The 55402-nt window shown below is 69.1% G+C and carries 57 protein-coding genes, 2 tRNA genes and 1 pseudogene (2 of these 60 only partly in view); 33 read left to right on the top strand and 27 right to left on the bottom strand.

Annotated features, from left to right (window positions below):
• The 6 genes from ACQEVY_RS23290 to ACQEVY_RS23265 all read right to left on the bottom strand — a co-directional run.
• Window positions 1-49, bottom strand: the 5' end (the start) of a protein-coding gene (locus tag ACQEVY_RS23290) for a hypothetical protein (protein WP_432951423.1). It extends 248 nt beyond the left edge of the window; 49 of the gene's 297 nt are visible here — the first part of the coding sequence; the start codon lies at window positions 47-49; the stop codon falls past the left edge of the window.
• A complete protein-coding gene (locus ACQEVY_RS23285; protein ID WP_432951422.1) occupies window positions 46-561 on the bottom strand; it encodes a hypothetical protein in 516 nt (171 codons plus the stop codon). The genes ACQEVY_RS23290 and ACQEVY_RS23285 overlap by 4 nt, the downstream gene beginning before the upstream one ends.
• The gene (locus tag ACQEVY_RS23280) at window positions 558-911 is read right to left on the bottom strand and encodes a DUF6303 family protein (RefSeq protein WP_432951421.1); all 354 of its coding nucleotides are present in this window, start codon (window positions 909-911) and stop codon (window positions 558-560) included. The genes ACQEVY_RS23285 and ACQEVY_RS23280 overlap by 4 nt, the downstream gene beginning before the upstream one ends.
• Window positions 908-1651, bottom strand: coding sequence for a BN159_2729 family protein (locus ACQEVY_RS23275; RefSeq protein ID WP_432951420.1), 744 nt, complete (start codon window positions 1649-1651; stop codon window positions 908-910). Before ACQEVY_RS23275 ends, ACQEVY_RS23280 begins: the two co-directional genes overlap by 4 nt.
• Window positions 1648-2253 (bottom strand): RNA polymerase sigma factor, encoded by a 606-nt coding sequence (locus ACQEVY_RS23270; protein ID WP_432951419.1) that lies wholly within the window; start codon window positions 2251-2253, stop codon window positions 1648-1650. Before ACQEVY_RS23270 ends, ACQEVY_RS23275 begins: the two co-directional genes overlap by 4 nt.
• A 79-nt stretch (window positions 2254-2332) precedes the next feature.
• A complete protein-coding gene (locus ACQEVY_RS23265) occupies window positions 2333-2833 on the bottom strand; it encodes a hypothetical protein (RefSeq protein WP_432951418.1) in 501 nt (166 codons plus the stop codon).
• Between the two features lie 229 nt (window positions 2834-3062).
• On the opposite strand from ACQEVY_RS23265, the gene ACQEVY_RS23260 reads away from it, so the two are divergent.
• From ACQEVY_RS23260 to ACQEVY_RS23250, 3 genes are all read left to right on the top strand, one after another.
• Window positions 3063-3485, top strand: a complete 423-nt coding sequence (locus ACQEVY_RS23260; protein WP_432951417.1) for a helix-turn-helix domain-containing protein — start codon at window positions 3063-3065, stop codon at window positions 3483-3485.
• A 179-nt stretch (window positions 3486-3664) separates the two neighbouring features.
• Complete coding sequence (locus ACQEVY_RS23255; RefSeq protein ID WP_432951416.1) at window positions 3665-3916, top strand: hypothetical protein; 252 nt, start codon at window positions 3665-3667, stop codon at window positions 3914-3916.
• Window positions 3917-3932: 16 nt separating this feature from the next.
• On the top strand, window positions 3933-5300 hold the full coding sequence (locus tag ACQEVY_RS23250; protein WP_432951415.1) for a tyrosine-type recombinase/integrase: 1368 nt from the start codon (window positions 3933-3935) through the stop codon (window positions 5298-5300).
• 392 nt (window positions 5301-5692) lie between these two features.
• On the opposite strand, the gene ACQEVY_RS23245 is transcribed toward ACQEVY_RS23250, so the two are convergent.
• Window positions 5693-6061, bottom strand: a complete 369-nt coding sequence (locus ACQEVY_RS23245) for a hypothetical protein (RefSeq protein ID WP_432951414.1) — start codon at window positions 6059-6061, stop codon at window positions 5693-5695.
• Between the two features lie 136 nt (window positions 6062-6197).
• Here ACQEVY_RS23245 and ACQEVY_RS23240 point away from each other — a divergent pair, with 136 nt between their 5' ends.
• The 3 genes and pseudogenes from ACQEVY_RS23240 (at window position 6198) to ACQEVY_RS23230 (ending at window position 7030) form a co-directional block, all read left to right on the top strand.
• Entirely contained in the window at window positions 6198-6431 is a 234-nt protein-coding gene (locus ACQEVY_RS23240) for a hypothetical protein (RefSeq protein WP_432951413.1), read from the top strand.
• A 129-nt stretch (window positions 6432-6560) separates the two neighbouring features.
• A pseudogene (locus ACQEVY_RS23235) lies at window positions 6561-6665 on the top strand (IS5/IS1182 family transposase); the annotation flags it as partial.
• Between the two features lie 113 nt (window positions 6666-6778).
• Window positions 6779-7030, top strand: a complete 252-nt coding sequence (locus ACQEVY_RS23230) for a hypothetical protein (RefSeq protein ID WP_432951412.1) — start codon at window positions 6779-6781, stop codon at window positions 7028-7030.
• 322 nt (window positions 7031-7352) lie between these two features.
• Here the strand turns inward: ACQEVY_RS23230 and ACQEVY_RS23225 are convergent, their stop codons facing one another.
• On the bottom strand, window positions 7353-8369 hold the full coding sequence (locus ACQEVY_RS23225; protein WP_432951411.1) for a ribosome-inactivating family protein: 1017 nt from the start codon (window positions 8367-8369) through the stop codon (window positions 7353-7355).
• 1442 nt (window positions 8370-9811) lie between these two features.
• Complete coding sequence (locus tag ACQEVY_RS23220; protein WP_432951410.1) at window positions 9812-10150, bottom strand: DUF6344 domain-containing protein; 339 nt, start codon at window positions 10148-10150, stop codon at window positions 9812-9814.
• A 326-nt stretch (window positions 10151-10476) separates the two neighbouring features.
• Here ACQEVY_RS23220 and ACQEVY_RS23215 point away from each other — a divergent pair, with 326 nt between their 5' ends.
• Both ACQEVY_RS23215 and ACQEVY_RS23210 read left to right on the top strand, forming a co-directional pair.
• Window positions 10477-10605 carry a DLW-39 family protein gene (locus tag ACQEVY_RS23215; RefSeq protein ID WP_003999697.1) on the top strand — a complete coding sequence of 43 codons (129 nt, stop codon included), beginning with the start codon at window positions 10477-10479 and terminating at the stop codon, window positions 10603-10605.
• 236 nt (window positions 10606-10841) lie between these two features.
• A complete protein-coding gene (locus ACQEVY_RS23210) occupies window positions 10842-12275 on the top strand; it encodes a hypothetical protein (RefSeq protein WP_432951409.1) in 1434 nt (477 codons plus the stop codon).
• A gap of 82 nt (window positions 12276-12357) precedes the next feature.
• Here the strand turns inward: ACQEVY_RS23210 and ACQEVY_RS23205 are convergent, their stop codons facing one another.
• Together ACQEVY_RS23205 and ACQEVY_RS23200 are read right to left on the bottom strand one after the other, a co-directional pair.
• Window positions 12358-14046, bottom strand: a complete 1689-nt coding sequence (locus ACQEVY_RS23205) for a protein kinase domain-containing protein (RefSeq protein ID WP_432951408.1) — start codon at window positions 14044-14046, stop codon at window positions 12358-12360.
• 130 nt (window positions 14047-14176) lie between these two features.
• Complete coding sequence (locus ACQEVY_RS23200) at window positions 14177-14725, bottom strand: helix-turn-helix domain-containing protein (RefSeq protein WP_328770308.1); 549 nt, start codon at window positions 14723-14725, stop codon at window positions 14177-14179.
• Window positions 14726-14903: 178 nt separating this feature from the next.
• On the opposite strand from ACQEVY_RS23200, the gene ACQEVY_RS23195 reads away from it, so the two are divergent.
• Window positions 14904-14976 (top strand) — tRNA-Ala (locus tag ACQEVY_RS23195).
• A gap of 241 nt (window positions 14977-15217) precedes the next feature.
• Here ACQEVY_RS23195 and ACQEVY_RS23190 read toward each other — a convergent pair.
• On the bottom strand, window positions 15218-15931 hold the full coding sequence (locus ACQEVY_RS23190) for a DUF5324 family protein (protein WP_432951407.1): 714 nt from the start codon (window positions 15929-15931) through the stop codon (window positions 15218-15220).
• Between the two features lie 332 nt (window positions 15932-16263).
• On the opposite strand from ACQEVY_RS23190, the gene ACQEVY_RS23185 reads away from it, so the two are divergent.
• Together ACQEVY_RS23185 and ACQEVY_RS23180 are read left to right on the top strand one after the other, a co-directional pair.
• Complete coding sequence (locus ACQEVY_RS23185; protein WP_432951406.1) at window positions 16264-16791, top strand: peptidylprolyl isomerase; 528 nt, start codon at window positions 16264-16266, stop codon at window positions 16789-16791.
• 144 nt (window positions 16792-16935) lie between these two features.
• Window positions 16936-17829: a rhomboid family intramembrane serine protease gene (locus ACQEVY_RS23180; protein WP_432951405.1), complete on the top strand. Its 894-nt coding sequence runs from the start codon at window positions 16936-16938 to the stop codon at window positions 17827-17829.
• Between the two features lie 282 nt (window positions 17830-18111).
• Here the strand turns inward: ACQEVY_RS23180 and crgA are convergent, their stop codons facing one another.
• Window positions 18112-18366 (bottom strand): cell division protein CrgA, encoded by a 255-nt coding sequence (crgA, locus tag ACQEVY_RS23175; RefSeq protein WP_165338852.1) that lies wholly within the window; start codon window positions 18364-18366, stop codon window positions 18112-18114.
• 142 nt (window positions 18367-18508) lie between these two features.
• Here crgA and ACQEVY_RS23170 point away from each other — a divergent pair, with 142 nt between their 5' ends.
• Genes ACQEVY_RS23170 through ACQEVY_RS23145 form a run of 6 tightly spaced genes read left to right on the top strand, consistent with a single transcriptional unit; the run spans window position 18509 to window position 22822 of the window.
• A complete protein-coding gene (locus tag ACQEVY_RS23170) occupies window positions 18509-19288 on the top strand; it encodes a DUF881 domain-containing protein (protein ID WP_432951404.1) in 780 nt (259 codons plus the stop codon).
• A gap of 18 nt (window positions 19289-19306) precedes the next feature.
• On the top strand, window positions 19307-20002 hold the full coding sequence (locus ACQEVY_RS23165; RefSeq protein WP_432951403.1) for a class E sortase: 696 nt from the start codon (window positions 19307-19309) through the stop codon (window positions 20000-20002).
• Between the two features lie 31 nt (window positions 20003-20033).
• Entirely contained in the window at window positions 20034-20195 is a 162-nt protein-coding gene (locus ACQEVY_RS23160) for a hypothetical protein (protein ID WP_432951402.1), read from the top strand.
• The gene (locus tag ACQEVY_RS23155) at window positions 20192-20830 is read left to right on the top strand and encodes an aminodeoxychorismate/anthranilate synthase component II (RefSeq protein WP_432951401.1); all 639 of its coding nucleotides are present in this window, start codon (window positions 20192-20194) and stop codon (window positions 20828-20830) included. Before ACQEVY_RS23160 ends, ACQEVY_RS23155 begins: the two co-directional genes overlap by 4 nt.
• Entirely contained in the window at window positions 20827-22068 is a 1242-nt protein-coding gene (locus tag ACQEVY_RS23150) for a class E sortase (protein ID WP_432951400.1), read from the top strand. The genes ACQEVY_RS23155 and ACQEVY_RS23150 overlap by 4 nt, the downstream gene beginning before the upstream one ends.
• Window positions 22069-22081: 13 nt before the next feature.
• A complete protein-coding gene (locus ACQEVY_RS23145; protein ID WP_432951399.1) occupies window positions 22082-22822 on the top strand; it encodes a class E sortase in 741 nt (246 codons plus the stop codon).
• A 122-nt stretch (window positions 22823-22944) separates the two neighbouring features.
• Here ACQEVY_RS23145 and pknB read toward each other — a convergent pair whose 3' ends face one another.
• The 6 genes from pknB to ACQEVY_RS23115 form a co-directional block, all read right to left on the bottom strand.
• Window positions 22945-24975, bottom strand: a complete 2031-nt coding sequence (gene pknB, locus ACQEVY_RS23140) for a Stk1 family PASTA domain-containing Ser/Thr kinase (RefSeq protein WP_432951398.1) — start codon at window positions 24973-24975, stop codon at window positions 22945-22947.
• A gap of 172 nt (window positions 24976-25147) precedes the next feature.
• On the bottom strand, window positions 25148-26617 hold the full coding sequence (locus tag ACQEVY_RS23135; protein WP_432951397.1) for a peptidoglycan D,D-transpeptidase FtsI family protein: 1470 nt from the start codon (window positions 26615-26617) through the stop codon (window positions 25148-25150).
• Window positions 26614-28050 (bottom strand): FtsW/RodA/SpoVE family cell cycle protein, encoded by a 1437-nt coding sequence (locus ACQEVY_RS23130; RefSeq protein ID WP_432951396.1) that lies wholly within the window; start codon window positions 28048-28050, stop codon window positions 26614-26616. Before ACQEVY_RS23130 ends, ACQEVY_RS23135 begins: the two co-directional genes overlap by 4 nt.
• 32 nt (window positions 28051-28082) lie before the next feature.
• On the bottom strand, window positions 28083-29627 hold the full coding sequence (locus ACQEVY_RS23125; RefSeq protein WP_432951395.1) for a Stp1/IreP family PP2C-type Ser/Thr phosphatase: 1545 nt from the start codon (window positions 29625-29627) through the stop codon (window positions 28083-28085).
• 120 nt (window positions 29628-29747) lie between these two features.
• Entirely contained in the window at window positions 29748-30266 is a 519-nt protein-coding gene (locus ACQEVY_RS23120; RefSeq protein WP_432951394.1) for an FHA domain-containing protein FhaB/FipA, read from the bottom strand.
• Between the two features lie 10 nt (window positions 30267-30276).
• Entirely contained in the window at window positions 30277-31134 is an 858-nt protein-coding gene (locus tag ACQEVY_RS23115; protein WP_432951393.1) for an FhaA domain-containing protein, read from the bottom strand.
• A 490-nt stretch (window positions 31135-31624) separates the two neighbouring features.
• On the opposite strand from ACQEVY_RS23115, the gene ACQEVY_RS23110 reads away from it, so the two are divergent.
• From ACQEVY_RS23110 to ACQEVY_RS23095, 4 genes are all read left to right on the top strand, one after another.
• Window positions 31625-31708: transfer RNA gene (locus ACQEVY_RS23110), tRNA-Leu, on the top strand.
• Window positions 31709-31951: 243 nt separating this feature from the next.
• A complete protein-coding gene (locus ACQEVY_RS23105) occupies window positions 31952-33394 on the top strand; it encodes a DUF2252 domain-containing protein (RefSeq protein ID WP_432951392.1) in 1443 nt (480 codons plus the stop codon).
• Window positions 33395-33691: 297 nt separating this feature from the next.
• A complete protein-coding gene (locus ACQEVY_RS23100) occupies window positions 33692-34507 on the top strand; it encodes a J domain-containing protein (RefSeq protein WP_432951391.1) in 816 nt (271 codons plus the stop codon).
• Window positions 34508-34607: 100 nt separating this feature from the next.
• The gene (locus ACQEVY_RS23095) at window positions 34608-34937 is read left to right on the top strand and encodes a rhodanese-like domain-containing protein (RefSeq protein WP_432955365.1); all 330 of its coding nucleotides are present in this window, start codon (window positions 34608-34610) and stop codon (window positions 34935-34937) included.
• 25 nt (window positions 34938-34962) lie between these two features.
• Here the strand turns inward: ACQEVY_RS23095 and ACQEVY_RS23090 are convergent, their stop codons facing one another.
• The 6 genes from ACQEVY_RS23090 to paaA all read right to left on the bottom strand — a co-directional run bounded on the left by ACQEVY_RS23090 (window position 34963) and on the right by paaA (window position 39967).
• A complete protein-coding gene (locus ACQEVY_RS23090; protein ID WP_432955364.1) occupies window positions 34963-36099 on the bottom strand; it encodes an acyl-CoA dehydrogenase family protein in 1137 nt (378 codons plus the stop codon).
• A gap of 197 nt (window positions 36100-36296) precedes the next feature.
• Window positions 36297-37370, bottom strand: a complete 1074-nt coding sequence (locus ACQEVY_RS23085) for a 2Fe-2S iron-sulfur cluster-binding protein (protein ID WP_432951390.1) — start codon at window positions 37368-37370, stop codon at window positions 36297-36299.
• A complete protein-coding gene (gene paaD / locus ACQEVY_RS23080) occupies window positions 37370-37963 on the bottom strand; it encodes a 1,2-phenylacetyl-CoA epoxidase subunit PaaD (RefSeq protein WP_432951389.1) in 594 nt (197 codons plus the stop codon). The genes ACQEVY_RS23085 and paaD overlap by 1 nt, the downstream gene beginning before the upstream one ends.
• Window positions 37957-38676 (bottom strand): 1,2-phenylacetyl-CoA epoxidase subunit PaaC, encoded by a 720-nt coding sequence (gene paaC, locus ACQEVY_RS23075; RefSeq protein WP_432951388.1) that lies wholly within the window; start codon window positions 38674-38676, stop codon window positions 37957-37959. Before paaC ends, paaD begins: the two co-directional genes overlap by 7 nt.
• The gene (gene paaB, locus ACQEVY_RS23070) at window positions 38673-38960 is read right to left on the bottom strand and encodes a 1,2-phenylacetyl-CoA epoxidase subunit PaaB (protein ID WP_165338871.1); all 288 of its coding nucleotides are present in this window, start codon (window positions 38958-38960) and stop codon (window positions 38673-38675) included. Before paaB ends, paaC begins: the two co-directional genes overlap by 4 nt.
• The gene (gene paaA, locus ACQEVY_RS23065) at window positions 38957-39967 is read right to left on the bottom strand and encodes a 1,2-phenylacetyl-CoA epoxidase subunit PaaA (RefSeq protein ID WP_432951387.1); all 1011 of its coding nucleotides are present in this window, start codon (window positions 39965-39967) and stop codon (window positions 38957-38959) included. The genes paaB and paaA overlap by 4 nt, the downstream gene beginning before the upstream one ends.
• 270 nt (window positions 39968-40237) lie before the next feature.
• On the opposite strand from paaA, the gene ACQEVY_RS23060 reads away from it, so the two are divergent.
• Genes ACQEVY_RS23060 through ACQEVY_RS23050 form a run of 3 tightly spaced genes read left to right on the top strand, consistent with a single transcriptional unit; the run spans window position 40238 to window position 43166 of the window.
• Window positions 40238-41104 carry a DUF5819 family protein gene (locus tag ACQEVY_RS23060; protein WP_432951386.1) on the top strand — a complete coding sequence of 289 codons (867 nt, stop codon included), beginning with the start codon at window positions 40238-40240 and terminating at the stop codon, window positions 41102-41104.
• Window positions 41101-42372, top strand: coding sequence for an HTTM domain-containing protein (locus ACQEVY_RS23055; protein ID WP_432951385.1), 1272 nt, complete (start codon window positions 41101-41103; stop codon window positions 42370-42372). The genes ACQEVY_RS23060 and ACQEVY_RS23055 overlap by 4 nt, the downstream gene beginning before the upstream one ends.
• Window positions 42369-43166, top strand: a complete 798-nt coding sequence (locus ACQEVY_RS23050) for a TrmH family RNA methyltransferase (RefSeq protein WP_432951384.1) — start codon at window positions 42369-42371, stop codon at window positions 43164-43166. Before ACQEVY_RS23055 ends, ACQEVY_RS23050 begins: the two co-directional genes overlap by 4 nt.
• A 14-nt stretch (window positions 43167-43180) precedes the next feature.
• On the opposite strand, the gene paaN is transcribed toward ACQEVY_RS23050, so the two are convergent.
• Window positions 43181-44875: a phenylacetic acid degradation protein PaaN gene (gene paaN / locus ACQEVY_RS23045; RefSeq protein WP_432951383.1), complete on the bottom strand. Its 1695-nt coding sequence runs from the start codon at window positions 44873-44875 to the stop codon at window positions 43181-43183.
• Between the two features lie 148 nt (window positions 44876-45023).
• On the opposite strand from paaN, the gene ACQEVY_RS23040 reads away from it, so the two are divergent.
• Window positions 45024-46538 (top strand): 3-hydroxyacyl-CoA dehydrogenase, encoded by a 1515-nt coding sequence (locus ACQEVY_RS23040; protein ID WP_432951382.1) that lies wholly within the window; start codon window positions 45024-45026, stop codon window positions 46536-46538.
• A complete protein-coding gene (locus ACQEVY_RS23035; RefSeq protein WP_432951381.1) occupies window positions 46535-47125 on the top strand; it encodes a TetR/AcrR family transcriptional regulator in 591 nt (196 codons plus the stop codon). The genes ACQEVY_RS23040 and ACQEVY_RS23035 overlap by 4 nt, the downstream gene beginning before the upstream one ends.
• Before the next feature lie 45 nt (window positions 47126-47170).
• Here the strand turns inward: ACQEVY_RS23035 and ACQEVY_RS23030 are convergent, their stop codons facing one another.
• Complete coding sequence (locus ACQEVY_RS23030) at window positions 47171-47656, bottom strand: Lrp/AsnC family transcriptional regulator (RefSeq protein WP_432955362.1); 486 nt, start codon at window positions 47654-47656, stop codon at window positions 47171-47173.
• A 186-nt stretch (window positions 47657-47842) separates the two neighbouring features.
• Between ACQEVY_RS23030 and pdhA the strand changes: the two genes are divergently transcribed.
• The 7 genes in view from pdhA to ACQEVY_RS22995 are tightly spaced (at most 39 nt apart) and all read left to right on the top strand, a layout consistent with a single transcriptional unit that may run on beyond the window.
• Window positions 47843-48994 carry a pyruvate dehydrogenase (acetyl-transferring) E1 component subunit alpha gene (pdhA, locus tag ACQEVY_RS23025; protein ID WP_432951380.1) on the top strand — a complete coding sequence of 384 codons (1152 nt, stop codon included), beginning with the start codon at window positions 47843-47845 and terminating at the stop codon, window positions 48992-48994.
• A complete protein-coding gene (locus ACQEVY_RS23020) occupies window positions 48991-49995 on the top strand; it encodes an alpha-ketoacid dehydrogenase subunit beta (protein ID WP_432951379.1) in 1005 nt (334 codons plus the stop codon). The genes pdhA and ACQEVY_RS23020 overlap by 4 nt, the downstream gene beginning before the upstream one ends.
• Window positions 49995-51569: a dihydrolipoamide acetyltransferase family protein gene (locus tag ACQEVY_RS23015; RefSeq protein ID WP_432951378.1), complete on the top strand. Its 1575-nt coding sequence runs from the start codon at window positions 49995-49997 to the stop codon at window positions 51567-51569. The genes ACQEVY_RS23020 and ACQEVY_RS23015 overlap by 1 nt, the downstream gene beginning before the upstream one ends.
• 25 nt (window positions 51570-51594) lie before the next feature.
• Entirely contained in the window at window positions 51595-52545 is a 951-nt protein-coding gene (locus ACQEVY_RS23010; RefSeq protein WP_432951377.1) for an NTP transferase domain-containing protein, read from the top strand.
• The gene (locus ACQEVY_RS23005; RefSeq protein WP_432951376.1) at window positions 52542-53825 is read left to right on the top strand and encodes a molybdopterin molybdotransferase MoeA; all 1284 of its coding nucleotides are present in this window, start codon (window positions 52542-52544) and stop codon (window positions 53823-53825) included. The genes ACQEVY_RS23010 and ACQEVY_RS23005 overlap by 4 nt, the downstream gene beginning before the upstream one ends.
• Before the next feature lie 39 nt (window positions 53826-53864).
• Window positions 53865-55016: a potassium channel family protein gene (locus tag ACQEVY_RS23000; RefSeq protein ID WP_432951374.1), complete on the top strand. Its 1152-nt coding sequence runs from the start codon at window positions 53865-53867 to the stop codon at window positions 55014-55016.
• Window positions 55017-55025: 9 nt separating this feature from the next.
• Window positions 55026-55402 carry the beginning of an NAD(P)H-quinone oxidoreductase gene (locus ACQEVY_RS22995; protein ID WP_432951372.1) on the top strand. 604 nt of this gene lie beyond the right edge of the window, so only the first 377 of its 981 coding nucleotides appear in the window; its start codon is at window positions 55026-55028; its stop codon lies beyond the right edge, outside the window.

Below are 55402 nucleotides of genomic sequence, written 5' to 3'. Positions count from 1 at the left end.
GGGCGGGCTCGCTGGTGAGCGCGCGGAAGGCGTCGCTGTAGGCGCTCACTCGTCCTCCCCCTCCTCGGCCTCAGGGTCGAAGCGGTCGGCGAGCGTGATCGGGACGACCGTGTAGCCGGTAGGTGCTTCCTGGCCGTGGACCGTGGCGTAGAGCTCCTCGGTCTCGTACGGGTCGTCCGGGTCATCGCCAAGGACGACCCAGCGCCAGGACTGGACCGGGCGAGTGAGAGGGAGGGTGACCAGCGGGTCGTTCTTGGCCTTATGGAGGCAGTGGGCGCGTGCCTGCTCGCGGTCGGTGTAGTGGTGGAGAGTGATGCCGTCTTCCTCGGCGCGGAAGACAGACGGCCCAACCGGCATGTCGTCGGCCTCGGCCCGAAGCACCTGCGCGGGCACGAGGAGACGCGTCAGTCCGTCCGCCTTGGCTGCCGTCTCGGGCGACTGGAGCAACTGCGCCGACTCCAGCGCCTCGGCGGCCTGCGTCGCCAGGTCGTACGCGTCGCCGTTCAGCCACGCGGCCTCGATGACCTTCTTCGCCATCAGGGCGAGAGACGAGATGCTCACGCGACGTCCCCGCCCTCAGCGACCTGCTCCAGCGGGACGATGCTGATCGTGCCGAGGAAGGACGTCGCCGAAGGATGGCCGTGGTGGTCCGGCGTCTCCGACTCCTGCCACTCCCACTCAGCACCCGGCGTGGGCTGGAAGCCGAGCGAGGCAAGGGCCTGCCTGCGCTCCTCCATAGTGGGGATGCTGTGGCGCCGGGAGACGGGCCACGCGTACGAGGGCCACGGGTCGGTCGTGCCGTACACGACGACATACAGCTCCCAGTAAGCGCGGCGCGTCGACCCGGTCTCGACACCGGTCTTCCAGTCGCAGCACACGCGGCGAATCTGAGCCCTGGTTGCCACCGTCATGCGGCTTCACCGCCCCCGGCGATGACGGGCGTCGCGCTGGGCTTGACGGCCGTCAACGGGCCCACGAACTCGACGACGTTCGCCAACGAGCACCGCTCCTGACGACCGTCCATCGACAGCAGCGGCATCCCCTCAGGCGTCTGCGCGCCGTGGAAGTACCAGACGCCGCCCTGGACGTCACGCTGCGGCAGCGCCAGGTCATAGACGACTCCGCCGAGCTGGAAAGGCCGCGCCGCGACCTTCTGAGCGTGGGCCCGTACCTGCGGGACGTCGTACGCCACCACCGACACATGGACGCCGTCACGATGCCCCTCGCCGGTCACCGCGTACGGCAGCGGCCTTTCCCCGTCGTCCGTGATCCCGAAGTACGTACGCCACTGCGCCCACTGACCCTGGTCCGTGACGTGGAGCGCCACCAGGATCCGGTCACCGTCTGCGCGAAGGCTCTGGAACTCCGGGTGTTGGCCGATGTGCCGCTCGATGGTGACCGCGACCAGCCGGGCCCGCTCACAGGACCGCTCCCATGCGAGCGCCTGACGCTCCAGTTCCGTCATCTGCTGCGGCTCGCGGGACCAGCCGCCGGCGGGCGTACGGTGCAGGACGATGCCGCGAGACGACTCCGGGTCGACCAGAAGGCGCGCGCTGTTGAGGGCGTGGGCGATGGCAGTCGCCGGGTCCGATCCGCTGGAGGCCAGGGTCGCCCGGATGACGCGGACGGCGTGCGGGATGTTCTTGTTCATGCCGCCGCCTCCTCGGAGGTGAGGGCCTGCTCCATGAGGCGCAGCGAACGGAACTGGAGCGTCTTCACCGCGCCGACGCCCTTGCCCATTCGCGAGGCCGTCTCGGGCACCGACAGCTCCTCCAGGAACCGGAGGCGAACGCACTGCCGCTGATACGGGTTGAGGACCTGCATCGCGGCCGCCACGGTCTCCTTCGCCTCGGCGATGTCGAGCTCGCGCAGGGCGGACGACTCGGCGCTGCGGTCGCGGGTGTGGGAGTCGTGCAGCTCGGCAACCGGGAACTCCCGCTGTACGCGGTGCAGCTTGAGGTGGTCCAGGTGCAGGTTCCGGGCGATGACGGACAGCCAGGCACCGAAGCCGCCGCCGGTGCGACGCCTGTCGAAGGTGTCGATGCGGCGCAGGGCCCGTACGAACACCTCCTGCGTCAGGTCCTCCGCGAGGTGCCGGTCCCGCGTCCTGGAGAAGAGGAAGCGATACACGGTGCTGTAGTGATCGTTGTAGAGGGTGGCGAATGCCTCGCGGTCGCCCGCGTGGGCGCGGTCGACCAGCTCGGTCGTCGCACCTCCCGGTGGGCTGATCTTGGGGTTAGCCTGTGTGGACACGACCTGTACTCCTTGACGTGGGGGCTTGCGGGATTCGTGAGGGCCGTTCCGGGTCGCATCCGGGGCGGCCCTGCGTGTGTCAGGCGGCGGTGCGCTGTCGCCGCATCCCGTCGAGGACGGCGTGCGGGTCGAAGCGGCGGGAGCTGCCGACGTAGATCAGGCCGGGCCAGAGCTCGCCGCGCTCCTTCGCGTCCTGGATCTGCTTGTCGATCCAGCTCATGGACTTGCGCAGGAACTGCGCGAGCGTCGGCTGATCCATCAGCTGCTCGGGCAGCGGTGACTTCACCGATTCGCCTGTCTGCGATCTCCGTGTAGATGTAGATTCTCGGAGCGTGAAAACAACTGGCTCGAACAGCTCGGTGACCCCCTTGTCGAGGGCGGTCGCGATCAGTTCGGCGGCTCGGTCGCTGCACTCCTCGCGGGCGCTTTTGCCGCCGCCCACGATGAAGCCGACGTATGACCCGGACAGGCCTTCGCCCGTGGGGTCGACTTCTTTCGTCTTGGCGGCGAGGCGCGGAATGTCCAGCCCGGCCGCCTTCATGGCGGCCCGCAGCGGGGCACCTTTGTCCAGTCGTCGCATGGTGATCCTCCGGCGCATGGCCGAATTGGGGTTTCGCCGGTCCCGTTGACCTGCGATATCTACAATCTACGTGTAGATGTGTATCGAGTCAAGAGATATGCACAGGGGTGTGGATGAGGTGTGGAGGGGCGCATAGGGGTCATGTAGATGCGCCGGAGTGCCGTCAAATACGGGCCATCGATCTGCGATCTACTTGCGCATGTAGATACTGATGGCCGATCCTCGGAACGTGACCAGCCACCAGAGCCACCCCGGCGAGCCCGGCCCCGCCGAGGGCCGCGCCCACCCGGGCGAAGACCTGGCGGCACTCCTCCAACGCCTCCTCGACGAGTCCAATGGCAAGAACCAGAAGGACTTGGCCACAGCGGCAGGGATCTCGTACCAGACGCTCAACGCGTGGATGAACCGCACTCGCGGGACCTCCCGCGTCGACCCGGACACGCTGCGGTCGATGGTCGATGTCTTCCGCGCATGGGGCGTGAAAACCACGCCGCGAGAGTTCTTCGAAGCTGTCGGCCGGCCAGTGCCCGGCCCGACAAACGAAGAGCGCGAGGCGCGACTGCTGAAGATCTACCGGCAACTGCCGGAGGACAAGCAGCGCGCCCTGGTCAAGGACGCTGAAGCCATGCTGGCGGTCAGTCGCGTCTCGTAACGGCAACTCAGGGTTGCCTATGAAAGGGGGAACATTCGGGCATTGGTTCAGTGGGAAAACAAACGTCACTGAATATGCCAACCGTCTCCACAGTTTCACCACACACAGGTACGATCAGTCACCCGCTGTCCTCCCGTAGCGGATCACTTCATGCCGTCGTGCATCCCTGGGGGATACCTGTGTGCATCCGCATCGCCGTGGTCGACGATCTTCCGAAGATCGCCACTTGGGACCCGGACGAGGTCACCATCCTCGTAGACAGGGGCACCCACCCCCATGACCTGATCAGAGAACTGCACGCGATCCTGACGATCGACCTCGGCGCACCCGCCTCGCCGTGCGCCGGCCTTCTCTGCTTCTGCGGTACACGCGTCGAGCTCCCGCGCGAGCTCGAACCCGTCGCCGTGCTGTCCGGCGCACCGACTCTCTGATCAGGAGCACACCCGAATGGTGCGCAAGACAGCCCTGCCCAGGGCCACCAACAACCCACGCCCCAACCCGTCCATGCGATGCGGCTGCCACATCTGCCTGAAGAAGTACCCAGGGAAACGCCCCAAGACGGACGACCACACCGGCTCTTGGGAAGCGCGCTACACCGACCCGTCCGGGAAGACGCGCAGCAAGACGAAGCCCACGTACGACGACGCGATCGCCTTCCTGGAACAGACGCGGACGGAGATGCGGCAGCGCACCTGGACCGACCCGGCGCGCGGCGAAATCAGCCTGTGCGCCTGGCACAAACTGTGGTGGCCCACTGCGCAGCTCCGCATTGAGGAGAACACAGAGGACCGCGACGGTCGATCGTGGCGCAACCACGTCGAGCCCGCTTTCGGCACGTGGCGGCTGATCGACCTGACCTGGCTGGACATCCAGAACTGGGTCAACGCTCTCCACGACGAGAACGGCGGCCCGCTCGCGGCCAGCTCGGTCGTGAAGGCCTTCCAGGTCCTCGACCGGATGCTGGAGGCCGCGAAGCTCGACCGGCGCATCCCCTTCAACCCGGCCGACGGCGTGAAGATGCCGAAGATCAAAAAGCAGCACCCCGAAGACCGCCGCGGGCCCTCGTACGCCCAACTGCGACGCGTCCGGCGCTGCCTGCCCAAGCACATGCGGGTCGTCCAGATCATCGCCCAGGAGACCGGCCTGCGCTGGGGCGAGATCGCCGGACTCCGAGCCTGCAACGTCGACCTGGTGAACCGCCGGATCCACGTCCGCGAGGTGCTCGTCGAGAAAAGCGGCCGGATCAAGCGCAAGGCGTACCCCAAGTCGGACGCCGGCCTGCGTACCGTCCCGCTGACATACCTCGCGTGGCGCGTGCTGCGCCTGCACATGCAGGACGACCCGCCGAGCTACACCCGGTCCGACCCGGACAACGACGGCTTGTGCGAGGAAGAGCTGGTCTTCCACGGCCGGAACAAGATCAGCCGGATCACACACGAGCCCTACCGCGCACCACTTCGCCGCACCACGTACTACCGCCAATGGATCAATGCCATCCAGAAGGCCGGAGTCGCGCGGAAGCGCACGAAGAAGATCAAGATGGAGGAGGTCAACCCGGAGACGGGGCGGAAACGGATGGTGGAGAAGGTCAAGACGCAGTGGTGGCCGGAGTTCCACGACCAGCGGCACACGTACGCGTCGAGGCTGCACGCGCGAGGGGTGCCGGAGGCGGTCGCGCAGGAGGTGCTCGGGCACGAGCGTGCGGGCGAGGTCACCTGGCAGTACACGCATGCCGCGGCGGACTACGCGGGCCAGGTCCTCGCGGCCCTCGAGGACAGGGACGTCGACGGACCGCGCCTGCGGCTGGTGGCGTGATCACCCCAGGACTGCCCCAGAACTACCCCGGAAAGTGCGTACGTGGGGCAGGGGAGCAGGGACGTTGGCTGATGTAGACGACTGTAGAAGCCGATCGATCCTGCGGTTTCGTGACCTGGGAAGATCGTCTATTTAGAGTCGGGTCCTGATAAGGATGAGGCCACAGGTTCAAATCCTGTTAGCCCCACAGCCGAAGATCGAGAAGAGCGGGCGTTTCCCCAGGTGGGAAGCGCCCGTCCTTGGTTTGTGGTCAGGCGGGGGTGTTGGGCTGCGTTGGTGTGGTGTGGTCAGCGTCGGCCTGACCGAGCTTGATCATTACCCAAGTTTCACCCAACGCCCGTCGGCTGCGGCGGGCTACTCACCTTCGGCCCCAGGGCGCTGCGCTGACCGCGCTATGAGTTCCGCTGCGACGGCGGGAGCAACAGATCACGTTGAGGGTGCTGTTCGCCCCTGACGCTGCCGCTCACGCCGAGGTCTTGGCGCGCGGCATCGTGGAACTCGTTGATGGCGTTGAAGACGGCTCGGTTCCGATCGCGCCACTCTTGGAGGGTTCCGGAGAGCTTGCCGCTCGCCTGCCAATCGATCTTCAGAGCAGCGGCGTTCAGTTCATGTGCGGCCTCGATGACTTCGTCGCCGGCGAGGAGCATGATGCGTTCGAAGGCGCGGCCCCGGAGACGGCCGGCCTCCGACATCTCGGCAAGGATCTCGCGCTCCTCCTGGTCGCTCTCGCGGAGGCCTTCCTTGACCTCGTAGAGCTGCACCGCGAGGAAGATGCAGGCCCGACGAGCGGGGCACTCCCGTCCCGATCATCACCGACTCGTGGATGCCGGGCACGTTGGTTCAGGGACGAGGAGCAGCCGCACGGGCCACCGATTGCGGCACGCCCACCGAGCGATCATGGAAGAGCGAGGTACGCCGAAGGTCCTCATGGACGAGCGCATGGGCCACATCGACGGCTCGCTCTCTGCGCGCTACGCACACGTGACGGACAACATGCGTCACCAACTGATGGTCGCGCTCACAGACGAGTGGGAGGCTGCGCTCGACGCACGGTTGGGTATGTGCCCGCGGTCTTCCGTGGCCGTACTCGATGCGCTGGTCGTGGCGCGCGCGGCGGAGTCGGCCTCGTAGTTGAGGCGGAAGAGAGGGCGGCCTCCCCATCCATCTGGGGAGGCCGCCCTCTCTGTGTTTCGGGCGGCTGGTCTTCTCCGCGATCTTCTCGCCGCAGTGGAACAGTGAGGCGTCGTCCTTGAGCCCGCGCGAAGACGCCAGATCAAGCACACCATTCCCGAACTGAAGGACCTGCGGGCCAACCGCAAACGGCGCGGCGGCAAGGGCGGCCAGCCCATCAGCTTCGACAGCGCGGCCGGACACTGCCTAGCCGTGCAGAGAGCACGCCATGGTAGACGGGCCGATCCACGCCCGGGTGTCGGTGGCTACTCATAGGCTTTCCCCACCGTAGACGTCTTGGGGGATACGTGAGCTCTGTCGGCCAACCGTCGTGGCGCCACCCGATATTGCGGCTGCACGACCGACACGTCGAGCGGCGTGTGGTCGCGGCGCAAGCGGGAGCAACCGAGTTGGGGCTTGAGCTGGACGCGGGCACAATCCGCTCCGCGCTGGCCTACATCCTCGTCTACACACTGCTCGCCTCCCGCTTCGGGCTGTCGGAGGCCACGCGACTGACCCGGAGCGTCGGCGGATTCTTCTCAGCGAGCCCGCCCCTGTAGGCCGGAAGCACCACAGCGGCGTTTGGTTGGGAGGTGCTCACGCTCGTGGCAGGCGCCCCCTCCTCACCCGCCGGACAGCGCTAGGGCGCTGCCGCCCAGCGGTACAGGGGCCAGTTGCGCCATGGCGATGGCAGGAGGGCACCCGCTCGCTGCGCCTCCGGACCGGACAGCGCGTACTTCTCTAATTGGAATAAAGGGCAGCGGCACCTGGTGCCCTGGTGGAGCTGGATCGCACTGATCACCCTGTACGGCACGGTCAGTCCACAACAGCCGGTGCGTCCGGGGTGCTCGTACGGCTCCCCGGACGCGCCGGTGTCGTCGGTCAGAGCTCGTCGTGGGGCGGGCTGCCGTACGCCTTGTTGAAGAGCGCCACCAGCAGGAACGCCGCGGCCCTGGCGGGGGTGTCGATCGTGCCCCAGTACCTGGTGGTGACCGGGGGCGGCGGCGACGAAGACGTCGAAGCACCGGTCAGGACGTTGCTGATGTCGGACCAGTCGCGCATCAGTTCCACGTTGGGCTCACCAAGGGTCATGGTGCTGTGGCTCTGGAGCATGCCCGTCATGCTCACCGCGAGCTGCCTGCTGCGAATGCCCTCACTGACAGTGACGATGAACTGGAGCAGACCGCGGGCGAGAACGCCCTGCCTTCGGCCCTGGACATTGGCGTAGTCACGCATGGCGAAGAGTGACTCCTGCAGGCTTGCCGGGCTTATCTGGAGGTCGGCCAGGCTGGTGCCGGCCATGCCCGCGAGATCGTTGTAGTTCTCATGGTTCCTCATGTAGTCGTACGTCAGGTAGCCGTTGACGCCGGGGTGGAGAATCGTCTGCGGCAGGTCCGGGCTGGCCCCCGGGCCGTCCCCTGCCGCGGCGAGGGGGACGTAGACGTTGCCCTGATCGGGCGCGTAGTAGAAGTAGCCGATCACGTACAGGTCGCTGAGCCGAATGACCAGGTGGATGGCCTGGCCGCCGCCCTGGACCTGGAGGTCGAGGAACTGGCGGTTGGCTTGCGGAGAGGTGACGTCGACCGCGGCGTTTCTGCCGCTGGGCGTAGGCACGTTCTCGCGGTGGCCGCCCGCGGTGGTGACCAGTGACCGCACCTGGTTGATCAGTGTCTGGTACCCCTGATCACCTGCGTCGAGGTCCCAGACCAGCTGGTGCCATGCGTCGGAACTGGCGGCCAGTTCGGTATGGGCGGGATCGAGAGGGCTCGTGACCGCTGTTTTGTCGGCCGGGCTCTGCGCCGGGTGGGTGGCCGGAAGCCCGTGGGCGGCGACGGCGCCCACGACGATTGCGGGTACGGCCAGTGACGCGCCCATGCGCCGGAGAAGACGAAGTGCCATTGCGTTTCCTTTGCTCGTCCGTGTGACTGCCAGCGGTGCGCTCGGCGAGGACCGGCCGGCGGAACGCCCCTACGTTGGCCACCCGAACGTTGATGCTCACCCCCCTTTCATCAGGAAAATCAATTCCGCGAGGCACACTGGGGTTGATGTGCTCCCAGCTTGGGACGCCGTCGGCGACACCCTCAGCGTGTGCCTCCTCGGCGCAGGACCTTGTCCATGCCGACCGCGACGACGACGAGGGTCCCGGTCGCGACATCCTGATAGAGGCTGTCGATGCCCGCCTGGGTGAGTGGGCGTGTCGGTGGCAGCGGTTGTGCGTCAGCCGTGTTCGGTTGTTGATTGCCTGGTCATGCGTTGTGGGCGTGGGCTGGTCTGCTGTCATGAGGTGGCCAAGTGGCTGCCATTTAGTGGCTGGGGCGGGGCGGGTTGGCTGTCGTGGGGGTGGCTGTTCCTACCGACCACCACGCGCCGACTTCCTGCGGCTGCTCGCCCCCGGACTGCCGCCCGCCCGCGCCGAACTGGCCATCGGCGCCGACGTCGGCTCATAGCGCCGCAACGATCCGACGTACGCACGGGCCTGCGCCGCGGTCAGCGCGGCCGCCGCGTCCTACGTCTGTCCAGCGGGACCGGGGCAGCTTCACCCCGGAGATCACAGCGCAGTTCCTCAAGCACCTGCAGCCAGGGCTGAAAGCGCCGTGCTCGGGACCCCTCCCCGGAACCCGGACCTACTCTCCGGGGGCATGAGCGATGCAGAGGCAGATGTACCCCGTGCCGACAGGCCATCGGATCCCCCAGGGCGGCCGTCGAGGCCCTGGCATCAGCGCGTCCCATCCAGCGTCCCGCTCACTCCCCTCGGCCCAGCTTCGGGCACGACCTTCAAACGGAGCCTCCTCGCCGCGGCGCCATGGGGCACGCTGCTGGGCATCCTTCTTGTGGTAGCGGCGGCGCAGGGTGCTGATCTAGAGGAGGTGTTCGGGGCCTTGATCATTCTTATCGGAGGATCGACCCTGCTGGCTGCCTTGTTCACCTGGTGGCTCGCACACAAGCGGCGACGACCGTTCTGGCAACTGGTGGTGCTCGCGCTGCCGATGTCCTTGGTGACCTTCGTGCGGAGCCCGGCGGGTGGCGAAGGTCGAATCGATGGGGTTTGCGGTGCGAGGTCAGCCTGCCAGCCACGGCGCTCAGTCACTACCTCCCCCAAACTTCACCCAAACGATCTTTGAGTGGCAAGCGAAAACGTCCTGACCTGTAGATATTTGGGTACCGAGTGGCGTTCGACCAATGCTGATAAGGATGAGGCCACAGGTTCAAATCCTGTTAGCCCCACACCACGAAGACCCCCAAACAGTTGCGGTTGGGGGTTTTTCCGTGTCCGGCGGCGCACGCAAGTTCGCCCGGCTGTGATCGCGATCGAGGGGTATTCGGCGGCTGCGTCGTCTATGTCAGGTCGTGCACGGAGCGGCGGAGTCCGCCTCCTCCCCGTCCTGGGAGGCTGTGTCCATGTCCGTCGGCGGGCGGTGGCGGCAGCTGGGTGAGGAGCCGTGGGCCTCGGCGTGGATGCGTTGCTTCATCGTGGGAGGCAGGGTGCGGCTGAAGGACAAGGCCCAGGGGGACATCGCGGGGGCCGTGACCGTGGGGCTCGCCTTGCGGGCGGGCTCGGTCTGGGGTACCGGGGTGGCCGCAGCCGCAGCCGCTGTCGTGACCAGTCCGAGTGTCGTGCACAGTGCGATGAAGGCGGTGATGATGGCGGTCCACAACTTCATGACCTTGTTCCTGGCCATAGCCCCTCACTTTCGGGTTGGGCGATTTGCGTACTTTCCTCATGATGTGTATGAGGGCCGCGAAGTGGTGGACCGACGCTCGCGGTGCCTCGCTCTTCAGATGAACACCACCCGGATGGACCCAAGAGATCCGTAAAGTGGAAGAAGGCGCCGAAAACTGCAGAATCCAGTGAGTTGTCACTCTGCGGTCGGAGCCGCGGCGTCCGCTTCTACGGCTGTGTGCCGGGCGGGAGTTGAGGGCCGACGCAGGTCACCGATCGGTATCGGTCGGTGTGTATAGTCGGGCGCCAGAGGTCCCCTACGTCAAGGAAAGACGAGGTCGCGCGGTGAAGAAGCTTCTCCTGGTCGCACTGGCCGCCATCGGCGGGCTCCTCGTGTACCGCCAGATCCAGGCGGATCGCGCCGAGCAGGATCTGTGGACGGAGGCGACTGACTCCGTGCCCACGGGTTCGTGAGTAGCGACGACAGTCTCAGTACAGACCCCGACCGCCCTCGCGGTCGGGGTTTTTTGTTGTCTCCAGGGCTGTTTCCAAGTCTGTCGCCATGTCTTCGCGCCCCCGTCTTTGTGGCGGCATGCACAGGAAGCGCTTGTGTCGCCGAAGCAGGGATGGCGCGGCGGCGAGCGGGGCAGGATGGTCGGGGCTTCGCGGTGTTCGGGGCGAGATGATGCCGGTTCGCGACAGCCCGAAGAGTGACGATCCGGGGCTACGACGAGGGGTGGCGCGTGATGGGGCGGCGCACGGGGTGGTGGTGCGGCCGTACGGTCATGACCTGCATGGCGGCGCTGTGCGCGGTCGCGGTGCTGCCCGGGCCGGCGCAAGCACAAGCGCGCGAGCAGGGGGTGGCGGCCGGTTCCCCTGTTCCGTACGCCTTCGCCGACGACGCCCGGCAGGTCGAGGGCGCGTCGAACAGGACCGAGGCGGTACAGCTCGCCCCGGGCGGGACCTACCGAAGCTCCCTCCAGAACAACGAGAAGGCCTACTACCGCCTCCGGCTCGACAGCGCCTCCAACGCGTACGTCTCGGCCACCGCAGTCCCCAGGGCGGGGACAAAGGTCGCCTCCTCGGACGGCATCAAGGTCTCCCTCCAGGACTCCGCCGGCCGCAATTGCTTTTCCGGAGACGCCGATGAGGCCCGGATCGGGCCCACCGAGAGCCCGCGCCCCCTCACCGCCTGGGCGGCACGCAGGGCCGGTCCCGACGGCTTGGCCTGCCAGACGGCAGGGACGTACTACGTGGCCGTGGAACGCACCAGCCGAGCCGATTCCTCGCCGGACGACTGGAGTCTGGAGCTTCAGTACGTGTCCGAGCCCGCCCTCGAGAAGACCGGCCCTACGACGGCCCCCGAGACCTGGAACTCCGGCTCCCCAGAGCCCGTCAGCGGCACCGCCAAGCCCCGCAGGGGCGGTACGAGCTTCAACGACGCGCGCGCCCTCGAGGAGGGCGTCTGGAAGGACGGCATCAGGGCCGGGCAGACGCTCTACTACCGGGTCCCGGTCGACTGGGGGCAACAGCTCTACGCCACCGCCGAACTGGGCGCGGCCGACGGCGACGGCTTCCTGGGCACCGCCCTCGTCATGTCGCTCCACAACCCCGTGCGCGCCTTCGTGGGCAACGCTCGCACCGGATACGACGGCACACCGAGGGCGGCTGTCCTGGAGCCGCTGTCCGCGGTCGCGTACGAGAACCGGTACACCGTCGACGACCAGGTCGGTGGGATGCGATTCGCCGGCTGGTACTACCTTGCCGTGCATCTCGCCGCCGAGACGGCTGACAAGTTCGGCGACGGGCCGATCGAGCTGCTACTGAGCGTGCGGGTGAGCGGTGCGCCGGGCGCCGAGCCGGCGTACGCGGGAGCGGCCAGGCCGCGCGGTGTGTTCGAGGTCACGGAGGAGGACACGGACGCGGCGGCGAGCGGGGCCGGGGCCGGGGCAGCGAGCGGGCGCGACGGTGGTGACAGCGCCGCCACGATGAAGCTGGTGGCCGCTGGCGGGATCGGCGCGGGGAGTGTGCTCGTGCTGGGGCTCGGGGTGTGGACCGTGGTCGCCCGGAGACGGGCGGGGGGTTCGGCGGCGATGGCCGGCGGTGCGGTCGCGCGGGGATACGAGCCGCCGCGGGCACCGTAGGCGGCTGACCCAGGCCAGGGCTCACCGGCTGAGGTTCGGGCGCCACGGGGGCTCTCGTGCTTTCAGTTGTCGGGCTCTCGGCTCAGATCTGAGTCAGGGCCCAGAACCCGACCGCGAAGCAGACCAACGCCAGCAGCAGCACCGGAATTGCCACCTGTGCGGGCGGCCCGGGGCGCCGGAGCGCGCGCCTGCCGCGGCGCCGCGCAATTGGCTGTGGCTGAGGTGGAACCTGGACGTCGCGAGCGGTGTAGGAAGCAGTAGAGGCAAATGCGTACGGCTGCGACGCGGGGGTCGCGACCTGGGGGGAGGGCACATGGGCGGGTCCGTACGACGGAGCGTGGGCGGGAGCCGGGAGCGCGAACGAGCTGGGGGGAGTGGGGGCTTGCTCGGGCTGTGGCTGAGCTGGCTGCTGGGGCTGTGGGTGTGCCTGCTGCTGGTGCCGCTGTGTGTGGGAGGTGGCCGTCCGGGGTTGAGGCGGAGGCGGGAGGTGGAAGCTGCCGGTGTCCGACATCGTGGACGCCGGGGAGGGCTGTGGGGTTACGGCATCGGGGGCGGGCGGAGGCGGTACGGCGTCGGGCGTGGGGGAGCCGACAGGGGGTACGGCCGTGGAGGTGCCGTCAGAGAGTACGGCGCCCGCGTGGGTCGGAGACGAGACGGCACCCGTCTGTGGATGCGGCGGCGCAGTGCCCGCGCTGGGGTGGTCAGCCGAGCTGTCGTGGCCCGGGCTGGGGTGCTGAGTCCCGCTGCCGTGGATCGAGTTGGGGTGCTGGGGAGCGCTGTTGTGCCTCCGGTCAGGTGTGGACGGGAGTGGGCCGTCCGGGCCGGAGCCCGTCGGCAGCGGTCCGGACGGGCCGGAGCCTGGCGGCGGTCTATCCGGTTCGAACCCCGCCGGGAGCGGACCCTCCGGGCCGAACCCCGGCGGGAGTGGACCGAGTTGGTCGAAGATCTCGATCACTTCGTCGTCAGGGCCCGGGTCCGGCAGGAGCTCTCTGGCCGCGGCGAGGGCCTTGCGCGCCCCCGTGGCGGTGCGGAACCGCGCCTGTGGGTCCGGCTGCACCAAGGCGGCCACGACCTGCCACAGCGGCTCGGGAACGCTCTTCGGGGCACCAGGGGTGCCATGAGCCGCGAAGTGCTCGATGAGTGCCCTGGCATCGGGCTTGGCGCCTTCCAGCAGATAGAGGGCGACCAGACCCACGGCGAACAGGTCGGCGGGGAAGTCCGGCTCCTCGCCGAGCAGTTGCTCGGGTGCGAGGTAACCAGGCGTTCCCACCACGTAGTTGGTCTCCGTCAGCCGCGGCTCGCCCAGACGCATCGCAATGCCGAAGTCGGACAGCCGCAGCCGCGGACGGGCCGTTCCGGTCGCCTCCAGCAGGATGTTGGCAGGCTTGATGTCGCGGTGCACGACCCCCTCCGCGTGCACCGCGGCAAGCCCAGACAGCAGCTGGTCGAGCAGGGTGCAGACGAACACCGGCGGCAAGGGGCCGTAGTCCCCGATCAGATGGACCAGCGAGCCTCCGCCCACCAGGTCCATGGTGAACAGGACCTTGTCGTCGTCGGCCGCCCAGCTGGCGGGAGCGAGCACATGCGGGTGATCGATCCGCAGCGCCTGCTCCCGCACGAAACGCAACAGCGCGTGCGCGTCGCTCTGTTGCAGGACCTTGGCGGCCACATACCGGCGCCGCCGGTGGTCCCAGGCGCGCCAGACCGCACCGACTCCCCCGCGTCCGATCGGATCGGCCAGTTCGTACCGGCCGGCGAAGACCTCACCCATGGTCGTGCGTCGCTCCCCCTTCGGCAGTCGGTCCGGCGGCCTCATCGAGAGGCCCGGCTGCCTCGCTCCCCGCAACCAGCAGGCTCAACAGATCTGCGGATACGGGAGGTTCAGCAACCGGGCGGTGGGCTCAGCTCTGGTGGGACTGGTAGTGCGCGACCGCGTCGGAGGTGCGGCCCGCTCCGTAGACCCGGAGGAACTCTGCCAGTTCCGGGTGGCTCGGGGCGAGGGTGTCCGCCGCCTCGATGATGTCCCCCGCGGCCGCCACGGAGCGGAGCAGCGACTGTATCTCGCGTACCACCCGCTTGACCGTGGGAGCACCCGAACTGCTCGTCGACTGCGTGCTGTTGCTGAGCACCGAGCCCCCCTGCGACTTCTTTATCTCGTCCATGCGCTCGGTGGCCTCGGCGGCGCTCACGCTGCCGTCGGCGACCTGACCGGCGAGGTCCTGCAGCAACTGCACTCGCTGCACCACCGCCGGGTTACCGATTTTGGCGCGCTGACCACTCATCAGCTGCGACAACATCGGTGCGGACAGTCCCAATACCCCCGCCAGACGAGCCTGGTTGAGCCCCAGGTCGTCTATGAGCCTACGGAAGAGCGCCCCCAGCGGCTCTCCGTACCAATTCCGCTGAAGCTCCCGCGCTCTTGCGGTTGCTTCCTGTTGTGCGGCGTCCATTCGCGTCTCCCCATCGCTACGTACCGCGGTTCGCTGAAGCGAACCACGTCGAGCATCTTATGGAGAGTGGTCGTTCGCCGGGACCCCCAATCCTTTTGCAGGATCCTGGGGGTAACCCGGTACTCTGGGCTGCGACGCTCTTCCGGGAGATGATTCTCCTGGCGGACGCTTCCCATCCGGGGCCTTAGCTCAGTTGGTAGAGCGCTGTCTTTGCATGGCAGATGTCAGGGGTTCGACTCCCCTAGGCTCCACACCCGGAAGGCCCCTCCGACCTGCGGAAACGCGGTTGGAGGGGCCTTTCTGTATCGGCTTTGCCTGATCCATGAGCCTCGGTCGCCTCGGCTGTTTCCACGGCCCCGGTTCCACGTGAAACATCGCTGTGGGCGGGAGACCTCAGGCCTCCCGCCCACAGCGATATTGAAACCAAGCGACGTTGAAACCAGTCGATGAAGGCAGCCACGAACCGCGACGAGCTGACACGAACCAGCTGCGTCAGCCGCGTTCGTCGCGCTCCGCCGCCTCCGCCTCGGCCTGCTTCGCCTGGACTTCCGGGTCGAGCGCCTCCTGGCCGCTGCCGTCGACCGAAGTCAGCTGACCGGTGTCCGGCACCTCCGTGGCGGCCGGCGGCTCCACCAGCCAGTCGGGGTTGGCCTGCTTGTCCCACCACTTCCAGGCGGCGAAGGCACCGCCCGCCAGGACGCCCAGAACGGCCAGTCCCTTCGCGAGGCGTCCGACCCTGGCCCGCCGCTGATGCTTACGGGCCAGCTTCTCGATCTCCTTCGGCGAGACCTGGCCGCGCAAAGCCGCCAGAGCCGCCGCACTACGGGCCGCGGCCTCCTCGCGGACAGGGCCGGCCGCCGTCCTGGCCTGCTCGATCCTCGGCCGGGAGTACTCGGCGGCCTGCCGGGCGGCGACGCGGGCGCGCAGCGCAGCCTCGTGGGCGGCGTAGTCGACCTTCGGCGGCACATGAGTGCGTGCCTGCTCCAGACGCGGCGCGAGATGGGCGTCGTACTGTGTACGAGCCTGATCGGCGGCCTGGTGAGCGGCGGCCGACACCTTCGGCGCGAGCCGTACGCGTGCTTCATGCGCGTAGTGCGCGGCCCGGTCCTTGGCCGTGTCGGCGTAAGGCGCCACCGCTTCCGCGGCGTGCAGCACGCTGCCCTTCGCCGAGCCGGTCGCGGCGCGCACGCTGTCGATGCGGGTCACGGGAATCCTCCTCCTCGGTGGCGTACGGGGGGAAGTGCGGAGATCCCCCGGAAAGACACAGTTCACCTTTCCACCCTTATGGGGATCATGCCTGTCGGAGCGCTCCGGGGCATTCGCGAGCGGGCATCCGGGTCATGCGAACCGACTGCATGCGCACGCGGGGGCAATAACTGATCAATACGGTGCAACAAGGGCTTGTCGACGACAATGCCACGGATTCACCGGCCATGCCCCCCTTAGGTACGAAGCAGCTCAGAACGGTGGCGACGCACGACGGGCAGGGCCGACCGTGCGAGGATCGAGACGTCACAAAGGACAACGGAAGGCAGATCGTGGCTGAGCAGCTCTACGCCACCCTGAAGACCAACCAAGGCGATATCGAAGTCCGGCTCCTGCCGAACCACGCGCCCAAGACGGTCCGGAACTTCGTCGAGCTCGCCAAGGGCGAGCGTGAGTGGACCAACCCCGAGACCGGGGAGAAGACCACGGACAGGCTCTACGACGGCACGGTCTTCCACCGGGTGATCAGCGGATTCATGATCCAGGGCGGTGACCCCCTGGGCAACGGCACAGGCGGCCCGGGCTACCAGTTCGAGGACGAGTTCCACCCCGACCTCGCCTTCGACAAGCCGTACCTGCTGGCCATGGCGAACGCCGGCCCGGGCACCAACGGCTCACAGTTCTTCATCACCGTCTCCCCGACGGCCTGGCTGACCCGCAAGCACACCATCTTCGGCGAGGTCACCGACGCGGCCAGCCAGAAGGTCGTCGACTCCATCGCCTCGATGCAGACCAACCCCCGCACCGACCGCCCCGTCAACGACGTGGTCATCGAGTCGGTCGTCGTCGAGACCCGCTGAGCCCCGAACCTCCGCTCGCAACCGCCAAGGCCAGGGAACCAATGTGCCCCGCCCGTCCGTAGAAGGAAGGGCGGGGCGGTGCATTGGGGTACGCGTCCCAGGGACACCGCCGTGTGCCCGTCGTACGGAGAATGAGGGGACCCCATGGACCAGGTGCCAGGCAGCCCGCAGGGACCGCAGGACGCCCAGAGCCTGCCCACCTGCTACCGGCACCCCGACCGGGAGACCGGCATCAGCTGCACCCGCTGCGAGCGCTCCATCTGCCCCGAGTGCATGATCAGCGCCTCGGTCGGCTTCCAGTGCCCCGAGTGCGTACGAAGCGGCTCCGGCACAGGCCACTCACCGACCGCCAGCCAGCCCCGCACCCTCGCAGGCGGCACGCTCACCGAAGACCCGAGGCTCGTCACCAAGATCCTCCTCGGCCTCAACCTCGCGCTCTTCCTCGTGCAGCTCTCCATCGGCGACCGCTTCACCGACAGCTTCGACCTCATCGGCCGCGCCCTCGTGCCGGGCCTCGGCCTCGAAGGCGTCGCCGAAGGACAGTGGTACCGCCTCGTCACGGCCATGTTCCTGCACGGCAGCGTCATCCACATCGCCTTCAACATGCTCAGCCTGTGGTGGATCGGCGGCCCCCTCGAAGCAGCCCTCGGCCGCGCCCGCTACATCGCCCTCTACGCGATCTCCGGCCTCGCAGGCAGCGCCCTCACTTACCTGCTCGCCGAACCCAACCAGCCCTCGCTCGGCGCATCCGGCGCCATCTTCGGGCTCTTCGGCGCCACCGCCATACTCATGCGGCGCCTCAACTACGACATGCGCCCCGTCATCGCCCTCCTGGTGATCAACCTGATCTTCACCTTCGGGTGGAGCAACATCGCCTGGGAAGCCCACATCGGCGGCCTCGTCGGCGGCGTGGTCATCGGCTACGCGATGGTCCACGCACCCCGCGGACGGCGGGCTCTGGTCCAGTACGGCGTCTGCGCACTGGTGCTGGTCGCGGTTGTGGTCATGACACTCATCAGGACCGGTCAGCTCACCTGACGGACGGCGTTGTCCACAGACTGTGCCGGATCTTGTGCATGCTGTGTGGGAACAGGTGTGCCCCTTGTCGCTGACCTGCGTTTTCGCAGGCAGGACAAGGGGTGAACAGACTTCCGGATCCCAGTGGGTCAGTCACACCGGTGTCAACGCCCGATGGGTTATCCACAGATCTTCGGATGTTTTCCACCGCCCCACTGTGGATGGTTGTGGACGGCTGTGGATAACTCTCAGGGGCAGTGAGAGCCAGCACTTGGTGCAGCTCCCCGACACCTTGCGGCCGCGTTACTTCCACTGCGTAGAAACGGCGAATCCCGCGGCGATGAACCCGAAGCCGACCACGATGTTCCAGTTGCCGAACGCGTCGATCGGCAGTGAGCCGTCCGTCACATAGAAAACGACGATCCAGGCCAGGCCGATGAGGAACATGGCCAGCATGACCGGAGCGACCCAGCTGCGGCTGGTCAGCTTGATATTGGTTGCCTGCTTCGCCGGGGGCGGCGTGTAGTCGGCCTTCTTGCGGATACGTGACTTCGGCACGAGGGTCTCTCCTGTCGATGCGCTGCGTGGCCGCGCAGGGAATGTTGGCTGGCTCCGGGGCAGCGTACAAGGGGACTCTTAGCGCTCCCCCGGGCGTCCGTTAGCGTAGTGCTTCCGCGGCGCCGAAGGAGATAAGGGTACGTTGAGCAATTCTGCCGACTCGCCCCAGGCGAGTTCCAGCCCTGTGCGTATGCGGCGATTTCGTCCGGTGCGTGTGCTGACGGCGGCTGTGTTCGCTCTCGCCGGGTTGATCTTCTTCACCAGTTTCAATACGGCCAAGGGCACCAATATCAGGACGGATGCCTCGTTGCTGAAGCTCTCCGATCTCATTCACGAGCGCAGTCACAAGAACGGTCGGCTCGACGAGAGCAACGCGACCTTGCGTGAGGACGTCGAGGCGCTGGCCGACCGTGATGACGGCAGTACGAAGGCGGAGGACGAGAGGCTCGCGGCTCTGGAGAAGAACGCGGGTACGCAGAAGCTCAAGGGCGAGGCGCTCACGGTCACGTTGAACGATGCTCCGCCCAACGCCACGGCCAAGCTCCCCGGCTATCCCGAGCCGCAGCCGGACTACCTGGTCATTCACCAGCAGGATCTGCAGGCCGTCGTCAACGCCATGTGGCAGGGCGGTGCCAAGGGGATCAAGGTCATGGATCAGCGGTTGATCTCCACCAGTGCCGTTCGCTGCGTGGGCAACACCCTGATCCTTCAGGGCCGGGTCTATTCGCCTCCGTACAAGATCACGGCGGTCGGTGACCCGGAGAAGCTGCAGAGGGCCCTGACCGCGGCGCCTGCGATCCAGAACTACATGGTGTACGTCAACGTCTATGGGCTCGGCTGGAAAGTCGAGGAGGAAGGGCCAGTGACTCTTCCCGGCTACTCGGGCACAGTGGATCTCCACTACGCGAAGCCTGTGGAGTAAGCGCGCCGGGAGCCGCCGATGCGAGTGATCATCAGGACGTTGAGCGAACTGTGTATCACCGTGGGCAGCGTGATCGTGCTGTTTGTCGCCTACGTGCTCTTATGGACCGGCGTGAAGGCCGACAGCGCGATGGACGACCAGATCGCCAGCCTCCAGGACCGGTGGTCGAAGGGCACGGTCGCGGCCGAGTCCGAGGCGTCCGAGGCCCCCACCCCCGAGAACCCCGAGCCGCCGGCGCCGTACCAGGACGGCGATCCCTTCGCCGTCATGTACATCCCGAGGCTCGGTTTCACGTGGAACAAGCCCGTGCTCGAGGGCACGAAGACCGACACCCTCAAGAAGGGCCTCGGCCACTACGCGAGCACCGCGCAGCTCGGCCAGGAGGGCAACTTCGCCGTCGCGGGCCATCGCCGCACCTACGGAGACCCGTTCAAGGACTTCCCCAAGCTCCGCGCCGGCGACGCGGTGGTGCTGACCGACGGCACGACATGGTTCACGTACCGGATCGACAAGGGGCCCTACAAAACAGTGCCCACGGACATCGCGGTGATTGACCCTGTGCCACCCAAGTCCGGATACACCCGCGAGGGCCGCTATCTGACGCTGACGACCTGTGAACCGGAATGGGGCCGCAGCCACCGGCTGATCGTGTGGGCGCACCTCGATGCCACACAGCCCGTGGAGGCTGGGAAACCTGAGGCGCTGCGCCGTTAGTCTGGTGTGGTACGGCGACGGAAGGGACGGCATGTACGGCTGGATCTGGCGGCATCTGCCGGGAAACACCTTGGTGCGGGCGCTGATTTCGCTCGTGCTTGTGCTCGCGGCGGTCTATGTGCTGTTCCAGTACGTCTTCCCGTGGGCCGAACCGCTGCTTCCCTTCAACGATGTGACGGTGGACAACCAGTGAGCGCGCGGATTCTCGTCGTCGACAATTACGACAGCTTCGTCTTCAACCTGGTCCAGTACCTGTATCAGCTGGGCGCCGAGTGCGAGGTGCTGCGCAACGACGAGGTGTCGACGGCGCATGCTCAGGACGGTTTCGCGGGTGTGCTGCTGTCGCCCGGGCCCGGCACTCCGGAAGAGGCCGGTGTCTGCGTCGACATGGTGCGGCACTGTGCGGCGACCGGCGTCCCCGTCTTCGGGGTCTGCCTGGGCATGCAGTCGATGCAGGTGGCGTACGGCGGTGTCGTGGACCGAGCACCCGAGCTGCTGCACGGCAAGACCTCCCTCGTCGAGCACGAAGGTCGGGGTGTTTTCGCGGGGCTCCCCTCTCCTTTCACGGCGACGCGTTACCACTCGCTGGCCGCCGAGCCGGGGACCGTTCCGGCCGAGCTGGAGGTCACGGCCCGTACGCATGACGGGATCATCATGGGGCTGCGGCATCGTGAACTGCCCGTCGAGGGCGTGCAGTTCCATCCCGAGTCGGTGCTGACCGAGCACGGTCACCGCATGCTGGCCAACTGGCTGGCCGAGTGCGGTGACCCGGAGGCCGTGGCCAGGTCGACGGGGCTTGCCCCGGTGGTGGGCAGGGCCACGGCGTGACCGCCCTGCGCCCCGAGCGCGACAGTGCCGCCCCGTACGGTGAGGACACCGTGTACGGGGCCGCTGCCGCGTATGGCGGCGCTGCAGGGCCGGAGCAGGAGTGGTACGACCCGCAGGGGTATGCGCGGGACTGGTACGGGGAGCAGACGGCTTCGTCGTACGCGGAGCCGCAGTCTTCGCCGTCGTACGAGCCCTCGCACGAGCCTTCGTACGACGAACTCTCCCCGAGGCCGAGGCCCGACCGCGGGGAGCCACCGTACGGAGAGGCATGGCAGGAGGAGGCGTACTCCCAGCCGTACGAGCCCGTTTCGTCGCCCCCTCCGATGCCCCCGATCGATGAAGAGACCGTCGCGCTGCGCGTGCCGGACAGCGAGTCCATGCGGGCGGCCAGGTCCGCCACGCACGCCCGCTCCCATGCCCCGGATGCCGGCGGCCGTGCGGCCCGCCGTAAGGCCGCCAAGCGGCATGGGCGGCATGGCGGGTCGGTGCACGAGCAGTCGGCGGAGGAGCACGGCGCGACACCGCGCTCGCGGGTGGAGGCGCGGCGGGCGGCTCGGGCGCAGAAGCCCGGGATGGCGGTGATGGCCAGCCGGGCGATCGGTGAGGTGTTCATCACCACCGGCGTGCTGATGCTGCTGTTCGTGACGTACCAGCTGTGGTGGACGAACATCCGGGCGGAGGCCCAGGCGGGCAGTGCGGCGAGCAGTCTGCAGAACGACTGGGCGGCCGGCAAGCGCAAGCCGGGGGCGTTCGAGCCGGGGCAGGGCTTCGCCCTTCTGCACATTCCGAAGCTGGACGTGGTCGTGCCGATCGCCGAGGGCATCGACAAGAAGCGCGTTCTGGACCGGGGCATGGTCGGTCACTACGCGGAGGACGATCTGAAGACGGCGATGCCGGACGAGAAGAAGGGCAACTTCGGGCTTGCCGGGCATCGCAACACGCATGGCGAGCCGTTCCGGTACATCAACCGCCTCCAGCCCGGCGATCCGATCGTCGTCGAGACGCAGGACCAGTACTTCGTCTACACGATGGCGTCGATCCTGCCGGTGACGGCGCCGAGCAATACGGCCGTCCTGGACGCGATCCCCAAGGGGTCGGGTTTCACCACGGCGGGCCGCTACATCACTTTGACGACCTGCACTCCCGAGTTCACCAGCAAGTACCGGATGATCGTCTGGGGCAAGATGGTCGAGGAACGGCCGCGCAGCAAGGGCAAGCCGGATGCGCTCGTCAGTTAAGGACAGATGAAGAGTGGCAGCGACGACCGACCACGAAGAGCAGACCGCGGCATCGGCGCATTCGCCCGCACCGCGCCGTCGCGGCCCCGGCCGGATCGCGATGGCCGTCAGCGTCTTCGGTGAACTCCTCATCACGGCGGGCCTGATCCTCGGCCTGTTCGTGGCCTACTCGCTGTGGTGGACGAACGTCGTCGCGGACCGCAAGGCCGACAAGCAGGGCGACAAGGTGCGCGACCACTGGGCCGAGGGCCGCGGTCCGATCGGCCTGGACACCAAGGACGGCATCGGCTTCCTGCACGTACCCGCCATGAAGAACGGCGAGGTACTGGTCAAGAAGGGCACCGCCGCCAAGTCCCTCAACGACGGCACGGCCGGCTACTACACCGACCCGATCAAGTCCGCGCTCCCGCAGGACAAGAAGGGCAACTTCTCGCTGGCCGCGCACCGCGACGGGCACGGCGCGAAGTTCCACAACATCGACAAGATGAAGAAGGGCGACTCGATCGTCTTCGAGACCAAGGACGAGTGGTACGTCTACAAGGTCTACGAGATCCTCCCCGAGACCTCCAAGTACAACGTCGATGTCCTCGCCCCCGTCCCCAAGGAATCCGGCAAGAAGAAGCCGGGCCGCTACATCACGTTGACGACCTGCACCCCGGTCTTCACCTCCACGTACCGGTACGTGGTGTGGGGCGAGCTGGACCGGGTCGAGAAGGTGGATGACGAGCGGACGCCGCCGGAGGAGTTGCGCTGATGTGACCGGGGTCCTGTGGGACCCAGTCGGGGTGCTCGTGAAAGAGGTCCGGCACCCTTCGTACGAAGGGTGCCGGACCTCTTTCACGAGCCGTATGCGGGCCCAATGAGGACGGGTCGGTGTCAGTCCTCATTCCGGGCGGAGGCGCCGTTGACGCCGCCGAATATGCCGCCGCCTCCGTTGTCTCCGCCGCCGTTGTTGTTGCCGCCGTTGTTGAAGCCGACGGTGTTGAGGGTGATCGTTGTGCCGGCCGGGTCGTCGACCTGCTGGCCCGGGTCCGGGTCCTGGTCCTGGACGAGCGCGGTGTCGCTCTGGTCGGCGCCCGGCTGGAACTGGATGTTCGTGAAGCCGGCCTGGTTCAGGATCTGCTTGGCCTGGCCCACGGTCTGGCCGACCACCTGCGGGACCTGGACCTGCTCCTCGTCCTCGGCTTCCTTGCCGATCTGGATGTTCACCGTGGAGTTCGGCTCGGCCTGGGAGTTGGCCTCGGGGTCGGTGGCGATGACCTTGCCGATCAGGTTGTCGTCGTCCGTCTCCACGTCGACGCAGACGCCGGTGAGGTTGTTGGCCTCCATCTGTGCCTTGGCCTCGTCACAGGTCCTGCCCGTGACGTCCGGGACGGTTTCCTGCTCCGGCTTCTTGGCGACGGTCAGGGTGACGGTCGAACCCTTCTCCTTTTCCGTGCCGCCTGCCGGATCCTGGGAGATGACGACGCCCGGAGTCCGGTCCGACTCCTCGGTCTCCCGCTGGACATCGAAGCCCTTTTCCGTGAGGTCGGCCTCAGCCTTCTCGAACTGCTGACCCTCGACGTCCGGCACAGCGATCTTCGGCGCCCCCGTCGACACCGTCAGCGTGACCGTGTCGCCCTTGTTGACCGGGGTCTTCGCCTTCGGGTCCTGTGCGCAGACACTGCCCTTCGGGGTGTCGTCGCAGGGCTGTTCCTTCGTCGCCACCTTCAAGTCGACGTTCTTCGCCATGTTTCTGGCTTCCGGCACTGTCTTGTTGATGAAGGTGGGTGCCGGGAACGACTCGTCGCCCGCACCGCCCGTCGAGCTGAACACCCACCGCCCGATCAGGACCGCACCCACCAGGACCAGGATGCCCGCGACGACCAGGAGGATCGTAGAGGCGTTGCTCTTCTTCGGGCCGCGGCGGTCGCCTCCGTTGAAGCCGTAGCCGCCGTCGTCCGGGTTCATCGGGGGGAGCATGGACGTCTGCTGGCCGCCGGGGGTGGGGCGCAGGGCGGTGGTCGGCTTGTCGTCGGGGTAGCCGCCGTAGCCGACGGAGCCGAGGGCCGCGGTGGCCGCGACGGGCTGGCCGTCGAGGCAGGCCTCGATGTCGACGCGCATCTCGTCGGCGGACTGGTAGCGGTAGTCCGGGTCCTTGACCAGGGCCCTCAGGACGATGGCGTCCATCTCGGGCGTGATCTCGGGGTCGAAGTTGCTGGGCGGCTGCGGCTCCTCGCGTACGTGCTGGTACGCGACGGAGACCGGGGAGTCGCCGACGAAGGGCGGCCGGACCGTCAGCAGCTCGTAGAGGAGGCAGCCCGTGGAGTACAGGTCGGACCGGGCGTCGACCTGCTCGCCCTTGGCCTGTTCCGGCGAGAGGTACTGGGCGGTGCCGATGACCGCGGCGGTCTGCGTCATCGTCATGCCGGAGTCGCCCATGGCGCGGGCGATGCCGAAGTCCATGACCTTGACCTGGCCGTTGCGCGTCAGCATGACGTTCGCCGGCTTGATGTCGCGGTGGACGATCTGGTTGCGGTGTGAGTACTCGAGGGCCTGGAGGATGCCGATGGTCATCTCCATGGCGCGCTCGGGCAGCAGTTTGCGCCCGGAGTGCAGCAGCTCGCGCAGCGTGGACCCGTCGACGTACTCCATCACGATGTACGGGATGGAGATGCCCTCGATGTAGTCCTCACCCGTGTCGTACACGGCGACGATCGCGGGATGGTTGAGCGAGGCGGCCGACTGGGCCTCCCGGCGGAACCGGGCCTGGAAGGAAGGGTCGCGCGCGAGATCCGCGCGCAGCGTCTTCACCGCCACGGTGCGGCCGAGCCGTGTGTCATGGGCGAGATGTACCTCCGCCATGCCACCACGGCCGAGCACCTGGCCCAGCTCGTACCGGCCGCCGAGGCGACGCGGCTCTTCCATAGCTACCTACCAGCCCTCTCCGTCGGTTCCGACCGCACCCAGTTGTGTGGTCCGGCGGTGTGCTGTCCGGGCATACCGTACCCGGCTCGCCTTTACTGACCTGGCCACAACCGTCACCCGATACAGGACCGGTATCGCAACGTGCACCGATGTGAAGGGGACGTGAGCGGGGTCACTTGCTGTCGAGTACTGCCTTCATCACGTCCTTCGCGATCGGTGCGGCGAGACCGCCGCCGGAGATGTCGTCACGTTCGGCCTGGCTGTCCTCGACGACGACGGCGACGGCGACCGGCGAGCTGCCGTCGTCGGCCTTCGCGTACGAGATGAACCAGGCGTAGGGCGCCAGCTCGTTCTTGACGCCGTGCTGGGCGGTACCGGTCTTGCCGCCGACCTTGACGTTCGGGATCTGCGCCTTGGTGCCGGTGCCCTCGTCGACGACGGTCTCCATCATCGACTGCAGTTTCTGGGCGTTGTCCGGGGAGAGCGGCTTGCTCATTTCCTTCGGTTCGGTCTGCTCGACGACGTCCACATTCTGGCCCATCAGCCGGTCGACCATGTACGGCTTCATGAGGGTGCCGTCGTTGGCGATGGCCGAGGCCACCATGGCCATCTGGAGCGGGGTGGTGGCGGTGTCGAACTGGCCGATGGAGCTGAGCGCGGTCTGCGGCTTGTCCATGGCGGTCGGGAAGACGGAGGCACTGGCGCGGACCGGGACGAACTGCTCCTTGTTGAAGCCGAACTTCTCGGCGGTCTCCAGCATCTTGTCCTTGCCGAGGTCGGAGCCGACCTTGCCGAACACGGTGTTGCAGGAGAACTTCAGGGCGTTGCGAAGTGACGCGTCCTTACACGGGATGTTGCCCTCGTTCGGCAGCTCGGTGGTGGTGTCCGGCATGGTCCACGGGTCCGGCGAGTCGGTCTTCGCGTCGGGATCCGTGACCAGCTCGTGTTCGAGGGCCGCGGCCGCGGTGACGGCCTTGAAGGTGGAGCCGGGCGGGTAGGTCTCGCGCAGCGCCCGGTTGAGCATCGGGTCGTCGGGGTTCTGTTTCTTCTGGAGCTTGGTCCAGGCCTTGGTGTCGGTGTCCGTGGAGTTCCCGGCGAACGTCGACGGGTCGTACGAGGGCGTGGAGGCGAGCGCCAGGATCGCGCCGGTGGACGGGTCGATGGCGGCGACGGCGCCCTTCTTGTCGCCGAGGCCCTCGAAGGCCGCCTTCTGGGCAGCGCTGCTGAGGGTGGTGACGACGTTGCCGCCCTTCTGCTTCTTGCCGGTGATCATGTCGAGGGTGCGGCGGAAGAACAGCCGGTCGTCGTTGCCGGTCAGGATGCCGTCCTCGATGGATTCCAGCTGCGTCGCGCCGAAGGCCTGCGAGGCGTAGCCCGTGACGGGGGCCCACATCTCGCCGTCCTTGTAGGTGCGCTTCCACTTGAAGTCGCTGCTCGAGGTCTCGGTGGAGCCGGTGATCGGCTTGCCGTCGACGATGATGTCGCCGCGAGGTTGGGCGTAGCGCTCGATGGAGACGCGGCGGTTGTGCTCGTGCTTCTTCAGCGTGTCCGCCTGGACGTACTGGATCCAGTTGTCGCGGATGAGCAGGGCCATTACGAGGAGCCCGCAGAAGATCGCGATGCGGCGCAGGGGCTTGTTCACGGGCGGACCACCTGGGTCATTTCGGCGTCGGGGTTGGAGGCGGGGGCCGGTGCCGGGCGGCGGGCGGTGTCGCTGATGCGGAGAAGGATGCCGATCAGGGCCCAGTTGGCGATCACGGAGGAGCCGCCGGAGGCAAGGAACGGCATCGTCATGCCGGTGAGCGGGATCAGGCCCATGACGCCGCCTGCGACGACGAAGATCTGCAGGGCGAAGGCGCCGGAGAGTCCGGTGGCGAACAGCTTGCCGAACGGGTCGCGGGCGGCCAGCGCGGTGCGGATGCCCCGCTCGATGATCAGGCCGTACAGCAGCAGGAACGCCATGACTCCGGCCAGGCCCAACTCCTCGCCGACGGTGGCGAAGATGAAATCGGAGTTGGCGGCGAAGCCGATGAGGTCGGAGTTGCCCTGGCCGAGTCCGGTGCCGAGTACGCCGCCGGAGCCGAAGGACATGATCGACTGGCCGATCTGCTCGCAGGCCCCGGAGGTCTCGTAGCAGCCGAAGGGGTCCAGCCAGGCAGTGACACGGACCTTGACCTGGCTGGCGAAGGTGGAGACGACGACCGCGCCGCCGGCGGACATCAGCAGGCCGATGACGATCCAGCTGGTCCGCTCGGTGGCGACGTACAGCATGATCACGAACATGCCGAAGAACAGCAGCGATGTGCCGAGGTCGTTCTCGAAGATGAGGATGAGCAGGCTCACGGCCCAGAGCGTGAGGATCGGGCCGAGGTCACGGCCTCGTGGCAGGTACAGGCCCATGAAGCGGCGGCTCGCGAGAGCCAGGGCGTCTCTCTTCACCATGAGGTACCCGGAGAAGAAGACCGCGATGATGATCTTCGCGAACTCTCCCGGCTGGATGGAGAAGCCTCCGATGCTGATCCAGATCTTGGCGCCGTTGACGTTGGCGCCGAGGCCGGGAACCAGGGGCAGGAGCAGCAGGACGATGGCGGCGACCATGGAGATGTACGTGTAGCGCTGCAGGATGCGGTGGTCCTTGAGCAGCATGACGACCGCCACGAACAGCGCGATGCCGAGCGCCGAGTAGAGCAGTTGCTTTGGGGCGTCCGGACTGAAGGAGCCGAACAGGGATTCGGCGCGCTGCTGGAGTCTGGGCGACTGGTCCAGGCGCCAGATGAGCACCAGCCCCAGCCCGTTGAGCAGCGTAGCCAGCGGCAGCAACAAGGGATCCGCATACGGCGCGAACTTCCGCACAACGAGATGGCCGACCGCCGCGAGCAGGCCGAGCCCCAGGCCGTAGCCGAGCAGGCCCGACGGGACCTGGTCGTTGACGGCCAGGCCCACGTTGGCGTAGGCGAACACCGGGATGACGACGGCGAACACCAGCAGCGCCAGCTCGGTGTTGCGCCGGCTGGGCGCGCCGATGGCGCCGATCGTGGACGTATGGTGCGTCGATGGGTTCGTAGTACTGCTCATCGCGTAACGGGGCCTCTCACAGCGTGCGTTGCTTACTGCTTACCGCACAGCGAGACCAGCTTCTGCTCTTCCTCCGAGAGGCTGGGACCGGGTGTGGGAGTGGGTGCGGTGGGGGACGGGTCGGCGGACGGTGATGCCTGCGAGTTCGGGCTCTGGGTCGGTGATGGTGTCGCCTTCGACGCCACGGACGTCCTTGTGGTTCCCGTGGTGCCGCCTGCTTCGCCTTCACCTGTCTGAGAGTTATTACGGCTCTCGGCCTGCCTGCGTTCGGCGTCCTTCTTGCAAGCTGACGCCTGCGTGGCCAACTCCTCGACTTTCGACCTGGCGTCGCTGAGGCCGCCCTCGGCGATCGTGGCCTCGACCTGCTTCTGCTGATACGGCGGCAGGTACTTGAGTTCGATCTCGGGGTGGTCCTTCTCCACCTTCGACAGCGAAACCCAGGCCAGATCCTGGCTGATACCGCGGTACAGCGCGACGTGCTCGCCCTTGGTGCCGACGTAGTACTGCGTCTGCGTCCAGCGGTAACCGCCGTACAGCCCGCCGCCGATGACGGCGAGCGCGAGCACGCCGTAGAGGGATCTCTTCAGCCACTTGCGTCCGCGGCGCGGCTTGACGAAGTCGTCCTCGGTGTAGTCACCGAAGCCGTCCGTGGGTACGTATCCGGTCGTGTCGCCGCTGCCGGGCGGGCCGAACTCGCCGCCGCCCCCCGAGGGCGCGGGACGGCCGAGGCTGGAGGCGCGGCCCGCGGGCGTCTGCATCGTGCCGTCGTCGTGCATCTGCTGCTGCTGGTTCTCGGCGACCGCGCCCACGACGACCGGGATGTCGGACATCTGCCCCGCGAGGGTGTCCCCGCCGTCGATGTCGAGTACGTCGGCCACGATCACCGTGATGTTGTCCGGGCCGCCGCCGCGCAGCGCGAGCTCGATCAGCTGCTGCACGGTCTCCTGCGGGCCCTGGTAACTGGCGAGGGTGTCCTCCATCGTCTGATGGCTGACCACCCCCGACAGACCGTCGGAGCAGATCAAGTACCGGTCGCCGGCGCGGACTTCACGGATCGACAGATCCGGCTCGACATGGTCGCCGCTGCCCAGCGCACGCATCAGCAGCGAGCGCTGCGGGTGCGTGGTGGCCTCGTCCTCGGTGATACGTCCCTCGTCGACGAGCCGCTGCACCCAGGTGTGGTCCTGCGTGATCTGCGTGAGCACGCCGTCCCGCAGCAGGTACGCACGGGAGTCGCCGACATGCACGAGACCGAGCCGCTGCCCGGTCCACAGCAGTGCCGTCAGCGTCGTCCCCATGCCCTCGAGCTGGGGGTCCTCCTCGACCATCAGCCGAAGCTGGTCGTTGGCGCGCTGCACGGCCGTGCCCAGCGAAGTCAGGATGTCGGAACCCGGCACGTCGTCGTCGAGCGCGACGATGGTGGAGATCACCTCGGAACTGGCGACCTCACCGGCGGCCTGGCCGCCCATCCCGTCGGCGATCGCGAGCAGGCGCGGACCGGCATAACCGGAGTCCTCATTGCCCTCGCGGATCATGCCTTTGTGCGATCCGGCGGCGAAGCGCAGTGACAGACTCATGCGCACCTCGCCCGTCGGCTCCGGGTACATCCGCACGGTGCCCACCCTCCGGTCGGGAGCGCGCCGGGGTCCGCCCAGGGGACCGCCGCTGCGTGCTCGCTCCGCTCGCTCATTGTCGTACTACTTCCGCAGCTCGATGACGGTCTTGCCGATGCGGATCGGCGCGCCCAGCGGAATCGGCGTGGGGGTCGTCAGCCGGGTCCGGTCGAGATACGTACCGTTGGTGGACCCTAGGTCCTCCACGATCCACTGGCCATCACGGTCCGGGTAGATCCTGGCATGCCTGCTGGAGGCGTAGTCGTCATCCAGGACGATCGTGGAGTCGTGCGCACGCCCCAGCGTGATGGTCTGCCCCTGCAGCGCGACCGTCGTGCCCTCGAGGATGCCCTCGGAGACGACGAGCTTGGTGGGCGCGCCACGGCGTTGACGGCCGCCGCCGCTCGCCTGCTGGCGCTGCTGCGGGGGCGCTTCCTGCCGCCGGGCGGCCGCTGGAGGCCGTCCGCTCTCCCGGCGCGAGCCGCGCTGTGTGACACGCGTTCCGAACAGATCGCTGCGGATGACCTGCACGGCCACGATCACGAACAGCCACAGTACGGCCAGGAAACCCAGCCGCATGACCGTGAGGGTCAGCTCTGACATTGCCCCCGCTTCACCCTTCGGCTTGCCGGTAAATGATGGTGGTGCTGCCCACGACGATCCGCGAGCCGTCGCGGAGCGTAGCGCGGGTGGTGTGCTGCCCGTCCACCACGATGCCGTTGGTGGACCCGAGATCCTGGATCGTCGAGGGCGTTCCGGTCCGGATCTCACAGTGCCGGCGCGAGACGCCGGGGTCGTCGATCCGCACGTCGGCGTCGGTGCTGCGGCCCAGCACCAGCGTCGGGCGGGAGATCTGATGGCGAGTGCCGTTGATCTCGATCCAGTGCCGTACGCGCGCACCGGGCAGCGGGCCGGGCGCCGCGGCGCGGCCCTGGGCCATCGGCGACGCGGGGCCGGGACGGCCGCCGGGCGGTGGCGCGGCCGGCATGGGAGGAGCGCCCGCCTGCTGGGCCGCGGCCGGCGGCGGGAAGCCGTAGCCCCCGGGCCGGGCGGCCGGACCGCCTGCGGGAGCGCGCTCCGGAGCCTGCTGGCTGGCCGAGGAGGCGAGCGTACGACTGCGTACCCGGTACAAGCCGGTGTCGAGATCGTCCGCCTTCTCCAGATGGACCTTGATGGGGCCCATGAAGGTGTAGCGCTGCTGCTTCGCGTAGTCGCGCACCATGCCGGCGAGCTCATCGCCGAGCTGGCCGGAGTACGGGCTGAGACGCTCGAAGTCCGGCGTACTCAGCTCCACGATGAAGTCGTTGGGGACGACGGTCCGCTCACGGTTCCAGATCGTCGCGTTGTTGTCGCACTCGCGCTGGAGCGCGCCCGCGATCTCGACGGGCTGGACCTCGGACTTGAACACCTTGGCGAAGGTGCCGTTGACCAGACCTTCGATACGCTGCTCGAACTTCTTCAGGACTCCCATGGGGCACCTCCTCCTTCGTCGCTGTCCTGGTACTGCTTACTGATCGTATCCACGCGCCGGGAAATCGGCTGGTTCCCCCTGTCGGCACCGTCGACGGGTGTCGACGCCCACTGAAGTCCCCTCCCGAAGTTCCCTTCGGAGCTCCTCTTCGAACTCCCCCTGGGCACTCCCATGGGAAGGATCGTAGAGGTGGCTTCACCACAGTGTCCCGCACCCGACTGTGGTCCCTGTCCGCCTCCTGGGGAGATGGCCGGGACCGGTACGAGGTTGATACGTGAACAGGTTCTGGCCGATACGTATCGGGTGGCGGCGATGGGGCACAAGGCACTGTGAGGGGCGGCTGCGCAGGTGATGCCGGGGTCTGCAGCCCCGCCCCTGCCTCGTTGCTGCCCCCGGAAAGGGATGTGAATCCACCCTTGGCACCGTGCTAATCTTCTGCATGTCGCCAGGCGCTCCCACCCCTCGGTGAGAGACGGACGACACACCCAATGCGCGGGTGGCGGAATAGGCAGACGCGCTGGATTCAGGTTCCAGTGCCCGCAAGGGCGTGGGGGTTCAACTCCCCCCTCGCGCACACTGAAGCCCCGCAGGTCTTGGACCTGCGGGGCTTTCGCGTTGTCCGGGGCCTGGGCCGGGCGGGCCCCGGTGGCCTCGGGCTCGTCCCGGGTCGCGCCCGGGCGTCTTGGGTGAGGACAATCACAGGGCGGGCCTGGGAGTTTTCCACAGGCGCGGGGTTGTCCACAGGCCCTCACACGGATCGACGCCCGGCGGTACCGTCGTGGCCAGTTGATGTTCGTGCACGGGGGAGACGGTCCAAGTGAGCGAGAGCGGTGGCGCGGTGGCAGCACGGGCTGAGCAGACGGAACAGACGGGACGGGCCAGAGTCGCCGATGTGCGCGGATTCGCACAGTGGCCGGCTCAGGGGTCTCCCAAGGAAGAGGGCAAGGCCCTGCGGGAGCGGGTCTCGCGGGCAGCGCACACCGCCCTGGACGGGAACGGTGACCGGCCGAGCGCCGTGACAGCCGTCGAGGAGTCCAACCGCGGCCGCATCCCCGAACTCACGGCGATACGGGTCGGAAGAATGGCCGCCAGCCCCTTCGCCTTCCTGCGCGGCTCGGCCGGACTCATGGCATACGACCTGGCGCGTACGCCCATGACAGGCATCGGCGCGCAGATCTGCGGGGACGCGCACGCGGCGAACTTCGGCCTCTACGCGGACGCGCGCGGCGGCCTCGTCATCGACCTGAACGACTTCGACGAGACCGTGCACGGACCCTGGGAATGGGACCTCAAACGGCTCGCGACCTCGCTGGTCCTCGCGGGCCGGGAGGCGGGAGCGGGCGAGGACACCTGCCGCAAGGCGGCGCACTTCGCGACCGGCTCCTACCGGCGCACCATGCGACTGCTCGCCAAACTCCCGGCCCTGGACGCCTGGAACGCCATCGCGGACGAGGAACTGGTCTCGCACACCGACGCCCACGACCTGCTGGGCACCCTGGAACGGGTCTCGGAGAAGGCGCGGGCCAACACCAGCGGCCGCTTCGCCGCGAAGTCGACGGAGCCGGTCGAGGGCGGCGGACGCCGCTTCGTCGACGCGCCACCTGTGCTGCGGCGCATACCCGACGCGGAGGCGGCCGGGGTGGCGGCGTCACTGGAGGAGTACCTCACCACGCTCTCCGAGGACCGCCTCCCGCTCCTCGCGCGATACGCGGTGCACGACGTCGCTTTCCGCGTGGTCGGCACGGGAAGCGTGGGCCTGCGCTCGTACGTGGTGCTCCTGCTGGACCACCGTGGCGAACCTCTCGTCCTCCAGGTGAAGGAGACCCGCCCCTCCGCCCTGGTGCCGCACCTGAGGACGGCGGGCCTGACGGTGCCGGAGGTCGAGCACGAGGGCCGCCGTGTCGTCCTCGGCCAGAAGCGTATGCAGGTCGTGAGCGACATCCTGCTCGGCTGGACCTCGGTTGACGGGCGGCCCTTCCAGGTACGCCAGTTCCGCAACCGCAAGGGCAGCGTGGACCCGGCGGCCCTGGCCGCCGACCAGATCGACGACTACGCCCGCATGACAGGCGCCCTGCTGGCCCGCGCGCACGCCCACAGCGCCGATCCCCGTCTGATCGCGGGCTACTGCGGCAAGAGCGAGGAACTGGACGAGGCGATCGCGTCCTTCTCGGTGGCCTACGCGGACCGTACGGAGGCGGACCATGCGGAGTTGGTGGGGGCTGTGAAGGCGGGGAGGGTTGTGGGGGAGTTGGGGGTTTGAGGGGGAGGGGCGGGGTGGGGGTGGGGGGAGGGGGAGCCCCCCGAGAGGCCTGTCCAGCTAAGTGCTCCAGTCGGCGGGCGGCTCGTGACCTAGGCTGGGTGGGTGATGACGCCGGAAGCTGAGCAGTCGCAGTCCGAGCCGCCTGTTGAGGAGGGGGCCCCGGGGCCGTCGGCGGATGATGTTCCGTCGGCTGGGGGCGAGGGATCGGCTGGTGAGGGTTCCGCCGACGAGCGGTCTACAAGTGGGGATTCCGCCGATCAGGAGTCCACGGGCGGGGATTCCGCCGCGAAGGACTCCATGAGTGGGGGTTCCGCCGGCGAGGCTTCCGGTGAGGAGCAGGTGCGGCCCGAGGAGCGGCTGGAGCGGGCTGTGCGTGCCGCTGAGCAGGCGTTGATCGAGTACGAGATCGCGGTGGAGACCTTCCGCGTCGAGGTGGAGAACTTCTCCCGGTTGCACCACCAGAAGCTCGGGCCGATGTACGCGCGGCTCGACGAACTGGACGCGCAGATCGCCGAGGCCCGGGCCGCGCGCACCGGCGACCCGGAGGACATGCGCAAGGCGCAGGAGGCGCGGGCCAGGGTCATGCCGATGCCGGGGGTCGAGGAGCTGTTCCACGGCTGGCTCGACTCGGACGGGCTGTCCCCGGAGGCCTCGGCCATGCTGACCGAGCAGCCGGTTCGGCCACCGCAGCGCGTGCGGCCGAGCGACGAGGCCCGCAAGCTCTACCGCGAACTGGTCCGCAAGGCGCACCCCGACCTGGCGCAGGACGATGCCGAGCGCCGGCGGCGCGACGAATTCATCGCCCGGGTCAACGCCGCGTACGCCCGCGGGGACGAGGCACTGCTCCAGGAGCTGTCCGAGGAGTGGGCAGCCGGGCCCGTACCCAAGGAATGGCGCCCGAGCCGCGCCGAGGAGCTCTACGCCCGCCTCGAGTGGCTGGCCGAGCGCAAGGAACTGCTCAGCGTTGTGGCCCGTGACCTGGAGGAGAGCGCGATCGGCGCGATGCTCAAGCTCGCCCCGGAGGACCCCGACCGGCTGCTGGAGGAGATCGCCGAGCAGTTGCTGACGCAGCTGAGCGAGCGTGAGGCGGAGCTGGCGGGTTTGCTCGGCTAGTTTCACCGGCTGTCGGCCGGCCTCACTGGGGTACACGGTGCCCCGGGCGCAGGTGGTGGGCGGGTCGGGTAGCGTCGGGCGTATGCAATTCGGAGCTGGTGTGCCCACGGTCGAGGTCGGGGATCTCGCGGACGGAGCCTTTCTGCTGGACGTCCGGGAGGACGACGAGTGGCAGGCCGGTCATGCGGCGGGGGCGCTGCACATCCCCATCAGCGAATTCGTGGCGCGCTACGGCGAGTTGACCGAGGCGGCGCCGCAGGACGGCAGGATCCATGTGATCTGCCGCTCGGGCAGTCGTTCCGCGCAGGTCGCGATGTACCTCGTCCAGCAGGGCATCGACGCGGTGAACGTCGACGGCGGTATGCAGGTCTGGGCCGCGGCCGGGCGCCCTGTCGTGGACGACAAGGGCGAGCCGGGCTTCGTCCTCTAGCGGGTCGTCGCGTTCTAGCGAGGCGTCACGCCAGTGCGTGCGCCGCCAGCAGGTCGCCCAGTGTTTCCTCGTGGGCTGCTGCCGGGCCGAGGGAGAGTTCCAGGTGCTTGGCCCAGGCGTGGTAGCGGTGCAGTGGGTAGTCGGTGTCGGCGCCGAAGCCTCCGTGCAGATGTTGCGCGGTCTGGACGACGCGTCGTACTCCCTCGGAGGCCCAGATCTTGGCTACGGCTATGTCGCCGGATGCGGGCAGCGCCCCACCCGCCCTCGTGCTGATCCGCCACGCGGCCTGCCAAAGGGTCGCTTCCATCGCGCGCAGGTCGATATACCGGTCGGCGGCCTGCACGGCCACCGCCTGGAACGTGGCGACCGGGAATCCGAACTGCTCCCGTTTGCTGGTGTATTCACTCGTCATCCCGAGGACGCGCTCGCCCAGGCCGAGCGCCAGCGCACATGTTCCGGTGGCGAGCAGATCCCGTAGCGATTCCCAGGCGCCGTCGGCGTCGATGACGTTGCGAGCGGTGAGGCGTACGGAGTCCAGCCGGAGTTCGCCGAGCCGCTCACCCGTCGTGGACACCTGCTCGGCGAGCGCGGTGCCTTCGTGGCCGCGCGGTATGAGGGCGAGGACGGCGCGGCCCGAGCCGGTGCTCAGCGCCGGTACGACGACGAAGTCCGCGTTGCAGCCCCAGGGAACCGCCGTCTGCACCCCGTCCAGCACCCACACGTCGCCTTCCCGGCGTGCGGTGACGGCCAGTTCGGCGCTGTCGTGTCCGGTACGGCCGTTCGCGGCGACGGTCAGCACCGTCTCGCCCCGTCCGGCCCGCGCCAGCAACTCCGCCTTCAACTCCTCACCGCCGTACGTCTGCACGGCCAGCGCCGCCGCACTGCTCTCCAGCAGCGGCACCCGCGCGAGCACCTTCGCCGACTCACGTAGCACGAGGCACAGTGCGATCGCGTCCAGCCCGGCCCCGCCGTAGCGCGCGTCGAGCAGCAGGCTCAGCAGGTCGGCATCGGCGAGCTTCCCCCACAGCGTCCGGTCGAAGTCGTCCGCGACGGCGCCCGCGGTGAGCGCGGGTGAGGGCACCGCGTCCGGCGCGACTCCGGCGAACACCGCCTTGGCCGCTTCCACGGCCGCCTGCTGCTCCTCGCTGAAGCTGAAGTCCACAGCCTGTCCTCCCACGCGTACCTGATCCATCGGACGGAGCGGATGGGCCCGCTGATGGATCTGACGGAGCGTCAAGGTAGAACAGGTTCTATGAAAAGGGAACGGCGCGGCAGCCCGGGAGCTGTCGGCAAGCTGATCTCAACACCCTCCGAAACTCGCCACCGCCAAGCTCACCGGTCAAAGCTCACCCGCCAAGCTCACCGGTCGAAGTCCAGCTCTACCCTCTCCGTAGCCGGATGGGACTGGCACGCCAGCACATACCCCGCTTCTGTCTCCTCCGGCTCCAGCGCGAAGTTGCGGTCCATGCGCACCTCGCCGGAGACCAGGAACGCCCGGCAGGTCCCGCACACCCCGCCTCGGCAGGCGTACGGCGCGTCGGGGCGGTTGCGTAGCACCGTCTCCAGGAGCGGCTCGCCGTCCCGCACCGGCCAGGTGCCCGCGCGCCCGTCGAGCCGCGCGGTCACCGTGCTGTGCGCGGGGGTCGGCACGGTGGGAGCCGGTGCGGCCCCGTCGTCCAGATGGAAGATCTCCTCGTGGATACGGCTCCGCGCCACCCCGAGTTCGCGCAACGCTCGCTCCGCCCCCTGCACCAGCCCGAACGGCCCGCACAGGAACCAGCCCGCCACCGCATCGACGGGCAGCAGCGCCGGCAGCAGCCCTGTGAGCCGCTCCCGGTCGAGCCGCCCGGAGGGCAGACCGGCCTGCTGCTCCTCGCGGGAGAGCACCGTCACCAGCTGGAACCGCTCCGGGAAGCGGTCCTTCAGATCGGCGACCTCCTCGAGGAACATCGTCGAGGCGGACGTTCGGTCGCTGCGTATGAGGCAGAACCGTGCCTCGGGCTCTCGGGCCAGCAGTGTCGTGACGATCGACAGCACGGGTGTGATGCCACTGCCGCCGACCACCGCCGCGTACAGCCCGGGCGCCGGTTCGAGTGTGAAACGGCCTGCTGGTGTCATCACCTCCAGCTCGTCGCCGACACCGATCTCCTTGAGGGCGTACGTCGAGAAGGACCCGCCCTCGACGAGCCGCACCCCTACGCGCAGCGTCCGGGGTCCGTCGCCCTCCGCGGAAGCGGGGTCGGGTGCCGGCGAGCAGATCGAGTACGTGCGCCGTATCTCCGTGCCGTCGACCGTGCGCCGCAGCGCCAGGTGCTGGCCCGGTGCGTACCGGTACTCCTCGCGCAGCTCCGGCGGTACCGCGAAGGTCAGGGCGACGGAGTCGTCGGTCAGCTGGTCGACCGCGGCCACCGGGAGTGTGTGGAAGCGGGCCATCACAACTCCTTGAAGTGGTCGAACGGTTCACGGCACGACAGACAGCGCCGCAGCGCCTTGCACGCGGTGGACGAGAAGCGGCTGAGCAGTTCGGTGTCCGCGGAGCCGCAGTGCGGACAGCGCACGGGGTCCGCCACCGGGCCCGCAGCCGCTCGGGCTTCGGCCACCCCGCCCGGAGTGTGCGCGGCCGTCCGCGTCGGGCCGAGCGATATCGGAACCGGTCCCGCCGCCCGCTGCGTACGCGGCGGTGCTATCCCGAACTCCCGTAGCTTGCGGCGTCCCTCGTCCGAGATGTCGTCCGTGGTCCAGGCAGGGGAGAGCACGGTCTGTACGGTCACCTCGGGCACCCCGTGCGCGTACAGCACCCTCTCGATATCCGCCGACATGGCCTCGAGGGCCGGGCAGCCGGTGTACGTGGGCGTCAGCTCGACCTCGACCGCGCCGCCCCCACGGACGTGGACCGCGCGGAGCACGCCCAGCTCCTCCAGGGTGAGGACCGGCAGCTCGGGATCGGGCACGGAACCGGCGAGCCTGTGCAGCTCCTTCTCAAGGAGCGTCGTCTCCCCTTCGGGGGGTGTCGTCCTGGTCACCATGACGCCCCCGGGTGGCTGCGGTGCAGATGCTGCATCTCGGCGAGCATCCGTCCGAAGGGTTCCGTGTGCAGCCCCTGGCGTCCGGCGCCCGCAGTCCACGCCCCGGCTCGGGGTCCTTCCGGTACGTCGAGGGTCGCCCGGCGCAGAACGGCGGAGACGGAGTCGAGCCAATTCGTCTCCAGCTCCTGCCAGTTGACGTCCATCCCCTCGATCGGATGGAACATCTCACCGGTGTACCGCCACAGCCCCTCGCATGCCTTTCGCATGCGCTGATGGCTCTCGGCCGTGCCGTCGCCCAGTCGCAGCGTCCACTGTTCGGCGTGGTCCTGGTGGTAGGCGACCTCCTTGACGGCCTTGGCCGCGAGCGGGGCGAACTCGCCTTCCCCGGCGGCCAGTTCCGCATACAGAAGCCGCTGGTAGGTGGAGAAGTACAGCTGGCGGGCGATCGTGTGGGCGAAGTCGCCGTTCGGCTGCTCGACGAGCTGGAGGTTGCGGAAGTCGCGCTCCTCGCGGAGGTATGCCAGCTCGTCCTCGTCGCCTGCCATCGACAAGAGGACCCGTGCCTGGCCGAGCAGGTCGAGGGCGATGTTGGCGAGGGCCACTTCCTCTTCGAGGACGGGCGCCTTGCCTGCCCACTCCCCCAGTCGGTGCGAGAGCACCAGGGCGTCGTCGCCGAGGGCGAGGGCGGCCGTGGAACCGGCGGTGACCGTCACAGGTGCTTCACCCCTTCCGGGATGTCGTAGAACGTCGGGTGGCGGTACGGCTTGTCGGCGGCCGGTTCGAAGAAGGGGTCCTTCTCGTCCGGTGAGGACGCCGTGATCGCGGTGGAGGGGACGACCCAGATGGAGACGCCTTCGCCGCGCCGGGTGTACAGATCGCGGGCGTTGCGCAGCGCCAGCTCGGCGTCCGGTGCGTGCAGGCTGCCGGCGTGGGTGTGTGAGAGTCCGCGGCGCGAGCGTACGAAGACCTCCCAGAGGGGCCAGTCGTTGGTGGTCATGCTCGCGCCTCCCCGTTGTTCGCGGCGTGTTTGCCGGCGTAGGCCGCCGCCGCTTCCCGTACCCATGCGCCTTCTTCGTGTGCTTGCCTGCGCTGGGTTATCCGCTGGTCGTTGCACGGGCCGTTGCCCTTGAGGACCTCCCAGAACTCCGTCCAGTCGATCGCTCCGAAGTCGTGGTGCCCCCGCTCCTCGTTCCACTTCAACTCCGGGTCGGGGAGCGTGAGTCCGAGGGATTCGGCCTGGGGGACGCAGATGTCCACGAAGCGCTGGCGCAGTTCGTCGTTCGAGTGCCGCTTGATCTTCCAGGCCATCGACTGCGCGGAGTGCGCGGACTCGTCGTCGGGCGGGCCGAACATCATCAGCGAGGGCCACCACCAGCGGTTCACCGCGTCCTGCGCCATCTCGTGCTGCTCCGGCGTGCCGCGGCTGAGGGTCAGCAGCAGCTCGTATCCCTGGCGCTGGTGGAAGGACTCTTCCTTGCAGATGCGGACCATCGCGCGCGCGTACGGACCGTAGGAGCAGCGGCACAGGGGCACCTGGTTGGTGATCGCGGCGCCGTCCACCAGCCAGCCGATGGCGCCTACGTCTGCCCAGGTCAGCGTCGGGTAGTTGAAGATCGATGAGTACTTCTGGCGGCCGGTGTGCAGCTTGTCGAGCAGCTCGTCGCGGCTGGTGCCGAGCGTTTCCGCCGCGCTGTAGAGGTAGAGCCCGTGTCCGGCCTCGTCCTGGACCTTGGCCATCAGGATCGCTTTGCGGCGCAGGGAGGGTGCGCGCGTGATCCAGTTGGCCTCGGGCTGCATGCCGATGATCTCGGAGTGTGCGTGCTGCGCGATCTGCCGGACCAGAGTCGAGCGGTAGGCGTCGGGCATCCAGTCGCGCGGCTCGATGCGCTCGTCGGCGGCCACGGCGGCGTCGAAGACAGCCTCGTACGCCGCTGTCCGCGCGGCATCGTCCGCCGTCCCGTCCGCCTGTGCGCGGGCGGTGCGGTGCTCGGCTGCTGTCGCCATCTGGTCCCCCTCGACCTTGATCAAGCTACCGACCGATCGTTCGGTTCGTCCGATTCAATGGTGGGACGAGGGCCGTAAGGTGTCAACCGCTGTGGATAACCCGCTGTGGACAACGTCACGGTCGTGGCCGCTGTGTTCGCCGGGGCTGTGCCGGGAGGGCGGGCTTAAGTACCGTGCCGGTGCGAACGTCGCGGCGCGGCACCCCGCGGGCGGTACAGCAGCGGGCCGGCCGGCGACAGACATCAGGCGGACATCGGGAAACGGGGCGGAATGGACGCGTACGACGAGGGCTCGAACCCCCGGCACGAGCCGCCGGACGAGCCCGAGCCCGCCGCTGCCGACTCTCACCCACCGAACGACCGCGCAGCGCCTGCCGGTTCCCCGCCGGACGATCGCGCAACCCTCACCGCACCCCCGCCGAACCACCCCGCGCCCCCGCAGTACGACCCCACGCCCCCTCCCCCCACCGGCGTAGCCGCGCTGTCCCTCCGCTACCAGATCGCCGTCGCCCTGGCCCTCGCCGTCGTCACGGTCGCCGCCTGTGTGCACCTCGGCATGATGTTTCTGCACGTCGCGCCCTCGAACACGGTGACCAAGCAGCACGGACAGGCGATCGACGAGTGGGTCTACCCCGAGTTCGAGCAGAACTGGAAGCTCTTCGCCCCCAACCCGCTGCAGCAGAACATCGCGGTCCAGGTCCGCGCCGAGGTGCGGGCCGCGGACGGCGGCATCCGGACAACGCGCTGGTACGACCTCTCCGCACTGGACGGCGCAGCCATCGACGGCAATCTGCTGCCCAGCCACACCCAGCAGAACGCCCTGCGCCGCGCCTGGGACTTCTACGTGGGCACGCACGACAACGAGAACCGTCCCGACGGCCTGCGCGGCGACCTCTCCGAGCGCTATCTGCGCCGCCTTGTCGTGCTGCGCCTGGACCGTGAGCAGGCGGGCGGCCGGGGCGCGGTCGTTCAGCAGGTCCAGGTCCGCTCCCGTACGACCAATGTGCCGCCTCCGGAGTGGAGCACGGAGAAGGTCTCCGAAAAGCCCGCCTTCCGCGAACTGCCCTGGTGGCCGGTGACCGAGTCCGACCGGGCGGCAGGCACCCGCGACACGAGGACGGAGGCGGGGGCCCAGTGAGCAGCGACGACCGCACCGGCACCCTCCAGAGCAAATCCCGCCTCGACCGGAAGCTCGCACGCGGCATCTCCCGAATCACCGGTTCGGCGCTCGGCCCATACCAGAGCGCCGTCATACGCATCGGCTTCGCCGCCACCTGGCTGCTGTTCCTGCTGCGGGAATTCCCGCACCGCCGGGACATGTACGGGCCCGACGGGCCCTGGAGCTGGGACCTCGCCCAGCAGCTCATAGCGGACAACCACGCCTTCACGACCCTGATGTGGTCCGACAGCCAGATCTGGTTCGAGATCGTCTACGTTCTGGCCGTGCTGTCGAGCGCCCTGCTGATGCTGGGCTGGCGCACCCGCGCCATGTCCGTGCTCTTCATGATCGGCGTGCTCTCGCTGCAGAACCGCAGCGTCTTCATGGGTGACGGCGGCGACAACGTCATCCACCTGATGGCGATCTACCTCGTGTTCACGCGCTGCGGCCAGGTGTGGTCCCTGGACGAGCGGCGCGAACGTCGCGGGCGTGCGTCACGCGCGCGTGGAGAGCGTTCTGGGCCGGACCGGGTGGGTCCCGCTCTGTGGGGTGTGCTCGGATTCCTGCTGGCCGCGGCCACACTCGCGGGGAAGATCGACGGCGGCTTCCTGGGCGGCTGGCTGACGTTCTTCTGGGGACTGTGGGCGGCCCAGGGCCTGTGGTGGCTGGTCTCACGCCGGGCGCGGACCGCCGAACCGCGGATCTTCCTGGATGTTCTCGCCAACCTCGGCCACAACGCCGCCCTGTTCATGATCATGGCCGAGGCGTGCCTGATCTACGCGACCGCCGGCTGGTACAAGATCCAGGGCTCGCGCTGGCAGGACGGCACCGCCGTCTACTACCCGCTCCACCTCGACTACTTCTCTCCCTGGCCCGCCCTCTCCGACCTGCTGACCGCGAACGGCACCCTGGTGATGCTGGTGACGTACGGAACGGTCGCGGTGCAGGTCGCCTTCCCCTTCACGCTGTTCAACCGGCGGGTGAAGAACGTCCTGCTGGCAGCCATGATCACCGAGCACGCCGTGATCGCCGTGGTCCTCGGCCTGCCGTTCTTCTCGCTCGCCATGATCGCGGCGGACGCGGTCTTCCTGCCGACGTCCTTCCTGCGCCGCCTCGGCGGATGGGCGGCACGCGTGCGCGTGCGGCTGTTTTCCCGCGGCAGCCGCCCTACGATCCCGGGGCCCCGCAAGGGTGATCAGCGCACCCCGGAGGAGGCCGAGCAGGCGCACGTAGGCTTCACCGCATGACGGCCCCCGACGACCCCGTACGCGCCTGGCACCGGCTCGCCGACACCTCCGTACTGCTCGACGGCTTCCACGCCCTCAAGCACGCCGTACGCTTCCACGCCGAGGTCCCGGTGGCCGTCACAGCCGACCGTCGGGCGGCCCTCGCGCTGGCCGAGGAGCTGGCCTCGGACGTACGGGACACGCTCGACGGGCTCCTGGTTCAGGTCCCGGAGGACGTCTTCAAAGCCCTCGTCCCCCGGCCGCACCCCACCGCGGTGGCCGCTTTGGCGGTACGTCCCTCCCGCGCGGCCAACCTGGAGACGCTGGCCCGCACGCCGCGCCCTGCCCCCGTCGTGGTGCTCGACAATCCGCGCAACCTGGGCAACGCCGGAGCCGTGATCCGTCTCGCCGCCGGCTTCGGGGCGACCGGAGTGGTCACGACCGGCACCCTCGATCCCTGGCATCCCACGGTCGTACGCGGCGGGGCGGGGCTGCACTTCGCGACGGCCGTGGAGCGGCTCGCCGTGCACGAACTGCCTCCGGGCCCGGTGTTCGCCCTCGACCCGGAGGGCGAGGACCTCCGTGGCCTCAAGCTCCCTGACGACGCTCTGCTCGCCTTCGGCTCCGAACGCAGTGGACTGTCGCCCGAACTGCGCGCCCGCGCCGACCACTTGGTTTCCCTGCCGATGCGGCCGCAGGTCTCCAGCTACAACCTCGCCACCAGCGTGGCCATGACCCTGTTCCACTGGAGCGCGGCCGGGGCCCCGGCCGGAGGCGGGCCCCCGCCGGGCGGCCCTGACGCTCGCCCGGCCTGACCTGCCGGAAGGGCTCACGCCTCCCGGCGCACCTCCACCACCCGGAAGCGGTTCGCCACGAATGCCCCGTCGCACAGCGCCGCGTTCGCCGCCGCGTTGCCGCCCGAGCCGTGGAAGTCCGAGAAGGCCGCCGTCTGGTTGACGTACACCCCGCCGGTCAGGTTCAGCGAGAGCTGGGCGCACTCCTCCAGGCAAGCCTCCTGGACGGCCTGCTCGACCTCCTGGGAGGTCGTGTACGCGCCGACCGTCATCGCGCCCTTGTCCCTGATCGTCCGCCGCAGCAGCTCCACGCCCTCCTCGGCCGAGTCGACCGCGACGGCGAAGGAGACCGGCCCGAAGCATTCGCTCATGTAGGCCGCCTCCGCGTCGGGCTTGGCGCCGTCCAGCTTCACGATCACGGGCGTACGGACGACCGCGTCCGGGAACTCCGGGTTGCTGATCTCCCGTGAAGCCAGGGCGACTTCACCAAGGCCAGACGCGGCCTCCAGACGGGCCTTCACGTCCGGGTTCACGATCGCGCCCAGGAGGGCGTTCGCGCGGGCGTCGTCCCCGAGGAGTCCGCCGACCGACTTGGCGAGATCGGCGACCACCTCGTCGTACGACTTGGGGCCCTCCTCCGTACGGATGCCGTCGCGGGGGATCAGCAGGTTCTGCGGAGTCGTGCACATCTGGCCGCTGTAGAGGGACAAGGAGAAGGCGAGGTTCGACAGCATCCCCTTGTAGTTGTCGGTCGACTCCACGATCACCGTGTTGACGCCGGCCTTCTCCGTGTAGACCTGCGCCTGCCTGGCGTTGGCCTCCAGCCAGTCGCCGAACGCCGTCGAGCCCGTGTAGTCGATGATCCGGATCTCGGGGCGGGTGGCCAGGGTCTTCGCGATGCCTTCGCCGGGGCGCTCGGCGGCCAGCGCCACCAGGTTCGGGTCGAAGCCCGCCTCCGCGAGCACCTCGCGCGCCACCTGGACCGTGAGGGCGAGCGGCAGCACCGCGCGCGGGTGCGGCTTGACCAGGACCGGGTTGCCCGTGGCCAGGGAGGCGAACAGGCCCGGATAGCCGTTCCACGTCGGGAAGGTGTTGCAGCCGATCAGCAGGGCGATGCCGCGCGGAACCGGCATGAACTGCTTGTTCAGCGCCAGGGGATCACGCTTGCCCTGAGGCTTCGTCCACTCCGCGGTGTCCGGGGTGCGGACCTGCTCCACATACGCGTACGCCACCGCCTCCAGGCCGCGGTCCTGGGCATGCGGGCCGCCCGCCTGGAACGCCATCATGAAGGCCTGGCCACTGGTGTGCATGACCGCGTGCGCGAACTCATGCGTGCGGTCGCTGATCCGCTTGAGGATCTCCAGGCACACCACCGCGCGCATCTCCGCGCCCGCGTCGCGCCACGCGCGCTGCCCTGCCTTCATGGCGGGCAGCAGGACGTCGATGTCCGCGTGCGGATACGTGACCCCCAACTCGATCCCGTACGGGGAGACTTCGCCGCCCACCCAGTCATCGGTGCCGGGCTGGCCCAGATCGAGGCGGGTCCCCAGGAGGGCGTCAAAAGCGGCCTTGCCCTCCGCCAGGCTCAGGCTGCCGTCCTCGCCGTACGTCTTGGGGTGCTCGGGGTGCGGGGACCAGTACGCGCGCGTGCGGATCGTTTCCAGCGCCTGGTCGAGGGTGGGCCGGTGCTGGGCGATCAGCTGGTGCGCGGTGAGTTCGGCGGCGGCCATCAGGGACCAACTCCTCGTCTCTAGAGCTCTTCGTTGAGCTCGCGACCTGGGCAGAAATGGGCGGTCAGAGTTAGAGTAACCGAACGATCGGTCGGGACAAGGGGGTCCGCCGAAGCTGTGGAAAACCCCGTGCGGGAGGATCGCGAGCATGACAGCACTCGACCTCGCCGCGCCGGTGGCCGTCGTCGGCACGGGCACCATGGGCCAGGGCATCGCCCAGGTCGCACTGGTCGCGGGCCATCCCGTGCGGCTGTACGACGCCGTCCCCGGCCGGGCCCGGGCCGCGGCCGAGGCCATCGGAGCCCGCCTCGACAGGCTGGTCGAGAAGGACCGGCTGACCGCTGCCGACCGGGACGCCGCGCGCGCCCGCCTCCGCCCCGCCGAGAGCCTGGCCGAACTGGCCGACTCGCATCTCGTCGTCGAGGCCGTCCTGGAGCGGCTCGACGTCAAGCAGCAGCTGATGCGCGAGCTCGAGGAGATCGTCACGGACCACTGCTTGCTCGCCACCAACACCTCCTCCCTGTCGGTGACCGCCATCGGCGGCGCCCTGCGCAACCCCGGCCGCTTCGTCGGCCTGCACTTCTTCAACCCCGCGCCGCTGCTGCCGCTCGTGGAGGTCGTCTCCGGGTTCGCGACGGACGTCACGTCGGCCACGCGCGCGTACGAGACCGCACGCGCCTGGGGGAAGACCCCGGTCGCCTGCGCCGACACCCCCGGCTTCATCGTCAACCGCATCGCGCGGCCCTTCTACGCCGAGGCCTTCGCGGTCTACGAGGCCCAGGCCGCCGACCCCGCCACGGTCGACGCCGTCCTGCGTGAGTCCGGCGGCTTCAAGATGGGCGCCTTCGAGCTGACCGACCTCATCGGGCAGGACGTCAACGAATCGGTCACCCGCTCCGTGTGGGAGGCCTTCTTCCAGGACGTGCGGTTCACGCCCTCGCTCGCCCAACGGCGGCTCGTCGAGTCGGGCCGGCACGGCCGCAAGACCGGACGCGGCTGGTACGCGTACGGGGACGACGCCGAGCGGCCCGAGCCGCACACCGCGGAGAAGGCCCAGCCGCCCGCGTACGTCGTCGCCGAGGGAAGCCTGGGCCCCGCGGCCGAACTGCTCCCGCTGATCCGCGAGGCGGGCATCCAGGTCCGCGAGGACGAGGAGGACCACGGCACCCGCCTGGTGCTGCCCAGCGGTGGACAGCTGGCTCTTGCGGACGGACAGACCTCCGTCGAGTTCCGTGACGTCGTCTACTTCGACCTGGCGCTGGACTACCGGAAGGCGACCCGGATCGCCCTGTCCGCCTCGCAGGACACCCAGCCGGAGACCCTCGCCGAGGCCACCGGGCTCTTCCAGGTGCTCGGCAAGGACGTCAGCGTCATCGGGGACGTACCCGGGTCGATCGTCGCCCGCACCGTGGCCCGCATCATCGACCTGGCGCACGACGCGGTCACCAAGGGGGTGGCCACCGAGGAGGACATCGACACGGCGATGCGCCTGGGCGTCAACTACCCGCTGGGGCCCTTCGAATGGAGCCGCAAGCTCGGCAAGGGCTGGGCGTACGACGTCCTGGACGAGCTGCATCTGCGCGACCCCTCCGGACGGTACGCGCCATCCCTCGCGCTCTACCGCCACGCGTACGCCTCCGAGAAGCGGGAGGGCACCCCATGACCACCGCCAAGCGCGACACGTACACCCCGGAGACGCTGCTCTCCGTCGCCGTGCGGGTCTTCAACGACCGCGGCTACGACGGCACATCCATGGAGCACCTCTCCAAGGCGGCCGGTATCTCCAAGTCGTCGATATACCACCACGTCGCGGGCAAGGAGGAGCTGCTGCGGCGGGCCGTGAGCCGGGCGCTGGACGGCCTCTTCGGGATCCTCGACGAGGAGCACGCGCGCGTGGGGCGTGCCGTGCAGTGCCTGGAGTACGTCACTCGGCGCATGGTCGAAGTGCTCACCGCCGAACTGCCGTACGTGACGCTCCTGCTGCGGGTACGCGGCAACACCGGCACCGAGCGCTGGGCCCTGGAGCGGCGCCGGGAGTTCGACCACAGGGTGGCCGAGCTGATGAAGGAGGCGGCGGCCGACGGCGACGTCCGCGCGGACGTGGAGTTCAGGCTTGCCACCAGGCTGGTCTTCGGGATGATCAACTCGCTTGTCGAGTGGTACCGGCCGGACGGCCGGGGCGTGGGTGAGCGCGAAGTCGCCGACGCGGTCGTGCGGTTGGTCTTCGAGGGGCTGTGCAAGGAGGAGTAGGGCAGGGCCGCACGCCTCGAAGAAGCCGGGCCGCGGGCGGGAAGATCAGCCCTCCGGCTCCACGTCCTCCTCCTCGAACACGAGCAGCGTCCGCGTGCTGAGCACCTCCGGGATGGACTGGAGGCGGGTCAGTACCAGGTCGCGCAGGTTCCTGTTGTCCGGTGTGTGCACCAGGAGCAGTACGTCGAAGTCCCCGCTGACCAGGGCGATATGGGCCACCTCAGGGAGCGCGCGCAGTTGTTCGCGCACCGTGCGCCAGGAGTTCTGCACGATCTTCAGGGTGATGTAGGCGGCGGCGCCCTTGCCGGCCCGCTCATGGTTGATGCGGGCGCCGAAGCCGAGGATCACGCCGTCCTCGATGAGCCGGTTGATGCGCGAGTAGGCGTTGGCCCGGGACACATGGACGCGCTCGGCGACGGACCGTATGGAGGCGCGGCCGTCCGAGCGCAGCATCTGGAGGATGTCCTGATCGATGGCGTCCAGCGGACGCGGAGGAGTGTCGGCACGGCCGTCCTCCGGTCCCTCGGCCATTTGTTCAGGTGCCATGTCCCCCGCCTCCATACCATGGACGTACTGCATCCATCCCAGGCTGTGGAGAACCGTTTGTCCACAGCCTGAAGCTGCCTGTAGCCAAAATGTGCCGACGACCGAACAATCGGTAGGTGAGGCGCATCACACCGGTGTGCCGCCGAACCACTCCCACGAGGAGGTGCCGTCATGACGGTCATGGAGCAGCGGGGCGCCTATCGGCCCACCCCGCCGCCTGCCTGGCAGCCCCGCACCGACCCCGCCCCACTGTTGCCGGACGAAGTTCCGTACCGCGTCCTCGGCACGGACGCGGCGGCCGAGGCCGACCCGGAGTTGCTGCGCCGTCTGTACGGGGAGCTGGTGCGCGGCCGTCGCTACAACACGCAGGCCACCGCACTGACCAAGCAGGGCCGACTGGCGGTCTACCCCTCCTCCACCGGCCAGGAGGCCTGCCAGGTCGCCGCCGCGCTCGTCCTCGAAGAGCGCGACTGGCTCTTCCCCAGCTACCGCGACACGCTCGCCGCCGTCGCCCGCGGCCTCGACCCCGTCCAGGCCCTCGGCCTCCTGCGCGGCGACTGGCACAGCGGATACGACCCCCGCGAGCGCCGTATCGCGCCCCTGTGCACCCCCCTCGCGACCCAACTCCCACACGCCGTGGGCCTCGCGCACGCCGCGCGTCTTCAGGGTGACGATGTGGTCGCGCTCGCCCTGGTCGGTGACGGCGGCACCAGTGAGGGCGATTTCCACGAGGCGCTGAACTTCGCCGCCGTCTGGCAGGCCCCGGTCGTCTTCCTTGTCCAGAACAACGGCTTCGCGATCTCCGTACCGCTCGCCAAGCAGACCGCCGCGCCCTCCCTCGCCCACAAAGCGGTCGGCTACGGCATGCCGGGCCGCCTCGTCGACGGAAACGACGCGGCCGCGGTGCACCAGGTCCTCGGCGAAGCCGTGGCCCACGCGCGCGCGGGAGGCGGACCGACGCTCGTGGAGGCGGTGACATACCGCATGGAAGCCCACACGAACGCCGACGACGACAAGCGCTACCGCGCCGACTCGGAGGTCGAGGCCTGGCGCGCGCACGACCCGATCGCCCTCCTGGAGCACACACTGACCGAACGCGGACTCCTCGACGACGCCGGCATCCAGGCCGCGCGCGAGGACGCCGAGGCGATGGCCGCGGACCTGCGTGAACGCATGAACCAGGACCCGGCGCTCGACCCGATGGACCTCTTCGGGCACGTCTACGACCAGCCCACGACCCAACTCCTGGAGCAGGAGGCACAGCTGCGGGCCGAACTGGCCGCCCAGGAGCAGCACCACGAGTCGGAGGGAGCGCCGCGATGACCACGGTCGCCGTGAAACCGGCCACCATGGCGCAGGCCCTCGGCCGTGCCCTGCGCGACGCGATGGCCGCCGACCCGGCCGTCCACGTCATGGGCGAGGACGTCGGCACCCTCGGCGGCGTCTTCCGGGTCACCGACGGGCTCGCCAAGGAGTTCGGCGAGGACCGCTGCACTGACACGCCGCTGGCCGAGGCGGGCATCCTGGGGACGGCCGTCGGTATGGCCATGTACGGGCTGCGGCCGGTCGTGGAGATGCAGTTCGACGCCTTCGCATACCCCGCCTTCGAGCAGCTGATCTCGCATGTGTCGCGGATGCGCAACCGCACCCGCGGGGCGATGCCGCTGCCCATCACGATCCGTGTCCCCTACGGGGGAGGCATCGGCGGCGTCGAGCACCACAGCGACTCCTCCGAGGCGTACTACATGGCGACTCCGGGGCTCCATGTCGTCACGCCCGCCACGGTCGCCGACGCGTACGGGCTGCTGCGGGCCTCCATCGCCTCCGACGACCCGGTGGTCTTCCTCGAGCCCAAGCGCCTGTACTGGTCGAAGGACTCCTGGAACCCCGACGAGCCACCGGCCGTTGAACCGATAGGCCGCGCGGTGGTGCGGCGCTCGGGCCGGAGCGCCACGCTGATCACGTACGGGCCATCCCTGCCCGTCTGCCTGGAGACGGCCGCGGCGGCGCGGGCCGAAGGCTGGAACCTCGAAGTCGTCGATCTGCGCTCCCTGGTGCCGTTCGACGACGAGACGGTGACGGCGTCCGTACGGCGCACGGGGCGGGCCGTCGTGGTGCACGAGTCCGGGACTTTCGGCGGACCGGGCGGGGAGATTGCCGCGCGCGTCACGGAGCGGTGCTTCCACTACCTGGAGGCGCCGGTGCTGCGGGTGGCCGGGTTCGACATCCCGTACCCGCCGCCGATGCTGGAGCGGCACCATCTGCCCGGCGTCGACCGCATCCTGGACGCGGTCGCGCGGCTGCAGTGGGAGGCGGAGAACTGATGCCCCAGGTCCTCGAATTCAAGCTGCCCGACCTCGGCGAAGGGCTCACCGAGGCGGAGATCGTCCGCTGGCTCGTCCAGGTCGGCGACGTCGTCGCCGTCGACCAGCCGGTCGTCGAGGTCGAGACGGCCAAGGCGATGGTCGAGGTGCCCTGCCCGTACGGCGGCGTGGTCACGGCCCGCTACGGCGAGGAGGGCACGGAACTGCCCGTCGGAGCACCGCTGTTGACGGTGGCGGTCGGAGCGCCGGCCTCCGGTGACGCGGACGAGGGGTCTGGCAACGTACTCGTGGGGTACGGCACGGGAACGCCGCCTGCACGGCGCGGACGGGTGCGGCCGACGGGCCCGGCGTCTGCCGGGCGACGGCCGCCGGGCCGACCCGCGGAGGGGCCTGGCAGCGCAGATGTGGCGTCCGCCGCGCGTGCTGAGGGCACGGCGTCCGCCGGTCGCGGTGCGGAGACAGCGTCCGCAGCTCGCGCCGCGGACACGGCGGCCGCCGACCGAGGCACCGACAGCGGCGCGATGGGAACGGCGGCGCACGAGGCCGCCGCCCGCCGCCTTGCGCAGGACGTGGCCACCACCGAGGGGCGGCCAGGCGACACGAACGGACGCCGCGGCGACGGTCCGGTGCCGGTGATCTCCCCGCTCGTACGGCGGCTGGCCAGGGAATACGGCCTGGATCTGCGGGAGTTGGCGGGATCCGGACCCGATGGCCTGATTCTGCGGGCAGACGTGGAGCACGCGGCGCGCGCCGCCGCACGCGGGGGCCGGGGGACGGAAGCCGGGGCTGTGGCGTACGCGCCCACAGGGCCGGAGCCCTCAACCGCCCTCCACGCGCGCGTGCCTGCCGCGCCCGCCGATGAGTCCGCCCCGGTTCCGGCGGGCCTCGGCACCCGCATCCCCCTGCGAGGCATACGCGGTGTCGTCGCCGACAAGCTCGCCCGCAGCCGTCGTGAGATCCCCGACGCGACCTGCTGGGTGGACGCCGACGCGACGGAACTCCTGAACGCGCGCGTCGCGATGAATGCCACCGGCGGACCGAAGATCTCCCTCCTGGCGCTGCTCGCCCGCATCTGCACCGCCGCCCTCGCCCGCCATCCGGAGCTCAACTCCAGGGTCGACATGGAAGCCCGGGAGGTCGTACAGCTCGACGAGGTGCACCTCGGGTTCGCGGCGCAGACCGAGCGAGGGCTCGTTGTGCCGGTGGTGAAGGACGCGCACAGGCGGGACGCCCAGTCGCTGAGCGCGGAGTTCGGGCGCCTCACCGAGGCGGCGCGGACCGGGACGCTCACGCCCGGGGAACTCACCGGCGGGACCTTCACGTTGAACAACTACGGCGTGTTCGGCGTCGACGGCTCCACGCCGATCATCAACCACCCCGAGGCGGCCATGCTCGGCGTCGGCCGGATCGCCCCCAAGCCCTGGGTGCACCAGGGTGAGCTGGCGGTGCGGCAGGTCGTCCAGCTCTCGCTCACCTTCGACCACCGGGTGTGCGACGGCGGCACGGCGGGCGGATTCCTGCGGTATGTCGCGGACTGCGTGGAGCAGCCGGCGGTACTCCTGCGTTCCCTGTGATCGCCGTGGCACGCATACTCGTGGGGTGACCGCGTACCAGCCCTCCGGCGATCCCGGCGATCCCGGCGCTCCCGGCGACTTCGGCGTCGAAGTACACGACGCCGTCGTGCTCGCCGGAGGCGCCGCCCGGCGGCTCGGCGGCGCCGACAAGCCCGGAGTGCGCGTGGGCGGTCGCCCGCTGCTCGACCGGGTCCTGGCCGCCTGTTCCTCCGCCGCCACCACCGTGGTCGTGGCCGACCGCAGGCCCACCGCGCGCCCGGTGCTGTGGGCACGAGAGGACCCGCCCGGCGCGGGTCCGCTGGCCGCGCTCGACGCGGGGCTCCGGCGGACCTCGGCGGCGTATGCCGTGGTGCTCTCCGCCGATCTGCCGTTCCTCGACGAGGAGACGGTACGACGGCTGCTGGCGGCCCTTCGGTCGACCGACACGGAAGGCGTGCTGCTCACCGACCCCGATGGCCGCGACCAGCCGCTCGTGGCCGCGTACCGGAGTGCGGCGCTGCGCCGGCAGCTGGCGGCCCTCGGTGCCGAGCACGGTGGTCTGGCCGGGCTGCCATTGCGGCTGCTCACCGCTGCGCTCGACCTGACCCGTATCACCGACCCCGTCGCGTCCTTCGACTGCGACACCTGGGACGACATCGCTGCCGCCCGGGCACGTATCAGGGAGCATGGACACGTGCTGGATGAATGGATTTCCGCAGTCAAGGATGAGCTGGGCATCGACCTCGAGGTCGACACCGGCGCCCTGCTCGATCTCGCCCGCGACGCCGCACACAATGTGGCCCGGCCCGCGGCCCCACTGACGACGTTCCTCGTCGGATACGCGGCGGCGCAGGCCAAGGGAGGCCCGGAGGCAGTGGCCGAGGCCGCCCGCAAGGCGACAGCGCTCGCGCTGCGCTGGGCGGAGGAGGACGCCTCCGCGGCCCCGTCCGACTCCGGGTCCGCCACCGCCAACGAGGCCCGCCCGGACGCCGGATGACCGCTCACGGGCAGTACGAGGACGTCGACCTCGACGTGGAGGAGGCCCTCGCCTTGGTCAACGACAGCGATGCCCACCGGCCCGGCGAGGCCACCCCCTGGCCACAGGCACGCGCCACCGCCGCTCGTGCCCCCCGCAGCCCGGCCGCCCCCGTCTCCACCCCGCTCGACGCCGCGCTGGGCCTCGTCCTCGCCGCCCCCCTCACCGCCCTCACGGACCTCCCGCCCTTTGACACCTCCGCGATGGACGGCTGGGCGGTCGCCGGACCCGGCCCTTGGCACGTACGGCCCGACGGGGTGCTCGCGGGGCACGCCGAGCCGGCGCCGCTCACCGACGGCGAAGCGGTCCGGATCGCGACCGGCGCACGCATCCCGCAGGACGCCACCGCCGTCCTGCGCAGCGAACACGGCCGCACCGACGACAAGGACCGGCTGCACGCGACCCGGGACGTCGTCCACGGCCAGGACATCCGCCCGCGCGGCCAGGAATGCCGCTCCGGTGACGCCCTCCTGCCTCCCAGGACGCTGATCACCCCGCCCGTACTCGGGCTGGCGGCCGCCGCCGGATACGACACCGTCTCCGCCGTCCCGCGCCCACGCGCCGAAGTCCTCGTCCTGGGCGACGAGTTGCTCACCGATGGCCTGCCCCACGAGGGTCTGATCCGCGACGCGCTCGGCCCGATGCTGCCGCCCTGGCTGCGCGCGCTCGGCGCGGACGTCATCGCGGTGCGCAGGCTCGGCGACGACGCCGAGGCCCTGCACAAGGCGCTGCAGCACTCCGAAGCCGACCTCATCGTCACCACCGGCGGCACCGCCGCGGGCCCGGTCGACCACGTCCACCCCACCCTGCGCCGCATCGGCGCCCAGCTCCTCGTGAACGGCGTCAAGGTGCGCCCCGGCCACCCCATGCTGCTGGCCCGGACCAGGGAGAACCAGCACCTCGTCGGTCTGCCCGGAAACCCCCTCGCCGCCGTCTCCGGCCTGCTCACGCTCGCCGAACCTCTGCTGCGTACGCTCGCGGGACGCCCGGCCCCGGAGCCGTACACGCTGCCCCTGGGGGAAGCGGCGCACGGGCATCCGTACGACACCCGGCTGATCCCCGTCGTGCTGCGCGAGGAGCGGGCCGTGCCGCTGCACTACAACGGTCCGGCCATGCTGCGCGGCATTGCCGTGGCCGACGCGCTCGCGGTCGTCCCGCCCGGCGGTGGCCGCCCCGGCCAGGAGCTGGAGATCCTTGAACTGCCGTGGGCGACAGCCGGGATGGCGGCAGGCCTCGTATGAACCGGCACGGGGTGACTCTCATATGAACCGGATCGGGGAGTGTTTCACGTGAAACTTCCGGGCCATGACGCGATCGCCCGCCAGGCCGACGAACGTCTCGTGACCCAGCGGGTAAGGCTTCCCCGCCGAACCGTGGAACACCCGTTTCGCCAGGTCGCCAAGCGCGTCGTCATGGCGCTGCTGATCCTGATCGGGACAGGCTTCCTCGTCTACCTCGACCGCGACGGCTACAACGACAACTCGGACGGCGCGGTCGACCTGCTCGACGCCTTCTACTACGCGACGGTCACCCTCTCGACCACCGGGTACGGCGATATCACCCCGGTCAGCGACGCCGCCCGGCTCACCAACATCTTTGTGATCACGCCGCTGCGCGTGCTCTTCCTGATCATCCTGGTCGGCACCACTCTCGAGGTCCTCACCGAGCGCACCCGGGAGGAATGGCGACTGAACCGCTGGAGGACGGCTTTGCGAGACCACACCGTTGTCATCGGCTTCGGGACGAAGGGGCGGTCGGCGATCCAGACCGTGTGCGCGACGGGCCTGAAGAAGGAGCAGGTCGTGGTCGTCGACCCCAGTACGAAGGTGGTCGACGCGGCGACGGCCGACGGATACGCCGGTGTGGTCGGCGATGCCACACGCAGCGACGTCCTGCTCAGAGCCGAGGTGCAGAAGGCGCGGCAGATCATCATCGCGACCCAGCGCGACGACACAGCCGTCCTCGTGGCGCTGACGGCCCGGCAGCTCAACCGCGGGGCGAAGATCGTGGCCGCGGTCCGCGAGGAGGAGAACGCGCCCCTGCTGCGCCAGTCCGGTGCCGATGTCGTCATCACCAGCGCGAGCGCGGCCGGACGACTGCTCGGACTCTCGGTGCTCAGCCCCAGCGCGGGCATGGTCCTGGAGGACCTCATCCAGCAGGGCAGCGGGCTCGACATCGTCGAACGGCCCGTCGTGAAGGCCGAGGCGGGGCGCGGGCCGCGGGACGTGGACGACCTGGTGGTCAGCGTCGTACGAGGGCATCGTGTGCTCGGATACGACGATCCGTCCCTCGGAAAGCTCCAGTTGACGGACCGTCTGATCACCATCGTGCGGAAGACGCCGCATACCCAGGTCGCGCCCGACACCAAGCGCCTGCCTGGGCCCGAGCCGTCCGCAGGAGGGGCCCTCGGCCGGCCGAAGCCCCGGGAGTAGCCTCGCCGCATGCGTGCGATCACGATTCCTGAACCTGGTGGACCCGAGGCACTGGTATGGGACGAGGTCCCGGATCCGGTGCCCGGAGAGGGCGAAGTGCTGGTCGAGGTGGTGGCCGGGGCGGTCAATCGCGCCGATCTCCTCCAGCGGCAGGGCTTCTACGACCCACCGCCCGGCACCTCCCCGTACCCGGGGCTCGAATGCTCCGGACGCATCGCCGCGCTCGGCCCCGGCGTCTCGGGATGGGCCGTCGGCGACGACGTGTGCGCACTGCTCGCGGGCGGCGGGTACGCCGAGAAGGTCGCCGTACCGGCCGGACAGCTGCTGCCCGTGCCCGAGGGCATCGGGCTTCAGCAGGCGGCCGCGCTGCCCGAGGTGACCTGCAC

This window comes from Streptomyces sp. CA-288835 (assembly GCF_050936385.1).
Classification (GTDB): domain Bacteria; phylum Actinomycetota; class Actinomycetes; order Streptomycetales; family Streptomycetaceae; genus Streptomyces.
Note: the sequence above shows the minus strand (reverse complement) of the source record. Positions and strands in the feature narration are given on the sequence as shown.

Coding starts and splice junctions, on each gene's coding strand:
- ACQEVY_RS23280 (WP_432951421.1), bottom strand. CDS start 911: ATGACGGTGGCAACCAGGGCTCAGATTCGCCGCGTGTGCTGCGACTGG.
- ACQEVY_RS23275 (WP_432951420.1), bottom strand. CDS start 1,651: ATGAACAAGAACATCCCGCACGCCGTCCGCGTCATCCGGGCGACCCTG.
- ACQEVY_RS23265 (WP_432951418.1), bottom strand. CDS start 2,833: ATGCGACGACTGGACAAAGGTGCCCCGCTGCGGGCCGCCATGAAGGCG.
- ACQEVY_RS23250 (WP_432951415.1), top strand. CDS start 3,933: ATGGTGCGCAAGACAGCCCTGCCCAGGGCCACCAACAACCCACGCCCC.
- ACQEVY_RS23240 (WP_432951413.1), top strand. CDS start 6,198: ATGGAAGAGCGAGGTACGCCGAAGGTCCTCATGGACGAGCGCATGGGC.
- ACQEVY_RS23225 (WP_432951411.1), bottom strand. CDS start 8,369: ATGGCACTTCGTCTTCTCCGGCGCATGGGCGCGTCACTGGCCGTACCC.
- ACQEVY_RS23220 (WP_432951410.1), bottom strand. CDS start 10,150: ATGGCCAGGAACAAGGTCATGAAGTTGTGGACCGCCATCATCACCGCC.
- ACQEVY_RS23205 (WP_432951408.1), bottom strand. CDS start 14,046: ATGGGTGAGGTCTTCGCCGGCCGGTACGAACTGGCCGATCCGATCGGA.
- ACQEVY_RS23200 (WP_328770308.1), bottom strand. CDS start 14,725: ATGGACGCCGCACAACAGGAAGCAACCGCAAGAGCGCGGGAGCTTCAG.
- ACQEVY_RS23180 (WP_432951405.1), top strand. CDS start 16,936: ATGGACCAGGTGCCAGGCAGCCCGCAGGGACCGCAGGACGCCCAGAGC.
- ACQEVY_RS23165 (WP_432951403.1), top strand. CDS start 19,307: ATGCGAGTGATCATCAGGACGTTGAGCGAACTGTGTATCACCGTGGGC.
- ACQEVY_RS23160 (WP_432951402.1), top strand. CDS start 20,034: ATGTACGGCTGGATCTGGCGGCATCTGCCGGGAAACACCTTGGTGCGG.
- pknB (WP_432951398.1), bottom strand. CDS start 24,975: ATGGAAGAGCCGCGTCGCCTCGGCGGCCGGTACGAGCTGGGCCAGGTG.
- ACQEVY_RS23130 (WP_432951396.1), bottom strand. CDS start 28,050: ATGAGCAGTACTACGAACCCATCGACGCACCATACGTCCACGATCGGC.
- ACQEVY_RS23125 (WP_432951395.1), bottom strand. CDS start 29,627: ATGAGTCTGTCACTGCGCTTCGCCGCCGGATCGCACAAAGGCATGATC.
- ACQEVY_RS23120 (WP_432951394.1), bottom strand. CDS start 30,266: ATGTCAGAGCTGACCCTCACGGTCATGCGGCTGGGTTTCCTGGCCGTA.
- ACQEVY_RS23115 (WP_432951393.1), bottom strand. CDS start 31,134: ATGGGAGTCCTGAAGAAGTTCGAGCAGCGTATCGAAGGTCTGGTCAAC.
- ACQEVY_RS23100 (WP_432951391.1), top strand. CDS start 33,692: ATGAGTGGGGGTTCCGCCGGCGAGGCTTCCGGTGAGGAGCAGGTGCGG.
- ACQEVY_RS23085 (WP_432951390.1), bottom strand. CDS start 37,370: ATGGCCCGCTTCCACACACTCCCGGTGGCCGCGGTCGACCAGCTGACC.
- paaD (WP_432951389.1), bottom strand. CDS start 37,963: ATGGTGACCAGGACGACACCCCCCGAAGGGGAGACGACGCTCCTTGAG.
- paaB (WP_165338871.1), bottom strand. CDS start 38,960: ATGACCACCAACGACTGGCCCCTCTGGGAGGTCTTCGTACGCTCGCGC.
- paaA (WP_432951387.1), bottom strand. CDS start 39,967: ATGGCGACAGCAGCCGAGCACCGCACCGCCCGCGCACAGGCGGACGGG.
- ACQEVY_RS23060 (WP_432951386.1), top strand. CDS start 40,238: ATGGACGCGTACGACGAGGGCTCGAACCCCCGGCACGAGCCGCCGGAC.
- ACQEVY_RS23050 (WP_432951384.1), top strand. CDS start 42,369: ATGACGGCCCCCGACGACCCCGTACGCGCCTGGCACCGGCTCGCCGAC.
- paaN (WP_432951383.1), bottom strand. CDS start 44,875: ATGGCCGCCGCCGAACTCACCGCGCACCAGCTGATCGCCCAGCACCGG.
- ACQEVY_RS23040 (WP_432951382.1), top strand. CDS start 45,024: ATGACAGCACTCGACCTCGCCGCGCCGGTGGCCGTCGTCGGCACGGGC.
- ACQEVY_RS23035 (WP_432951381.1), top strand. CDS start 46,535: ATGACCACCGCCAAGCGCGACACGTACACCCCGGAGACGCTGCTCTCC.
- ACQEVY_RS23030 (WP_432955362.1), bottom strand. CDS start 47,656: ATGGCCGAGGGACCGGAGGACGGCCGTGCCGACACTCCTCCGCGTCCG.
- pdhA (WP_432951380.1), top strand. CDS start 47,843: ATGACGGTCATGGAGCAGCGGGGCGCCTATCGGCCCACCCCGCCGCCT.
- ACQEVY_RS23020 (WP_432951379.1), top strand. CDS start 48,991: ATGACCACGGTCGCCGTGAAACCGGCCACCATGGCGCAGGCCCTCGGC.
- ACQEVY_RS23015 (WP_432951378.1), top strand. CDS start 49,995: ATGCCCCAGGTCCTCGAATTCAAGCTGCCCGACCTCGGCGAAGGGCTC.
- ACQEVY_RS23005 (WP_432951376.1), top strand. CDS start 52,542: ATGACCGCTCACGGGCAGTACGAGGACGTCGACCTCGACGTGGAGGAG.